This window comes from Paraburkholderia sp. NMBU_R16 (assembly GCF_013282575.1).
Classification (GTDB): domain Bacteria; phylum Pseudomonadota; class Gammaproteobacteria; order Burkholderiales; family Burkholderiaceae; genus Trinickia.
The window spans coordinates 56412-112105 of the sequence record NZ_JAAAYE010000002.1 but is presented as its reverse complement, the minus strand read 5'-3'; the positions used below and the strand labels follow the sequence as shown (position 1 = coordinate 112105).

Here is a 55694-nt window from a genome sequence, read left to right as displayed (position 1 = left end):
AGATCGTTTTCCAGGTACTCGCGGCTGAAATCGCATTGCAGCGCAATGAACCGGCGCCGGCTTACCAGACGTATCTGGCGCTCGCTCGGGACACCCACGATCCGCGCATGGCGCAGCGCGCCGCCGAAATCGCCATTGCCGCACAAAGCCCGACCGATGCGCTCGCCGCCGCGCAGCTGTGGCGGCAATACGCGCCCAACTCCGAGCGCGCCGCGCAACTCGACGCGTCGCTGCTCGTGCTGTCGGGCAAGCCCGACGACGCCGAACCGATGCTCGCGGCCGAGTTGGCCAAGGTTCCCGCCGCCGAGCGCGGCAGCTCGATCCTCGCGCTCCAGGTCCTGCTTTCGCGCGGGCCCAACCGCGTGGGCGGATTGCATGTGCTGCAGAACCTGTTGAAGCACGACCTCGATCGGCCCGAGGCATTGACGGCGATCGGCCGCCAGCAATTGCTGGCCGACGACCAGCCGGGTGCACGGACTTCGTTCGTGCAGGCACTCAAACTGAAGCCCGATTACCTGCCTGCGGCGCTCGCGCTTGCGCAAATGGGCCCGGACGCGCGCAACGAAGCGATCGCCTCGTTCGAGTCGGTCGTGAAGCAAAACCCGAAATCGCACGATGCGCGGCTCGCGCTGGCGCAGCTCTATCTGTCGAGCGAACGCGTCGAAGATGCCCAAAAGCAGTTCGAAGCGATGCATAGCCTCGATCCGCACGATCCGACGCCGCTCATGGCGTTGGGTCTCATCAAGATCCAGCAAAAGCAGTACGACGCGGCTCAGAAATACCTGAAGCAGTACGCCGATCTCACGGAGAAGACCCCGGGTGCCGACGCCGGGCAGGCTTACATCTTCCTCGCGCAGTTGGCCATCGAGCAGAAGAACGAGGCGCAAGCCGCCAAGTGGCTCGATAAGGTTACGCCGGACAGCCCGCGCTATGTTTCGGCCCGTGTCACGCGCGCGCAGTTGCTTGCGAAGCAAGGCAAGATCGACGATGCGCGCAAGATGCTCGCCGATCTGCAAAGCCCCGATCCTCGCGCGCAGGCGCTCATCGCGCGCACCGACGCCGCAATCCTGTTCGATGCGAAGCGTTACGGCGAGGCCGAAGCGCGCCTCACGGCCGCTAACGACGCGTTCCCCGACGATCCCGAAATCCTCTACGACCTGGCCATGGCCGCGGAGAAAAACGGGCATTTCGAGCTCATGGAGTCGAAGCTGCGGCAGCTCATCAAGGACCAGCCCGATAATCCCCAAGCTTATAACGCACTCGGCTATTCGCTTGCGGACCGCAATCAACATCTCGACGAAGCCGAAAAGCTGATCGAGAAAGCTTCCTCGCTCGCGCCGAACGACGCATTCATCATGGACAGCCTCGGTTGGGTCAAGTACCGCCGTGGCGACACGAACGACGCGGCGCGGCTTTTGCGCAAGGCATACGATCTGCAGCCGAACGCCGAAATCGGCGCACACCTCGGCGAAGTGCTCTGGAAGAGCGGAGACCAGGCCAAAGCGAAGGCCGCCTGGCGCGACGCCCGCAAGCTCGAGCCTGACAACGATACGCTCGTGAAGACACTCAAACGCTTCCAGGTCAACACCAACGATCTCTGATGGCTTTTTGTTTCCCCCTTCGTTCTCCTCTTCGTTCGTTCGTCGCGGCGGCACTTGCGGTCGCGGCGATTTCCGGTTGCTCCGTCGCGCCGACGCGCGGGCCCTCCACGTCGAACGCGGCGACATCGCTCTCGACACAGACGAACCGCGCCTACCGGGGCCGCTTCTCGGTCAGCTACACCGATGTCAACGGCCGGCCCCGCAATGCATACGGCAACTTCGACTGGCAGGAGCAAGGCGACACGGTCACGCTGCAACTGCTGAACCCGTTCGGCCAGACGCTCGCGATCGTGACGTCGTCGCCTTCCGCCGCGACGCTCGAGTTGCCGAATCGCCAACCGATGACGGCTGACGATGTCGGGACGCTGATGCGCAACGCGCTCGGCTTTTCGCTGCCCGTCGAAGGCCTGCGCTATTGGTTGCAACCGTCGCCGGCGCCGACTTCGCACGCGAAGACGGTGTCCGATCCGCAGGTCCAGTCGCGCCTCAAGGAGATCGATCAGGACGGTTGGACCATCCAGTACGTAAGCTACGCCGATGCACCCGAAACTGGCGTCAAGCGCGTCGATCTGACGCGCCGCGAACCGCCACTGGACATCAAGCTGGTCCTGGACCGATGACACCACCCCGCGCGAACCCTACACGCGAAGCATGATCGAAACGACCGAATCGCTGCGGGACTGCCAGGCCCCCGCCAAGCTCAATCTGTTCCTGCATATCACCGGCCGTCGGCCGGACGGCTATCACGCGCTCCAATCGGTGTTTCAGCTGCTCGATTGGGGCGATACGCTGCATTTCACGCTGCGCTCCGACGGCGAGATACGCCGCCGGAGCGCCATTGCCGGAGTGCCTGAGGAAAGCGATCTCGTGGTCCGCGCGGCGAAACTGCTCAAAGCGCAAACGGGGAGCCGCCTCGGGATCGATATCGAAATCGAGAAACGGCTGCCGATGGGTGCCGGGCTGGGCGGCGGCAGCTCCGATGCCGCAACGACGCTGCTCGCGCTGAATCGGCTCTGGAAGCTCGGCTTGTCGCGCGAAACGCTCTGCTCGCTCGGGCTTACGCTCGGCGCCGACGTTCCGTTTTTCGTCTTCGGCCGCAATGCGTTCGCCGAAGGCGTCGGCGAGGCCCTGCGGCCCGTCGCCCTGCCATCGCGCTACTTTCTCGTCGTGACGCCTAAAGTCCACGTGCCGACGGCAGCGATTTTTTCCGACAAGTCGTTGACACGGGATTCCGAACCCGTCACAATTACGGACTTTCTCGCACAGCAAAGTTGCGATGCAAGATGGCCTGACAGCTTCGGCCGGAATGACATGCAGCCCGTTGTCGTGGGAAAATACGCGGAAGTCGCGCAGGTGCTGGAGTGGTTCGATCGCGTCGCACCCGCGCGGATGACTGGATCGGGTTCAAGCGTTTTTGCCGCCTTCACCAGCATCGCCGAAGCGGAAGCGGCACAAGCCAAACTGCCAGCAGGTTGGACGAGCGCCGTGGTACGGAGTCTGGATACGCATCCACTCCTCGCTTTCGCGTCATGAGTTTTCGCCTCGCCGGAGGTCAGTCGCAATCCGGCGAAGCTCAGAGTCAGTGTAGGGGAGTCGCCAAGTTGGTCAAGGCACCGGATTTTGATTCCGGCATGCGAGGGTTCGAGTCCTTCCTCCCCTGCCAAACATTCCCGCAGTCCCCGCCTCCAGCAGCAGGTGCATGATGAGCAGCCATGACGGCCTGATGGTTTTTACTGGCAACGCGAATCCGGCGCTTGCGCAAGAAGTCGTCAGAATTCTCGGCATACCCCTCGGCAAAGCCATGGTCAGCCGTTTCTCGGACGGCGAGATCCAGGTCGAGATCCAGGAAAACGTGCGCGGCAAGGATACGTTCGTGCTCCAGTCCACCTGCGCGCCGACGAACGACAATCTGATGGAGCTGATGATCATGGTCGATGCGCTCAAGCGCGCCTCGGCCGGTCGCATCACCGCCGCCATCCCCTACTTCGGCTATGCCCGGCAGGATCGCCGCCCGCGCTCTGCGCGCGTGGCGATTTCGGCGAAGGTCGTGGCGAACATGCTGGAAATCGCCGGTGTCGAGCGGATCATCACGATGGATCTGCACGCCGACCAGATTCAAGGCTTCTTCGACATTCCCGTCGATAACATCTACGCGACGCCGGTGCTGCTCGGCGATCTGCGCAAGCAGAACTACGAGAACCTGCTCGTGGTATCGCCCGACGTCGGCGGTGTGGTACGTGCGCGTGCGCTCGCGAAACAGCTCAATTGCGATCTGGCCATCATCGACAAGCGCCGTCCGAAAGCGAACGTCGCCGAAGTGATGAACATCATCGGCGAAGTCGAGGGCCGGACCTGCGTGATCATGGACGACATGGTCGATACGGCCGGTACGCTGTGCAAGGCCGCACAGGTGCTCAAGGAGCGCGGCGCGAAGCAGGTCGTCGCTTACGCAACGCACCCGGTGCTCTCCGGCGGCGCGGCCGAACGGCTGACGAATTCCGCGCTCGACGAGCTCGTCGTGACGGACACGATTCCGCTCAGCGACGAATCTCGCGGTTGCGAGAAAATCCGCTCGCTCTCGTGCGCGGGGCTGCTGGCGGAGACGTTCTCGCGCATCCGCCGCGGCGATTCGGTGATGTCGCTGTTCGCCGAAAGCTGAGCATCACGAACAAGACATGACTGGAGGCGCTGCTTCGTGCAGCGCCTTTGGCTTGAGAGGCACCTTCCTATCGGATGTGCCGCGTTACCATGGGGCCGATGCGCCAAATGCGCCGATGCCCCGTTTCACTGCCTGGTCGCGGGCAGTTATGGAGATTGAACATGAAAGTCGTCGCTTTCGAGCGCAACAAGCAAGGTACGGGTGCGAGCCGCCGCCTGCGCAATTCCGGCAAGACGCCGGGAATCGTGTATGGCGCCAACAGCGAGCCGCAACTGATCGAACTCGATCACAACGCCCTCTGGCACGCCCTGAAGAAGGAAGCGTTCCACTCGTCGATCCTCGATCTCGAAGTGGCCGGCAAGTCGCAAGCCGTGCTGCTGCGCGATGTGCAATACCATCCGTTCCGCCAGATCGTGCTCCATGTGGACTTCCAGCGCGTCGATGCGAACAAGAAGCTGCATACGAAGGTGCCCGTGCACTTCATGAACCAGGAAACGAACCCTGCCGTGAAGCTCGGCGGTGCGGTGATCTCGCACGTCGTGACCGAAGTGGAAATCGAGTGCCTGCCTGGCGATCTGCCTGAGTTCGTCGAACTCGATCTCGCGAAGATCGAAGCGGGCCAGTCGCTGCACGCGAAGGACATCGTATTGCCCAAGGGCGTGTCGCTGACGGCTCACATCGAAGCCGACAATCCGGTGATCGCCGCTGCTGCGGTGCCGGCCGGTGCCGTGTCGAGCGAAGCCGCTGCCGAAGGCGAAGGCGAGACGCCGGCCGCCTAAGGATTTCGTCGATCGATATCCTCTCGATCCGTTTCAATAGGACGGACGACGTGACCCGCCGCGGCATGCCCGGCGGGTTTTTTTATCATCTTTCGGCCGGTGGCTATAGCTGTGGGCTGTGGGCTGATGGCTGAGACGAACCATGATCAAGCTGATCGTCGGGCTCGGTAACCCGGGTGCCGAATACACCGCGACACGCCACAATGCGGGCTTCTGGCTCGTCGATCAACTCGCGCGTGACGCCGGCGCGACGCTGCGCGACGAGCGGCGCTTTCACGGCTTTTATGCCAAAGCGCGACTCTTCGGCGAAGAAGTCCATCTGCTCGAGCCGCAAACCTACATGAACCGCTCGGGTCAGTCGGTCGTTGCGCTCGCGCATTTCTTCAAGATACTGCCCGACCAGATCCTCGTCGCTCACGACGAACTCGATCTGCCGCCCGGCGCCGTCAAGCTCAAGCTCGGTGGTGGCAGCGGCGGCCATAACGGCCTCAAGGACATTTCCGCGCATCTCTCGTCGCAGCAGTATTGGCGCCTGCGCATCGGCATCGGACATCCGCGCGACCTCATTCCCGAGGCTTCGCGCGCGGGCGCAAAACCCGATGTCGCGAACTATGTGTTGAAGCCCCCCCGCAAGGACGAGCAGGAAGTCATCGATACGGCAGTCGAACGGGCGCTAGCCGTCATGCCGCACGTGGTGAAAGGGGAATTGGAGCGGGCGATGATGCAGTTGCATCGTACAGCGTGATACGGTGCGTGTGAGCAGGTCCGCTCGGCTGCTGCGTGTGTAGGCGGGACGACACGAACCGCGAATCACCCGGCCTTGTTATCGGCGTCGTTCTCGTTCTTGTTTGCGCTGTTGTTCCCGCTGCCGCCGCCGTTCGTTGCTGCGGCTTTCGCCGCCTGCAGGTTGCGATATTTGACCAGCAATTCGTCAGCGCTTTCCACATGTTGCGGATCGCGCGGGATGCACTCGACGGGACAAACCTGCTGACACTGCGGCTCATCGAAATGGCCAACGCATTCCGTGCACTTCGACGGGTCGATCACATAGATTTCCGGTCCCATCGAAATTGCGTCGTTCGGACACTCGGGCTCGCACACGTCGCAATTGATGCATTCGTCGGTAATAATCAGGGCCATACTGCCGCAAACCTTCCTGAAAGACTCCCCATTATAGCTTCACCGTTCCAGGCCCGATGGACGGCGATGACGGCGCAGGGCCGCGAGCGTCACGGCACCCCAGAATGCGGCCCCATCTGGGCGACTTTGTCCTTCAGCCACTTTTCGACCGAGGGAAACACGAACTTGCTCACGTCGCCGCCCAGCTGTGCAATCTCGCGCACGATCGTGCCCGAAATGAACTGATACTGATCCGACGGCGTCATGAACATCGTTTCCACGTCAGGCAGCAAATAGCGGTTCATGCCGGCCATCTGGAACTCGTATTCGAAATCGGAGACCGCGCGCAGCCCTCGCACGATCACGCGTGCGTTGTTTGCCCGTACGAAGTCCTTGAGCAGCCCGCTGAAGCTCATTATTTGCACGTTGGAATAATGCCCGAGCACCTCTTGAGCGATGTCCAGCCGCTCTTGCAGTGCGAAAAACGGCTTCTTGTTGCGGCTGTCCGCAACACCGACCACGAGCGTGTCGAATATGCTCGCCGCGCGGCGCACGAGGTCCTCATGACCTCGGGTGAGCGGGTCGAACGTACCCGGGTACACGGCGACTACCATGGACATCTCCTCTCGTTATCCGGCGGGGCGCCCCGCCATCCGCGGGCCGCTGCGGACCGGGAGCGGCTTACTGCCCGCCCGGTATCGCGTTCGAAACGGGCATTATTCATCATTTTCGCGCTGCAGCAAATGATAGTGGACCGCGCCGGCTTTGCCGCGGCGGACAATGTGCCACCCCGCGAGCAATGGATCGGCTTCGTCGAGCGGCTCGCCCGACTCGACATACAGCCAGCCGTCGTCCGCGACGAGCGGTAGGGCGAGTTCCAACGCACGCGAAAGCATCCCCTCACCGAAGGGCGGATCGAGAAAAACCACGTCGAACGATTGCGGAGCGAGGCTTGCAGCCAGCTTCAGGCCATCGGCCTCGGCAATCTCGATCGCGCGCGCGGCCAAACGCGCCTGGTTCTCGCGTAGCTGCCTCGCGGCGCGCGCGTTGCGCTCGACCATGACGACCCGCTCGGCCCCTCGCGATGCGGCTTCGAACCCCAGCGCACCGCTGCCCGCGAAAAGGTCCAGACAACGTTGACCGTCGAGCCGCTGGCCCAGCCAATTGAAGAGCGTTTCCCGGACGCGGTCGGGCGTCGGGCGCAGACCTTCGAGATCGAGCACGGGCAACGGCGTGCGCTTCCAGTCGCCGCCGATGATACGGACGGTATGGCCTTTGCCGCGGGCGGCTGCTTGCTGCGGCGTGCGCGAATGAGAAGTGGAGCGAGGCATCGAACGGAACTCGAGTGAAACAGGCAAGCGCACACGACGACAGCGCCGCTCAGTACGCAACGGCGCCCACGTTACCACAGCATCTACCGTGACGCGCCGTTCGGCGCGGGCGATGCAAGCCGCCTCGACGGCGCCTGATAAAATAGCGATCTCTTATCGCGCAGCGCGGGCCGCGTCATCTGTCCCGCCGGCGACACGCGCCACCGCAAGCGTCGCGGCGCACCAAGCCCAATCCACCGTCCAGGCCATGTTCAGTTTTCTCAAGCGATTCAAGGGCTCGAAAGCGCCCGAAACCGTCGAGGCGCCACCAGCGCCCGCCGCCGAACAACCGGCCGCCGAGCCGGCGCCCACGCCGGCCCCGGCAACTGCTCGTACACCCACCGACGACCCAGTGCGCGCTCCGCAAGCCGAGCCGCAAGCTCTGCCGCGAGCCGACACACCAACCGCGCGCGGTTCGCAACCGGAGCCGCAGCCGCAGCCGGCTCAGCCGCCGCTGCAACCGATGTCCGGCGCCGGGGCGCAACCGTTCCTCGAGCGGGCGGAGCCATTGGACGAGTCCGCAAACGAGGTCGTCGAGATCGTCCCTCCCCCCGCCCCCGAGCCTGCCGCAAAGCAATCATGGCTTTCACGGCTGAAGGCCGGCCTGTCGAAGACGAGCGCAGGGCTGACTGGTATTTTCGTCGGGACGAAGATCGACGATGCGCTCTACGAGGAGCTCGAAACCGCGCTACTGATGTCGGATGCCGGGGTCGAAGCGACGGAATACCTGCTCGGAGCCCTACGCGAGAAGGTCCGTGCCGAACGCCTCACCGATCCGCAGCAAGTGAAGTCGGCCCTGCGTTCGCTGCTCGTCGAGCTACTGAGTCCGCTCGAAAAGTCGTTGGTGCTGGGACGTGCGCAGCCGATGGTCATGATGATCGCCGGCGTCAACGGCGCCGGAAAAACGACGAGCATCGGGAAGCTGGCGAAGCATTTGCAACGGTTCGAGCAGTCGGTGTTGCTCGCGGCCGGCGACACCTTCCGCGCAGCCGCCCGCGAGCAGCTCACGATCTGGGGCGAGCGCAACAACGTGACCGTCGTATCGCAGGAAAGCGGCGACCCGGCGGCCGTGATATTCGATGCGGTAAGCGCTGCGCGCGCCCGCAAGATCGATGTCGTCATGGCCGATACGGCAGGTCGTCTGCCCACGCAGCTTCATTTGATGGAGGAGTTGCGCAAGGTCAAACGCGTGATCGGCAAGGCGATGGAGGGCGCGCCGCAAGAAGTGTTGCTCGTGATCGATGCCAACACGGGGCAGAACGCGCTCGCGCAAGTGAAGGCCTTCGACGATGCGCTTTCACTGACCGGCCTCATCGTCACGAAACTCGATGGAACGGCAAAAGGCGGCATTTTGGTCGCGATCGCGCGCCAACGACCGGTGCCGGTCTACTTCATCGGCGTGGGCGAGAAAGTCGATGACTTGCAGCCCTTCAGCGCCGAAGAGTTCGCCGACGCCCTGCTCGGCTGAATGTTGCCGCCTGTGGCCGGGGCTGCGGCCTCACTCCGCGTCCGGCTGCGCGCCGGGCGCGGCACGCGCGAACGCATCGAGCCCGCTTGCGTGCTCGTAGAGACGATGCAATGTCGGATAGGGCGCGAGATCGATCTTGAACCGCAGCGCGTTGAATATTTGCGGTACGAGGCAAATATCGGCGAGCGTCGGCGTATCGCCGAATACGAACGTGCCTGTACGCGGATCCGCCGATAGCCGTGCCTCCAGCGACGCGAAACCGTTTTCGATCCAATGCCGGTACCAGCCGTTCTTGGCCTCCTCGGAAACACCCATTTCGCGCACGAGATAGCGCAGCACGCGCAGATTATCGAGCGGATGGATCTCGCAGGCGATCTGCAAAGCAATGGCCCGCACATACGCTCGATCCACGGCCGCCGCGGGCAAAAGCGGTGGACTCGGATGCGTTTCCTCGAGGTATTCGATGATCGCGAGCGACTGCTGCAATACCACGTCGTCCCCGTCCACAAGCGTCGGCACGATGGCGTCCGGACTGATTTTGCGGTAATCGGCCGTGAGCTGCTCGCCGCCCGCGCGCAGCAGATGCACGGGCATGTACTCGTACGGCAGATTCTTCAAATTGAGCGCAATGCGCACACGGTATGCGGCCGAACTCCGGAAGTAGCTGTAAAGCTTCATGGTCGACTCCGACGATGCGCACGCTCACACAACGCGTACGCTGAATTCTCCGAGACCATCGATGCCACCCGTCATCGAATCGCCCTTGACGATCGCGCCCACACCTTCGGGGGTGCCTGTAAAGATCAGGTCGCCCGGGTGCAACTCGAACAACGTCGACAGATAAGCGATCGTTTCCGGCGTCGACCAGATCAGTTGCGATACATCGGAGCGCTGTTTCTCGATGCCGTTCACTTTGAGCCAGATGGCGCCCCGATCGATGTGGCCAACTCGCGCGACTGGGTGGATCGGGCCGGTCGGCGCCGAATGATCGAAGCCTTTTGCGGTTTCCCAGGGCCGTCCCAGCTTTTTCGCTTCGGCCTGGAGATCGCGCCGCGTCATGTCGAGCCCGAGCGCGTAACCGTAGACGTGCTCGAGCGCGCGCTCGACGGGAATGTCCCGCCCGGCCTTGCCGATCGCAACGACGAGTTCCATTTCGTAATGGACATTGGCCGAGCACGACGGATACGGAAATTCGGCCGTTGCGCCCGGCGCCACGTTCAGGACTGCGTCGGCCGGCTTCGAGAAAAAGAACGGCGGCTCGCGGTCCGGATCATGGCCCATTTCGCGCGCGTGCGCCTCGTAATTGCGTCCGACGCAATAGACGCGGCGCACGGGGAAGCGCCGGCCAGTACCCGAAGTGCCGGTCGTTTCCGCGACCGGCACCGAGACGGTGGGCGCCGGAGCAAACACGTAATCCATTCCCCTCTCCCTGCAATGAAAGAAACGAGTTTAACGCGCGTGCAGGTGCTACGGCTTGCAAGATCGCGGCGAATGCTGTACTCAATGAGGTTGCACAGCCTACTTAATTTCGACGGGTTCTCGTTGCACCCGCTTTCTGACATGACCGAATCCGCCGCCTCGCCCGGCACCTTTGCCTGCGCCCGTTTCATCAAGGAAATCGGACGCGGTCCGAACGGAGCCCGCGCTCTCTCGCCGGAAGACACGCACGCGTTGTATGGCGCGATGCTCGATGGCCGCGTCTCGGATATCGAGCTAGGCGCGGTTTTGCTCGCCTACCGGCTCAAAGGTGAGACGGCTGCGGAACTCGCGGCCATGCTCGAGGCCGCGCAAGCGTCGTTCGCATTACTGCGCGTGCCGGGAGGCGAAAGCCGGCCCGTGTCCATTCCGAGCTACAACGGCGCGCGCAAGCAGCCCAACCTGGTGCCGCTGCTCGCGCTGCTGCTCGCGCGCGAGGGCGTGCCGACACTCGTGCACGGCGTGAGCACGGATGCCGGGCGGGTGACGAGCGCGGAGATTTTCGAGAGGCTGGGCATCGCAGCGGCCAACTCGCATCCGGAGATCGAGGCGCAGTTGGCCAACCGCGCGCTCGCCTTCGCGCCGATCGAGGTGTTGGCGCCGAAGCTCGCGCGCCTTTTGGCACTGCGCCGGATCATGGGCGTGCGCAATTCGACGCATACGCTCGTGAAAATCCTGCAGCCGTTTGCGTCCCCGGGCCTGCGGCTCGTCAACTATACGCATCCGGAGTATCGCGAGAGCCTTGCCGAACTTTTCGTCGCGCATCCCGCAGCAGCCGTTGGCGGCGCGTTGCTCGCACGCGGCACCGAGGGCGAGGCTGTGGCCGACACGCGCCGTCAGGTCCAGATCGACTGGCTGCATGACGGCGTGGCCGAAACGCTCGTCGCGGCCGAGCGCAGTTCGTCCGAAGCGCAACCGGCCGCTCTGCCGGAATCGCGCGATGCGGATACGACGGCAGCCTGGACCCAGGCCGTGCTGGACGGCCGGCAGCCCGTGCCGCCCACGCTCGCGCGCCAGGTGGAGACGATCGTGCGGGTGGTGCGGCAGGTTTAGCCGAACGGCGACGGTTGACAGCGTCGCCGTCGCTGACATACAGTGCGCTTCATGCGTTCCATTTCGAACACCCTCCGAATTACCTCCGGCCGACTAGCGCGGCCTCTATCGCTACGACTAGCGTAAGCCAGCCGTAGCGCCGCGTGTCGTTTGCGCGGTCCTCCTGCAGTTCCCGCAGTTCCGTTTCGCCCAAACCGCAGTTCCCTACAAACCGTAGTCGTCAGCATTCGGCCGAATACCGTTCGGGCGAATCGCGAAAAGCGCCGGCGCATTGTGCGCCCCGGTACGCCTGGCCAGCCGCCGAGCCTGCCTCGCGTTTCGCAGACGACGCAACGAAAGAGGTTCGCCATGCTCCGCAATCCCGCCGGGAAGTACCGACCGTTTCAGCCTGTTCGCCTCGCCACGCGCAAGTGGCCGAGCCGGACGATCGAGTCCGCGCCGATCTGGATGAGTACCGATCTTCGCGACGGCAATCAGTCGCTGATCGACCCGATGACCATCGAGCAGAAGCTCGAGTTCTTCGAGATGCTGATTGCCATCGGTTTCAAGGAGATCGAGGTCGGCTTCCCGTCGGCTTCGCAAACGGACTTCGACTTCGTACGCAAGCTGATCGACGAGCAGCGGATTCCTGAAGACGTGACGATCGAAGTCCTCGTGCAGTCACGCGCCGATCTCATCGCGCGCACATTCGAAGCACTCGAAGGCGCCCCACGCGCCATCGTCCATCTGTACAACGCGATCTGCCCCTCGTTCAGGCGCATCGTGTTCGATGCTTCGAAGGAAGACGTCAAAGCGCTCGCTGTCGAGGGCACACGGCTCATCAAGGAAGAGGCCCAACGACGGCCCGGCACGCGCTGGACGTTTCAATACTCGCCGGAGACGTTCAGCATGACCGAACTCGCCTTCGCGCGTGAAGTCTGTGACGCTGTCGCGCAAACGTGGGCGCCGACGCGCGAGCACAAGATGATCCTGAATCTTCCAGCCACGGTCGAAGCCGCTACGCCCAATGTGTTCGCCGACCAGATCGAATGGATGGATCGCAACCTTGCCTGGCGCGACAGCATCGTGCTCTCGGTGCATCCGCACAACGATCGGGGCACGGCAGTCGCAGCGGCCGAGCTGGCGTTGCTCGCGGGAGCCGAGCGCATCGAAGGGTGCCTGTTCGGCAACGGCGAGCGCACGGGCAACGTCGATCTCGTGACGCTTGCGCTGAACCTTTATACGCAAGGCATCGATCCGGGCCTCGATTTCTCCGATATCGATGCGGTGCGCCGCGTCGTGGAGCGTTGCAACGCAATACCCGTACATCCGCGCCACCCCTACGCGGGCGATCTCGTCTTCACAGCCTTCTCCGGCTCGCACCAGGACGCGATCCGCAAAGGCTTCGCGCGGCGATCGGCCGAGGGAGCTTGGGAAGTGCCGTACCTGCCCATCGATCCGGCGGACCTCGGTCGCAGCTACGATGCCGTCATACGCGTGAACAGCCAATCGGGCAAAGGCGGCTCGACATTCCTGCTCGAGCGCGGGCTCGGCTTTGCGCCACCGCGCCGCCTGCAAATCGAATTCAGTCATGTGGTGCAGCAAATCGCCGACGAATCCGGCGTCGAAGTCACGGGCGAAGCGATCTGCGAACGGTTCGCCCGCGAATATCTCGGCGTGCGGGGACCGGCCACGCGCACTGACGCGGCCACGGTACGTTGGCAGCGTCGCGAAGCGGCCCGTATCGGCGCGGACTCGGCGCAAGCGACGGGCGATGCACTCGTCGAAGCGGTGGCGCGTGCACTCAGCGCCGAGGCAGCCTGCCCAATCGATGTCTGCTCGTACGAGACTGCACGCACGGCCGACGGTGCATGGGCCGCATTCGTCGGCTGTCGTGCGGGCAGCGCGCCGCTGCGTTTCGGCGTCGGCGTGCATGCCGATGCCGCGACAGCCGCGGTGGACGCGCTCATCAGCGCGGTGAACAGGTTCGAGTGGAGCGACGACGAGCGTCAGGCGGCAGCGTGAGGCGAATACGCTGCCGGTAAGAGGGCACGCACGCGCCGGCGCGTCATTCGAGCGCGCAGCGCGTCGCGTGCCACGCCACGAGACGCCATTGGCCACCTTCTTGCGCCTGAATGGCCGTATAGGCGATCGGATAGAGCAAGGCGCCGTTGTTCGCTTCCATTTCGATCAGTGCGCGCCCCGTCACCACACAGGTCTCGCTGCCGACGGGCAGCACGTCTTGCGATTGCACTTCGATTTGCCGGTAGCGCCGTCGACCCGCGGAGATGGCGTCGATGAATTGCTGCTTCGTCTCGCGCTTGCCGTTGGTATGAACGAAGCTCACGTTCTCGGACAGCAGCTCGTTGAGCATCGGCACGTCGCCGTCGACCATCGCACGAAACCGGTCGCGCTCGAGCACGCGAATCGCTTCGATCATCTTTGCCGCCATCGCTCAGCTCCCATGCACCCGAATGCCGCACGGGACATTCGCGTCAGAAGTTGTATTGCAGATATAGCTGGCTGAAATTTATACCAGGATTCGGCTCTTTGATACCGGCATTCGACACATGTTGAAATCGAAAGCCGGCCTGGTACTGCTGGTGGCCGCCGAATTGCGCGCCGACGCCAACGATCTCGGTGAACTGAAAGGCCGTCCCCATCGAATATCCATCCTTGATCGTCACACGTGAGAGCCCGCGCACACCCGCGCCCGCTTCGATGAATGGGCGAACGGCGCCGGCGCTTTTGATGAAGCGGATCATGGGCTGCACACCGAACGCGTAGACGTCATGACGCGACGTTCCATTGCCCGGGTGCCAATAGTCCACATGGGCTTCGCCGACGAGAGAAAAATGCCAGCCGCCCATCTCCCACCAATTGATGCCCGGGTCCCAGACGAGGCCCAGGTCGAGCTTGTTGACATCGTGCTCGCCAAATCCTCCTCCGAGCTGCACGCCGAAAGTATCGGCCCGCGCGAGGCCCGGTGCCGCGGCAAGCGTGGTGGCCGCCGCCAGTGCCGCTATGACGAAAACGCTCGAGGGACGTTGCCGGATCCGGTTCTTCTTTTTCATTCGCATACTCCGAAGGGGCTCTTTGATGATCGGGCCACTACCACGCGCCATGCGGCCCGAAGCGCGTCTATCTTACGGTATGGTTTTTCGGCGCGTCGTATCGTCTCGCGCAATACACAATCTCGCAAACAGCGCGTCCGCCCGTTCGATTCCGCCCCAATTGCACTGCCCGCTTTCCCCGATCCGCGGCCCATCCACGACCAATGGAGTAGAATCAGCTATCGACTCTACTGAATCGATAGCATCATGGAACTTCCGGCGCGATTTGAGACTCCAAGACTTAGCACTCGGCTTCCGGGAGTGCTAATATCCCCCGGAGTCGTACTTGTGACTGAGCGGTAGTCCGATTTCAAGGAGTTTCCTACGTGAGCAACGCAATGACCCTTCCGAGCCCTCTCGCCCCGGCGTCCGCCATGGCCGCTTCGGCAGGTGCTCTGACGCTCGCGCCAACGTCGATGCTGCCCGGCCAGCTGGGCAACATCGACGCCTACATCCAGGCTGTCAACCGCATTCCGATGCTGACGGCGGAGCAAGAGCGCCGGTTCGCCACCGAATTTCGCCTGCACAACAACCTCGATGCCGCGCGTCAGCTTGTGCTGTCGCACCTGCGTCTCGTCGTGTCGATCGCACGCAATTATCTCGGCTACGGTCTGCCCCATGCGGATCTCATCCAGGAAGGCAACATCGGGCTGATGAAGGCGGTCAAACGGTTCGATCCCGAGCAAAACGTGCGCCTGGTGTCGTACGCGATCCACTGGATCAAAGCGGAGATCCACGAATACATTCTGCGCAACTGGCGCATGGTGAAGGTCGCGACGACGAAGGCGCAACGCAAGCTGTTCTTCAATCTGCGCAGCCATAAGCAAGGGCTGCAAGCGTTCTCGCCCGACGAGATCGAAGGCCTCGCGAAAGAGCTCAACGTCAAACGCGAAGAAGTCACCGAAATGGAAACGCGGCTCTCCGGCGGGGACATCGCGCTCGAAGGGCACGTCGAAGACGGCGAGGAATCGTACGCGCCGATCGCCTATCTGGCGGACGCGCACAGCGAGCCCACCGCCGTGCTGGCCGCCCGCCAACGCGACAAGCTGCAAACGGACGGCATCGCCGAAGCGCTCGATTCGCTCGACGCACGCAGCCGCCGCATCATCGAAGCGCGCTGGCTCAACGTCGATGATGACGGATCGGGCGGCTCGACGCTGCATGAACTCGCCGCAGAGTTCGGCGTGTCGGCCGAGCGGATTCGTCAGATCGAAGCGAGTGCGATGAAAAAGATGCGCAACGCGCTGGCCGCGTACGCTTGATTCTCGTCGACCCCGCCCTTTCGGCGGGCTAAAAGAAAGAGCGGCATCAGGTTACCCTGGCCGCTCTTTTTCATTGCCCGAAGCGAGTTCGGGCGCGCACGGGCGTCAGACGGGCTGCGGCGACGCGCCCGCGGCAGGCGGCAGGCGCGTGGCCAGTTGCTTGGCGTAGCGCTGCGCGGCAGCACCGCAGACGATGTGGAACGTATCGGCCGATACCCAGGCAACGTCGAGCTCCCCAAGTCGCTGGCGATCGACAGCGCCCGGATCGCGTACGACTACGCGCAACCGCGTGGCCGCAACGGCATCGAGTGCCGCGACGTTCGTCGCACCGCCGAACACTGCGAGCCAGCGCATCGGATCGGGATCGAGCGGTCCCCTCGGTCCCTGCTCGGCCCCCGCAGCGGCCGGCGCGGATTTCCCTGCGGGACCCGCCATGGCCGCACGGATCTCGTCGGCGATCATGTCGGCTTCCGGCCCGATGACGACCTGCACGTTGCGCGCATCGCGCTTGAGCACGCCGCGTGCGCCGATGGCCTTCAGCTGCGGCTCCGAAATTTTCTCGGCGTCGACCACCGAAAGGCGCAGGCGCGTCGTGCAGGCGTCGACGAGCGTCAGGTTCGAAGCACCGCCGAGCGCAGCGATGTAGCGCACGGCACGCGGCGCTGCCGCGCCCGCCGTCGGCGCGACATAACCGCCAGCCGCGAACGGTTCGACCTGGGCGTCGGTCGTCGCGGGTTCGCGCCCCGGTGTGGCCATGTTGAACTTGCGGATGAAGAACCGGAAGAGCCCGTAGTAGACCGCCGCGTAGACGAGTCCGATCGGAATCGCAAGCCAGCCTTTCGTCGACAACCCGTAGTTCAGGACGTAGTCGATCGCGCCGGCGGAGAACGTGAAGCCCAGGTGGATGCCGAGCGCCTGACAGATCGCGAGCGAAAGGCCTGTGAGCAACGCGTGGATCACATAGAGCACCGGTGCGAGGAACATGAAGCTGAACTCGACGGGTTCCGTCACGCCTGTCAGAAATGATGTCAGCGCCATCGAAAACAGCAGGCCGCCCACCATCGCGCGGCGCTCCTTCGGCGCTTCGTGCAGCATCGCGAGGCACGCCGCCGGCAGGCCGAACATCATGATCGGGAAAAAGCCCGTCATGAAGCCGCCCGCGGTGGGATCGCCCGCAAAGAAGCGATGGAGATCGCCCGTCACCGCCGCGCCGCCGCCCGGAGGCGTGAACGTGCCGAATACGAACCAGGCGAGCGAATTGATGATGTGATGCAGGCCCGTCACGAGCAGCAATCGGTTCAGCGTGCCATAGACGAATACGCCGATCGCACCGGCCGTCGTGAGCCAGTGGCCCGTCGCGTCGATGGCCGCCTGCACGGGTTGCCAGACGTACCCGAAGACGATGCCCAACACCACACAGGCCAGCCCGGTCACGATCGGCACGAAGCGCTTGCCGCCGAAGAACGCCAGATAATCGGGCAGCTTGATGTCCTTGTAGCGGTTATAGAGCATCCCCGCCACGATCCCCGCGATGATTCCCGACAGCACGCCCATGTTGAGCTTGTCGTTGATGTCCTTCATCACGGCGATTTCGATCAGATAGCCGATCGCACCCGCCAATGCGGCAACGCCATTGTTGTCCTTCGCGAAGCCCACCGCCACGCCGATCGCGAACAGCAACGGCAGATTGTCGAAGATCGTGCCGCCCGCGTCGGCAATCATCTTGATGTTCAGCACGTCGGCCTGGCCGAGGCGCAGCAAAATGCCCGCGACCGGCAGCACCGCAATCGGCAGCATCAGCGCTCGCCCTAGCCGCTGGACCTTCAAAAATGGATTTCCGTCCATGAGTGCCTCCAATGTCTTCTCGTCGTCGATGCTTGTTTGGGTGCGATGCCGGCTGCTCGAAAAAGCGCGGCGCGCCTAGTCGAGCGGCCAGATTTCGCGGCTTGCTGCTCTTACCGCCTGTGCCGAGTCGAGCTCCAACGCATCCAGCGCGCGTTGGCGGCACAGTTGATAATCGAGTCGGCGCACACGCGCCTTGATGCCCGGTACGGCAACCGGATCAACCGAAAGCTCTGTCACGCCGAGGCCGACGAGCAGCGGCACGGCAAGCGGATCGCCCGCGAGCGCCCCGCAGACGCCGACCCACTTGCCGTACTTCGCGGCACCGCGCGTCGTCGCCTCGATGAGACGCAGCACGGCCGGATGCAGGCCGTCCGCCTGCGCAGCGAGATCGGGCTGGCAGCGATCCATCGCCAGCGTGTATTGCGTGAGGTCGTTCGTGCCGATCGAAAGGAAATCGGCATGGCGTGCGAGCTGGTCGGCGAGCAACGCCGCAGACGGCACCTCGATCATCACGCCCACTTCGATCGGATCGGTACGTCCCGCGGCACGGCCGAGCTCGTCGATATGGGCACGCAGGCGCATCAGCTCGTTGGCGTCGGTCACCATCGGCAACAGAATCCGCACCGAGCCATGAGGCTCGACTTCGATCAAGCCGCGTAATTGATCGTCCAGCAGATCGGGCCGCACTTGCGCGAGGCGTACGCCGCGCAGCCCGAGCGCCGGATTCGCTTCGGGCGGCAGCGTCAGATAAGGCACTTCCTTGTCGGCGCCGACGTCGAGCGTGCGGATGATGGCGCAGCGCCCTTGCAAGGCATCGACGATCGCCTGATAGCTTGCGCAATGCTCGCGAGCGCTCGGCGCCGTCTCGCGATGGATGAAAAGCAGCTCGGTTCGCAATAGGCCAACGGCATCGGCTCCGTTTTCGATCGCGGTGCGCGCATCGTCGAGCGTCGCGATGTTGGCGGCGACCTCGATCGCCCGACCGTCGGCCGTCGACGCGGCTTCCTGCGATACCCGGCGGTTGGCCTCGCGCACGCCGGCCAGACGCTGCCGCTCGAGACGCGCGCGCTCGACGTCGAGCGCCGTCGGTGCGTACTCGATGCGCCCCGCGCTAGCGTCGACGACGACTTGCGTGCCGTCGGGAATCGCATGCAGCGCGTCGCCGACAGCGACGAGCGCCGGAATGCCAAGCTGCCGAGCGATGATGGCCGCATGCGAGGTCGCACCGCCGCCGGCCATGACGAGCGCCGCCACGCGCTTTCTGTCGAGCGACGACAGGTCCGACGGCGTGAACTCGGTGGCAGCGAGCACGGCATCGTCGGGCAACGCGCGTGCGTTCTGCTGCCCGTAGCCGAGCTCACGCAGCACCCGCTTCTCGATATCGCGCAAATCGGCGGCGCGTTCGGCGAGCAGCATGTCTTCCACGTTCGCGAGCACGCCGATCTGTGCGCGAATGGCCTCGCGCCACGCGAAGCCCGCGCTTTTACCGAGGCTGATGAGATCGCGCGCGGTATCGATCAGCGTCGGGTCCTCGAGCAGCACGCGATGCACGGCGAAGATGCCCGCTTCGCCGACGGCGCCGCGTTGCGAGGCGTCGCGCACCGTCGAGTTCAATTGCGCGTCGACGGTCGCCAACGCGCGATCGAGCAGGCGGCTTTCGGCCGCGGGGGTCCCGCTTCCGGCCTCGGGCAGATCGAATTGCGTATCGTCCCAGCGCGTGAGCGTGCCGACCGCAATGCCTGGCGCCGCGCACACGCCGGCGAGCGTGTTCGGGTCGGCCGGCACGCCTGCCATGACCGCAGCGGGGCGCGGTGCGGGGGAGGCAACGCGTGCGGGCGTTTCCTCGAGCTCGCCGTGCACTTCGCGCAGCAGCTCGCGCACGACCGCATCCACGGCCGCCGCCGCATCGGCGCCGACGGCGCGCACTTCGACGGCCGCGCCCTCGCCGGCGCCCAACCCCATGAGTCCGACGACGCTCTCGATGCTCGCGCACCGCCTGCCATGGCAGACTTCGATTCGGGCATCGAGGCCGCGCGCGGCCTCGCGCGCACGCGCCGCAGGACGCGCATGGAGCCCGCCCGCGACCGCGAGCGTGATCTCACGCGATGCTTGCGGTACGTCGGCCGCATGTAGAGGCTGCGCTTGCGCGTGGGCCTTCGAGGCGCCCGACACGGCAGTCTTCGAGCGCAGCACGAGTAGCGGCTCGCCAATCCGAATCATGCCGCGGCGGGTTTCGCCGGGCCGCTCGACGATCTCGAAGACATCGGCGTTCGCCACGGCGACGATCGATACGAGACTGGGCGCCTTCGTCGCAACGAAGTCCTGATCGAATTCGATCAGGATGTCGCCGGCTTTCACGCGCGCGCCTTGCGCGACTTTCGCAGCAAACCCCTGTCCATTCAAATCGACGGTATCGATGCCGATATGGAGCAGGATTTCCGCACCCTGCGTCGTTTGCAGGGTCAACGCATGGCCCGTGCGGGCGAGATGCGTCACCACACCTTCACAGGGCGCGACGAGCTTCCCCTCGAGCGGATCGATACCGATGCCGTCGCCAAGCATGCCTTCCGCAAAGACAGGGTCGGGCACGTCGGCAAGCGGCACGACCAGGCCGGTCATAGGCGCGAGCAGGACGATCGAGTCCTGGGTCTCGCTCTTCAATCGGGACTCTTGCGCAAGTTCCATGCGGATTTCTCGCTAGTGGGTTTCGGTGATCTTGTTGAGATAACGGGGCTGATCGGCGTCGCGCCCGCGCGCGACGGCGAGTCCCGCAGCCATGACATAAAAGGTCTGAATCGCGGCGATGGGATCGAGCGCCAGATGCCGCGTCGTCGCGAGCGGCAGCGTGGCCTCGGCCACATCGCCCGGCGCTGCCAGCAATACGCGCGCGCCGCGCGCACGCATATCTGCGGCAAGGCGCACGAGCCCGGCTTGTTCGGGTCCGCGCGGCGCGAATATCAGCAGCGGATAGTTCTCGTCGATGAGTTCCATCGGGCCGTGACGCACCTCAGCGCTCGAAAAGGCCTCGGCCTGAATCCCGGACGTCTCCTTCAGCTTGAGCGCCGCCTCCTGCGCGATCGCGAGTCCGAGGCCGCGGCCGATCACGAACATGCGCTCGGCACCGACCAATGCTTCGATTGCGCGCGACCAGTCGAGATGCGCGCTTTCGTCGAGCGCGTCGGGCAACGCGCGCAGCGCCTCGATCAACGGCTCATCGCGCTCCGGGCGTTGCCAGAAGGCGACGAGCTGCGCCGAAAGCGACAGCATGGCGATATAGCTCTTCGTCGCTGCGACCGAACGCTCAGGTCCCGCGCGAAGCGGCAATTGCCATTCGCATGCACTCGCAAGCGGCGAATCGGGCGCGTTGACACATGAGACGGTGAGCGCGCCCGCGCGCCGCAGTGTCGTCATCGTTTCGACGAGATCGGGGCTTTTGCCCGATTGCGAGAATGCGATGGCGAACTCGCCGGCCACACGAAGCGGCGCGGCCTGCAGCGTTGCGATCGACATCGGCAGCGATGCGACAGGCACGCCGATGCGGCTCATGGCCAAGCTCGCGAAATAGCTGGCCGCATGGTCCGAGCTGCCGCGCGCGACCGTCAGCGCGACATGGCGCGACTTTTCGGCCAGCGACGCGGCCAGCGCCTCGACGCGGTCGGTGTCGGCGCACTGCGCTGCAACCGCATGGCGGGCGGCGAGCGCCTCGTCAAGCATATTCGACAATCTGCTCTCCTTCGACATAGGTCGCTGCGAGCGTGAGATCGCGCTCGAATACGACGACGTCCGCCCATGCGCCGCGCACGAGCCGCCCGCGATCTTCGAGGCCCAGATAATCGGCGGCATGGCGCGACATGCGGTCGGAGACATCCGCCAGCGGCAAGCCGAGCGAAACGAGGTTGCGCAGCGCATCGTCCATCGTGAGGGTGCTGCCCGCCAGCGTGCCATCCGACAACCGTACGCCGCCGAGGCATTTCGTCACCTGCTGGCTGCCGAGCCGGTACTCGCCGTCCGGCATGCCCGTGGCCGACGTGCTGTCGGTCACGACATAAAGGCGCGGAATCGCGCGCAGCGCCGCCCGGATCGCGCCGGGATGGACGTGCAGTAAATCGGGGATGATCTCGGCGAACTCGGCATGCGCGAATGCCGCGCCGACGAGCCCCGGGTTGCGGTGATGCATCGGCGACATGGCGTTGAACAGATGAGTGAACCCGCAAGCGCCGTGCTTAAGCGCCGCGACAGCGTCGTCGTAAGTCGCGAGCGAGTGGCCCAGTTGCACACGTACGCCGCGTGCAGCCATCTCCGAGATGATCTCCATGTGACCCGCGATCTCGGGCGCCAGCGTGACTACGCGAATCGGTGCGATCGACAGATATTTGAGCACTTCGTCGAGCGCGGCCGACACGGCCGCATCGGGCTGTGCCCCGAGCTTGCCCGGGTTGATGTACGGCCCTTCGAGATGCACGCCGAGCACGCGCGAACCGCCGGGCGTGCGGCAGCGCGTGACATCGCCGAGTTCGGCCACCACGGCCATCAACTCCGCTCGTGGAGCCGTCATCGTCGTGGCCAGCAGGCTGGTCGTGCCATGACGGGCATGCGTGCGCGCGATCGTCTCGATGGCGCGGCCGCCCTCCATGACGTCGGCGCCGCCGCCGCCGTGAACGTGCAGATCGATGAAGCCGGGCAGGATATAGCAGCTGTCGTTCGTCGACGGATCGACGCGCGCACCGTCGAGCACGGTGATGCGGCCGTTTTCGAATTGGAGCGCACCGTGAATCCAACCGTCGGGCGTCAGAATGTTTCCATTGAGCATGGGATATTCGATTTCGATATTGCGGGGAACAGCGGATGGGGGCGCACGATCCAGGCCAGCGCGAACATCGGCGGTTCGAGGGCAGCAAGCTGCGCTGGGACGTGCGTGGCTGGGCTGCGAATTGGAGCCCATTATATAACCACAATAATACCAGTCAATTCACGCGTACGGAGCACCGATAAATGCTCGAAAGCCTTGTCTGGAAAGGATTTCAGGCTCACGACGGGGCCGATGGTCGCCATGACCGGGCATCGGGATTTACCCGAACCCGGAGCCCAGTGGACGTTGCAAGGGGGCCGCGATGGTCACCGATTGCCGCCGCACAACGAAACAAAGCCAGCCCGGGAGGGCTGGCTTTCTCAGCGCGTCGGATCGACGTCTGGGGCTTAGAACGACGGCACGACCGCACCCTTGAATTCGCTGTTGATGAACTGGCGGACTTCCGGCGATTGGTACGCCGCCACGAGCTTTTTCACCCAAGGCTTGCTTTTGTCCTGCGTGCGCACCGCGATGAGGTTCGCGTACGGACTATGCACATCCTCCCGGGCGATCGCATCCTTCACCGGTTGGAGCCCTGCCGAGAGGGCATAGTTGGTGTTGATCGCGGCCGCATCGACATCGTCGAGCGAGCGCGGCAACTGCGCGGCGTCCAATTCCACGAGCTTGATCTTCTTCGGGTTCGATTCGATATCGAGCGGCGTCGCGTTGGTGCCGTTCGCGCCGGCTCCCGCCTTCAGCTTGACGACACCTTGCGCTTGTAGCAGCAGCAGCGCGCGGTTCTCGTTCGACGGGTCGTTGGGCAGCGATACCTTCGCACCCTGCGGCAGGTCCTTCAGCGATTTGAGCTTCTTCGAATAGATGCCGAGCGGGGAGATATAGGTCAGCCCGACGTTGACGATCTTGTAGCCCCGTTGCCTGATCTGGCTGTCGAGATAAGGTTGATGCTGAAACGCGTTGGCGTCGAGATCGCCCGCGTCGAGCGCCGCGTTCGGCTGCACGTAATCGTTGAATTCGACGAGTTTGATATCGAGCCCTTCTTTCTGTTTCGCCACCTTCTTGACAACCTGCCAGGTCTGCGAATCGGGGCCTGCGATCACACCCACCTTGATCGGCTTGTCTTGCGCGCACGCGCCGGTGCTCATGACCAGCGCCGCACCCGTCGTCGCGGCGAGGAGGAATTTCAGTAGCGTTTGGGGAAGCGTTTTGGACTGCATGGGGAACTCGCTTTCTTGATGGATGAACGTTCGATACAGCGAGGTCCATCGTCTCACACGCGTGCTGCACCGCAAAATACGATGATGGCATATCGATATGCGGCGCGAGGGCGCGGCCCAGAGCGGCGTTCTCCGGCTAGCGCACCGACTGTCGCGACGCAACACGACCCGTGTTTATCACGGCATCGGCCGACGAAAAGCTCAACTGGAAATCAGTCGAGCAGCAACTTCAGATCGTGCACCCAAGGCTCAGCGCCTTGGCCATCGCGTGCAAAGAGTCGCAGTTTGCCCGAGGGATCGAATACGTAGCTGGCGGCGGTATGGTCCATGGTGTAGCTATCGGGCGTCTTGCCGGGCACTTTCGCGTAGTAGATGCGGAAGTCCTTGGCGAACCGGGCCAGTTGCGCGTCGCTCGGCCGCAAACCGATGAACGACGGGTTGAAAGCATGCACGTATTGCGACAGCACTTCCGGCGTGTCGCGCGCCGGGTCGAGGGTCACGAAGAGCACTTGCACGCGCGCCGCGTCGGAGCCGAGTTGCTGCATCGCCTGCGAGAGTTCGGCCATCGTGGTCGGGCAAACGTCGGGGCAGTGCGTGTAGCCGAGAAAGAGAACGACAGCCTTGCCTTTGAAATCGCCGAGCGTGCGCGTCTTGCCGTTCGTGTCGGGTAACGCGAACGCCGAGCCGAATTGCGAGTTACCCGTGATATCGAGATTGTCGAACGCCGGCGCCTTGTTGCCGCAACCGGTCAGCGCGAGCACGATACCGGCCGCGCATGCAGCGAGCACGATGCGCGTGCGACGCGCGAGGAAATGGACGAACATGGCCTCGATGTCACGCACCGAGCAGTGCGCGCGCATAGTGATCGACGAGCAGCGCGGCAAAGAGCAGCGACAAGTAGATGATCGAATAGCGAAACGTCTTGCGCGCGAGCGCGTCGGAGTACTCGCGATAGATCTTCCACGCATAGGCGAGAAAGATGGCGCCGAGCAGGACGGCCGCACTCAGGTACACCGCTCCGCTCATGCCCGAAATGAACGGCATCAGCGTCACGACGAAGAGCACGATCGTGTAAAGCAGAATATGCAGACGCGTGAACTGCTCCCCGTGCGTGTTCGGTAGCATCGGGAGGCCGGCGTTTTCGTAGTCCTGGCGGCGATACAACGCAAGCGACCAGAAATGCGGCGGCGTCCAGACGAAAATGATCAAAACGAGAATCCAGGCATCCCCGGGGACCGCGCCCGTCACCGCGGCCCAGCCGAGCGCGGGGGGCATCGCACCCGATGCGCCGCCGATCACGATGTTTTGCGGCGTGGCCGGTTTGAGCAGCAGCGTGTAGACCACGGCATAGCCGACGAAGGTGGCCAGCGTGAGCCACATCGTCAGCGCATTCGTGAAGGTATAGAGCGTCCACATGCCCAGGCCGCCGAGCACAGCCGAAAACAGCAGGATCTGCGTCGTGGTGATCTCGCCGCGCGCGGAAGGCCGCCATGCCGTGCGCCGCATCATCGAATCGATCTTCTGCTCGACGAGGCAGTTGATCGCGAACGCGGCGCCCGCGAGCAGCCAGATACCGACGGTGCCGCCGATCAAAACAGTCCACGGCACCATGCCCGGCGTCGACAGAAACATGCCGATCACCGCGCAGAAAACCGCGAGCTGCGTGACCCGCGGCTTCGTCAGCGCGAAGTACTGCGAAAACCGGGAGCCGAGAGTATGAGGGAGCGTTGTGCTGTCCATGAGAGTCACGCGGTTGCGGTGCCGCGCGCTGCAAGCGCCGCGCGGCCGGGACGGCTGGAAGCGGTTCGAAAGTTTAGCACAACGAGCAAAAGCAGCAGGACGGCAGCGCCGCCGTTATGCGCGACCGCGATCGGCAGCGGCCACGCTAGCACGATATTCGACAGGCCGGTGGCGAATTGCACCGCGATGACGACCAGCACGCCCATCGCGGGACGCGCGAGCGAGGCATACCGCCGCAATTGGAGCGCCAGCCAGACCAGATAGGCAATCACCACGAACGCGAACGTGCGATGCGTCCAGTGAATCGCCACGAGTGCGTCTTGCGTGATGGCGTCTCCGTCGCTCGTCATGCCGAGCGCGCGCCAGAGATGAAAACCGTGCGCGAAGTCCATCGACGGAATCCATTGCCCGTTGCAGGTCGGGAAATCGGTGCACGCCAGCACAGCATAGTTGGTACTGACCCAGCCGCCCAAGGCGATCTGCACGACGAGCAGCGTCAGCCCGACGAGTGCCGCGGTGCGATAGCGTGCGGCGCCCGGCTCGTACGCCGGCATCGGCGTGACGCGCGCGGCGAGCCATCCCAGCGAGCCCAGCAATGCGAGGCCGAGCAGCAGGTGCGTCGTGACGATGATGGGCTGAAGCTTCATCGTGACCGTCCAGGCACCGAAGATGCCCTGCACGCCGATCAGCGCAAAGAGCGCGGTCGGCCACCACGGCGACACGCCGAGCGGGCGGCGCTTGATACGTGCGACCCAGGCGATCAGCGTCTGCGCGACGATCAGCACACCGATAGCCATCGCGAAATAGCGGTGGATCATTTCGATCCAGGCCTTGGTCATGCTGACCGGTCCTGTCGGCAGCGCCGCGTGGGCCGCGGCAATTTGCGCATGCGCGATGAACGGCGACGCCGTGCCGTAGCAGCCCGGCCAATCTGGGCAACCGAGCCCCGAATCGGTCAGCCGCGTGAAGCCGCCGAACATGACGAGGTCGAGCGTAAGGAATGTCGTCACCCAGACGAGCTTGCGAAATTTGTCGTCGCTGGCTTTGACCCAGACATAGCTGAGCGGCAGCAGCGCGATGCACAGACCGATCAGCGCAAGTTGAACTAAAAACATTTCGGATCCCTAATCACTGCGCCCGCCAAGGCAGCCCCCGCGTCATCCGATGCTCGACCATTTGAGCAGCTTCGTCACATCGCCCTTGATCTTGCTCGGGTTCGGGTTCTTCGGAAAACGCATCATGAGGTTGCCGTTCGGGTCCACGAGATAGATGTGGTCGGTATCGTGCGTGCCCGTTTCGGCAGGCAACCAAGCGGCGACGGCAGCCGGGTCGGCGACGAGCATGCGCGTGTCGGCATAAGCCGTCTTGATGGCATCGGGCACCGGCGACTGATCGGTACGCAGCCATATGGTGACGATGCGCTCCCGTTCGCCGGCCTGCGTCGCACGAATCTGGCGCATGAAATAGAGCTTCGTTGCACACGCCTTGTCGCACGCACTCGTATCGGCAGCGATCATCAGCCATACGCCGCGCAGCGAAGCGAGCTTCATCGGCTTGCCCGATTCATCCGTCACGACGAGCCCTTCGGGGATCGGACGTTGAGGCTCGACGAGCGTGCCGTAGTTGGTCGTACCGAGGCTTGGCTTGAATACGTAATAAGCGAGATACGACGCAATGACCGGAGCGGCGCTCACGAGCGCAAGCAGCAGCAACACCCAGCGGCCGCGCCGCCAGGAACCTCGTGTGGCGCGCTCAGGTGAATTCGGGGAACGAGTGGACGGCATAGACAAACGAAAACCTCTTCAAGTCGCTTTCTTCGCGGCACGTCGCGCCGCATATAGACCGAACGCCAATGCCGCGGCGGCCATGCCCCACCACTGCAGCATATAACCGTAGTTGCGCTCGACGCCGGTGGTCGGGGCCGGCCAATCGCGCACGAGCCGATCGCCGGTATCGTTCGTCTGCTGAATCACGAACGGTTGAAGCGGCAATCCGGTCTCCGCCGCATAGGCGGCCGTGTCGAGATTTTGCCGGATCGGCTGATGCGCCGCCGAGCCGCCCTCGCCAAGCTCGAATGCACGAGAAGCGTTGCCGCGGGCGATGCCTTCGATCCAGAGGTCGCCAGCGGGCGTCGAGTATGGAGCGATTGCCGTGCGCACATCGGCGTTGCGCGGCAACCAGCCGCGGTTGACGAGAATATAGCCGCCGTCGGCCAGTTGAAGCGGCATCACCACATAAAAGCCCGGCTGATCGCGGTACGGTCGATTGTCGAGATAGACCACGCGCTGCGGCACAAAGCGTCCGTAGGCGCGCACGCGGTGATATTCGATCGCCTGAGCCGCGATCGGTGCCTTTGTCACGATCTGCGGCGGCGCGCTTTCGTAACGCGAGATTCGGGACTCGATCGCTTCCTTCCGATGGGCGCGATCGAGCTGCCAAAAACCGAGCCGGATCGTCACCGCCATCACGAAGAGGATCAACAGCGTGGGAATCAGGCGGAATTTCATGCGGCGTCCGCTATACGGTCATCGCACGCCCATGCGCGGCGAACGGGTGAGATAATTGCGGCTACTGCTTCGTAATGCCGAATATTCGTTGATTCCATGCACATCATCATCGCTATCGCTTTCGTCCTCATCATCGCCAGCATGGCATCGGCGCTCTACTTCATGATGCATGACCGGGGGCGCACGAAGCGCATGGTCTGGTCGCTTGCCACGCGCGTGGGCCTGTCGATCTCGCTTTTCCTGTTCATCCTGATCGCGCACTGGCTCGGCTGGATTCAGTACAACCGAATTCCGCTCGGACATTGATCGCCGGTTCGTTGCACGCCGGGGTCCATCGAGGACTATAAAGACAAACGCCGCCCCGATCGTCTCGAAGGCGGCGTCAAAGCCTGGGCAGTCCGATATTCGAAGCGCGGGCTGCGGCGGAGCAGGCACCTCGCGCGAGGCACGTGCCCGCCAGCCAGGATCAAAGCCAGTAGACGACGACGTAAAGCCCCAGCCAGACGACGTCGACGAAGTGCCAGTACCACGCGGCGCCTTCGAACGCGAAGTGGTGATCGGCCGTGAAGTGACCGCGGATCAACCGCACCAGCACGACTGAGAGCATCGTTCCGCCAAGAAACACGTGGAAGCCGTGAAAGCCCGTCAGCAGGAAGAAGGTCGAGCCGTACACGCCCGAGGCCAGCGTCAGGTTCAACTCGTTGTACGCATGGAAGTACTCGAAGCCCTGCATGAAGAGGAACGTGATGCCGAGCAGGACCGTCGCGGCGAGCCACGCGATCGCCTTCGTCCGATGGTTGTCGCGCAGCGCGTGGTGCGACACCGTCAGCGTCGCGCCCGAGCTCAGCAGCAAGGCCGTGTTGATCGTCGGCACCGGCCACGGCGTCATCGACTTGAAGTGGCCGGCGAGTGCTGCCGGACCCTCGTTCGGCCATACGGCGCTGAAATCCGGCCAGATCAGCTTGTAGTCGAGGCTGCCGAGCTGATGCATCGCGATTTCGCGCGCGTAGAAGAGCGCACCGAAGAACGCGCCGAAGAACATGACTTCGGAGAAGATGAACCAGCTCATGCTCCAGCGGTACGACGTATCGACACGCTTGCCGTACATCCCGCCTTCCGATTCGGAAATGGCGTCGCCAAACCAGTGCCACAACACGAACAGCAACCAAAGCAGCCCGGCGAACATCGTATAGGGCGCCCACGGGCTTTCGTTGAGCCAGAGCCCGAGCGATCCGAGCATGATCAAGACGCCGACGGACGCAGTGACCGGGTGCCGGGACGGATTCGGCACGAAGTAATACGGGCTATCGTTTTGACCGCTCATTGTTGATTCTCCACTTCAGTCCAGTCAGTCCAATTTGTTGTGCCAGTGAGCGCTTCAGCCCTTACTGACCACCATATGCACGATTGCGATCAATACACCGATGAATACGGCCGCCGCGATCACCGCCGCCGCGATCACATGCAGCGGGTTCAACTGCGTCGCATCGGCCGCGTGGTCGCGGCTCCTGCGTACGCCGAAAAATGACCACATCACCGCTTTCATCGTCCGAGCGAAACTGCTCTTGCCCTTCTGTTCCATGGCCGCCTCCATCAACGGACCAGCCACTGCTTGACGACGGCACCCAAAAAGAAGACGGCGACGACACCGATCAGGATCAAGGCCAGCCGCAGGTTGCCGGCGCGCATCTGCGCCGGCGATCGTCTTTTTTGTGGATCCAGAGTCATCCTTCGTACTGCTCGTTCATGCCGGGCGGCCCATACCGCCCGGCGCGCATGCTATGCGGCCCACCGGGGGCCGGCCGTTCACTCTACCGTCGGGGGATTCTCGAACGTATGGAACGGAGCCGGGCTCGGCACCGTCCACTCGAGGCCCATCGCGCCGTCCCACGGCTTGTCGGATGCTTTCTCGAGTTCGCCACCGCCGCGATAGGCCGGCAGTACGACAGCGAACAGGAAATAGACTTGCGCGAGACCGAAGCCGAATGCGCCGATCGTCGCAACCTGGTTCCAATCCGTGAACTGCGCCGGGTAATCAGCATATCGGCGCGGCATGCCCGCGAGACCCACGAAGTGCATCGGGAAGAACGTCAGGTTGAAGAAAATCATCGACGCCCAGAAGTGGATCTTGCCGCGCGTCTCGTTGTACATCCAGCCTGTCCACTTCGGCGCCCAGTAGTACCACCCTGAGAACAGCGCGAACAACGAGCCCGCAACGAGCACGTAGTGAAAGTGCGCGACGACGAAATAGGTGCCGTGGTACTGGATGTCGAGCGGAGCCATCGCCAGCATGAGACCGGTGAAGCCGCCCATCGTGAACACGAAGAGAAAGCCGATCGCGAACAACATGGGCGTTTCGAACGTCAACGAGCCACGCCACATGGTGGCCAGCCAGTTGAACACCTTTACGCCCGTCGGCACGGCGATCAGCATCGTCGCGTACATGAAGAACAGCTGACCCGTGACCGGCATGCCCGTCACGAACATGTGGTGCGCCCAGACCATGAACGAGAGGATCGCGATCGAAGCCGTCGCATAGACCATCGAGCTATAGCCGAACAGCGGCTTGCGCGAGAACGCCGGGATCACCTGGGAGATGATGCCGAACGCCGGCAGAATCATGATGTAGACCTCGGGGTGGCCGAAGAACCAGAAGATGTGCTGATACATCACCGGGTCGCCGCCGCCGGCCGCGTTGAAGAACGAGGTGCCGAAATGACGATCGAACAGCAACATCGTGATCGCACCGGCCAGCACCGGCATGACGGCGATCAGCAGATAGGCCGTGATGAGCCACGTCCAGACGAACATCGGCATCTTCATCAGCGTCATGCCAGGTGCGCGCATGTTGAGGATCGTCACGATGATGTTGATGCTGCCCATGATCGACGACGCACCCATGATGTGGACCGCGAAAATCGCGAAATCCATACCGGGGCCCATCTGCGTCGAAAGCGGCGCATAGAGCGTCCAGCCGGCCGCCGTCGCACCGCCCGGCGCGAAGAACGAGCCGACGAGCAACGCCGCCGCGGCGGGCAACAGCCAGAAGCTGAAGTTGTTCATCCGCGCGAACGCCATGTCGGCTGCGCCGATTTGCAGCGGAATCATCCAGTTCGCGAAACCCACGAACGCCGGCATGATCGCGCCGAACACCATGATGAGGCCGTGCATCGTGGTGAGCTGATTGAAGAACTCGGGACGCATGATCTGCAAGCCCGGCTCGAACAGCTCGGCGCGAATCATCAACGCCGCCACCCCACCCGACAGGAACATGGTGAACGAGAACACCAGGTACATCGTCCCGATGTCCTTGTGATTGGTGGCGAACAGCCACCGGCGCCAGCCATGCGGCGTCGCATGCGCATGGTCGTCATGCGCGTGGCCGTGACCGGCTACATCGTGTCCGATGCTAGACATGTGAATCTCCTAGAGCGAATAGTGCACCGACTGTGACGAACACAGCGACACGTCAAGCCGCCGGGGCAGCAGCGGCACGCGCCGCGACGCGAGCGCGCGCATTGCCTGCCGCCGCTTCCGGCTTGTCCTGCGAAGGGGCGACACTTGCCTGCGGCGCGCTTGCGGCCGGCGCGCCGCTTGCGGGCGCGGCCGTCTGGGCGCCACCGCCTTCGGGCAGCTTGCCGTTGCGCGCATCGGCAACCTGGCGCGGCTGCAGGATGTCGCCCGTATGATTGCCCCAGGCGTTACGTTCGAACGTGATGACCGAAGCGATCTCCACGTCGTTGAGCGTCTTGCCCCAGTTCGGCATGGCGTTCTTGCCGTTCAGCACGATGCTCACATGCTGCGCGATCGGGCCGTTCACGATCTTGCTGCCGTCGAGCGCCGGAAACACACCGGCGCCCTTGCCGGTCGGCTGATGGCAGACCGCGCAGTTCGCCGTATAGACTTTTTCGCCGCGAGCCTTGAGCTCGGCGAGCGTATAGGTCTTGTTCGGGTCGTCGTTGCTGGCGGCCATCTTCTTTTTCTGCTCGTCGACCCACTTCGCGTAATCGTCATCCGACTTCACGACGACGACGACGGGCATGTAGGCGTGCTCCTTGCCGCAAAGCTCCGTACAGAAACCGCGGAAGGTTCCGGTCTTTTCGGCCTTGAACCAGGTGTCGCGCACGAAGCCGGGGATGGCATCCTGCTTGACGCCGAATGCCGGCACGTACCACGAGTGCACGACATCGTCGGCGGTCGTGATCACCCGGATCTTCTTGCCGACGGGCACGACGAGCGGATTGTCCACTTCCTGCAAATAGGTGTCGGTGATCGGCGCCTGGCCGTTGACCTCGCTGCGCGGCGTCGTGAGCGTCGAGAAGTAGCTGATGCCTTCGCCAGGACCCTTGACGTAGTCGTAGCCCCACTTCCACTGGTAGCCGGTGACCTTCACGGTGACGTCGGCATTGCTCGTGTCCTTCATCGCCACGACCGTGCGTGTGGCGGGCAGCGCCATCAGCACGACGATGATGAACGGCACGATCGTCCAGATGATCTCGACGGTGGTGCTTTCGTGGAAATTGGCGGCTTTGTGTCCTTTCGACTTGCGATGCATGAAGATCGAATAGAACATCACGCCGAATACGCCGAGAAAGATCACCGTACAAAGCACCAACATCCACATGTGGAGGTGGTAAAGCTCCTCGGCGAGTTTCGTGGCGGGCGGTTGAAAGTTGATCTCGCCGACGGCTGGACCGCCCGGGCTGTCGCCGACCGCCCATGCGCCCGAGGCGAAAAGGAGCCCACTTGCGGCCAGCACGCCCCAGAGGGCTCGCTTGATTGTTTTCATAGCTTCCTTAGCTAAAATTTCCATTCAAATCCTCGCCCCTTCGCCACCTCTTTCAACCGCACCGCTTGAGCGTCAGGCGCAGCTCGTTCGCGAACTGCGCGCGCCGATGATGCGCGAGATGCAGCCCGATCACGACAGCTTGTCCGCGCGATACGAGCTTGATCGGATCGCGCAGCGACGCACCTTGCTCGACCCGCACCCAGCGCGGATTGAATTCGAACTGCGTCAACCGCTCGGCACTTACCTGCTCGATCACGAGCCGGTTCGGGAAAAGCCGGATGCGCTCGTAATCGACCGCATGACGCGCGTAAATCACGAACGCGATGCCCACCGCCAGCAACTCGATACCCGTGAACGGCAGGACCAGCCATGCACCGCACACGACCAGCAACAGCGCAATCGCCGACGAGCACAACGTCAGCGACACATAGAACCACACGAACTGCTTCGGCGACACCGAACAGTTTCGCTTCATGAGCCAGTCTTCGATGACCGGCTCCGCATCCGTCAGCAGGGCTTGCACCGCCATCGCCACCTCCCGCGCATGCCGCTCGCATACCGAGCGCCCGGGGCTCGCCGCCTTGTATCGTGGGTCTTCGCGGCGACAAACTGACGCATTATAGGCGCGATCAATGGCATCCACAAGCAAACGCCTATCGCCCCGCAACCCAGTCCTGGCAAGCCTTTGCGCGCTTTTCACATGCGCTTCGCGAGGGTGCCGCGACTCAGCCCGGACGCCTTCGACCGATGTCCTCTATCCGCACGATACCGTGCCCTTCGGCGGTCGTACGCGGCACCGCCTTCCAGGCGTGGCCGTATATCACTTCGAATGTCAGCGCGATCGTGCCGTCCTTGCCGCGGCGCGCGTCGAGCGCCGCGGCAAGCGCGCGATGAAGCCGTTTCGATGCCGGCGCGCCCAGCGCACTGCCCGCTTGGCCGCAATCACGCGCAAACGGATAGGCGCCCCAACGGCGCACGTCGGCCAGGAGTGTCTCGGGCGACCGATAGGTAATGGTCAGCGTCTCCTGATCCATCACGGGAATTTCGAAGCCGCTCTCGACGAGCATGTCGCCGAGATCGTGCATGTCGACGAAATCGAGTACGTGAGCCCGGCTTGCCACGCCATGCGCGGCCTCCACTTCGACGAAGGCACTGCGCAACTCGCGCAGTGTGTCAGGCCCGAGCGTGCTGAACATCAGCAGCCCGCCGACTTTGAGCACGCGCTGCCATTCGGGAAGCACGAGATCGGGACGGGGATGCCAGTGCAGTGCGAGGTTCGACCACAGGACGTCGAAAACACCGCCCGCGAACGGCAACGCCGAGAAATCGGCCTGAGCGATGCGTGGCCCCGCGTTGCCGAGCGCGCGCGCGAGGGGCGCGGGCAAGAGGCGGCGCCAGCTCGTATCGCTGAGCGCGTGCGGCACGGCGCGCGCGAGCATCGCGTGGGACAGATCGACGCCGAACACCGGCGCATCGGGAAAGCGCTCGCGCAAGACCGGCAGATCGTCGCCCGTGCCGCAACCGGCGTCGAGCACGTTCGCCGGCTTCGTTCGGATGTACTCGAGCCGCTCGCGCATGCGCTGCGCGATCTCGCGCGGCAGGAATGCAACGTCCCCGAACGCCGCTGCGCGGCGATCGAATATTCGCCGTGCAAGCCTCGGATCATAGGCCGGACGGCCAGATTTAGCGGGAGTGGGGGACATGACGGTCGATCTGGCGAAGAGCCCGAAGTATACTCGCTCGCTCGGTCGAGTCCAGCGAGGGGAAAGCCCATGTGCAAGCCCGGCAGCGCGATGCCGAGCACCGGTTACGCGCAAGCGGCACGCACGAGCCGCGAGCGCGCGCCGCTTGCGTTCGCGGCGCGCGTCGCGCTGCGTGTCGCGCATTGCGCGCTCCCGCAATCGTGCGTGTTGTGCGGCGCGTTATGCGTCAATATGTCGCAACAGCCAATGTGTCGCGGATGCGACGCGCAATACTGGAACGAACCACGCCTGCGGTGCCTGCTGTGCGCCACGCCGCTCACGCTGGGCGGCACACGCGCGCATGGCTCGAGCCGCTACGTCTGCAGTCCATGCGTGACGCGCCGGCCGCCCTTCGAGAGAACGCTCGCGCTCGCGGATTACCGGCCGCCGCTGGACCGCCTCGCGCTCGGCCTCAAGTTTCGCGGACGGCTTCTCGTAGCGAAGGAATTCGCGCGGGGCCTCGCCGCACTGGCCGTCGATCGCCTGGCGCCCGACGCGTGGCCGGACCTCGTCGCGCCGGTGCCGCTCGCGCACGAGCGGCTCGTCGAGCGCGGTTTCAATCAGGCCTGGGAGATCGCCAAGCCGCTCGCACGCGCGCTGAACGTGCCCGCCGATGCGGCGCTGCTGCGGCGCACGACCCACACGGCCGCGCAGTCCCGGCTCGATCTCGACGCGCGCAAACGCAATGTGGGCGCCGCCTTCCGCGCGATGCGCGAGGTACGCGGCATGCACGTCGCGCTCGTCGACGACGTGATGACATCGGGCGCGACGCTCGAAGCCGCGGCGCGCACACTGAAGACCGCGGGCGCGCGCGAGGTGACGAATTTCGTCGCCCTGCGCACCGCGAAAGACTGATTACGAGCCAACGCTCCAACCGATACCATGTTCAACGTCGTTCTCGTCGAACCCGAAATTCCGCCGAACACCGGCAATATCATCCGCCTGTGCGCCAACACGGGCGCACAGCTGCATTTGATCGAACCGTTGGGTTTTCCGCTCGACGATGCAAAGCTGCGCCGCGCCGGCCTCGACTATCACGAATACGCACGGATGCAGGTTCACCGTGACTGGGAGAGCTTCATCGCCACCGCCTCGCCCGATCCCGAGCGAATGTTCGCATTTACGACGCGCGGCGCCACCCCGTTTCATGGACACCGCTTTCATCCCGGCGACTGGTTCGTATTCGGCGCCGAAACGCGCGGCCTCGCGCCTGCCCTGCTCGATCGTTTCGGCGCCGAACGACGCGTCCGGCTTCCGATGCGTCCGAACAACCGCAGTCTCAATCTTTCGAATACGGTGGCGATCGTGGTATTCGAGGCCTGGCGCCAGGCTGGCTTCGAAGGAGGTCAGTGACGCGCGAGCGCCGCGCTACGCACGATCGATCCGGTGCGATTCCGCACGGGCGTCGCGGCGCAACAGGGCGCTGACGGCTGCACGCGGCGCGACGCCATCGAACAGCACGCTGCAGACCGCTTCGGTGATCGGCATATCGACGCCTTTCTCGCGCGCGATGCCGAGGACCGCCTGAGCGCAGCGAACGCCTTCGGCCACGTGGCCGAGTGCGCCGAGAATATCGTCGAGCGAGCGGCCGCCCGCCAGTTGCAACCCGACCGTGCGATTGCGTGAAAGATCGCCCGTGGCGGTGAGAATCAGATCGCCGAGCCCCGTGAGCCCCGTGAACGTATCCGGCCTGCCGCCCAGCGCGACGCCGAGGCGCGACATTTCGGCGAGCCCACGCGTGATGAGCGCGGCGCGCGCGTTCAAGCCGAGCGCGAGACCGTCCGAGATGCCGGTGGCGATCGCCAGCACGTTCTTCACCGCGCCACCGACTTCCACACCGATCAAATCGTCGCCCGTATAGATGCGCATGGCGCCGTGATGGAACGCGGACACGGTGAGATCGCGGCAAGCCGCACTGGTACTGGCGACGGTCAACGCAACAGGCAATCCCAGCGCGACTTCGCGCGCGAAGCTCGGCCCCGAGAGCACGCCATGGCTGACGTGACCTGGGAGTTCGGAGGCGACAACTTGATGCGGCAGCATCTGCGTATCGGCTTCGAACCCTTTGCAGACCCAGACGAAGTGCGCGGGAACGCGGCCAAGCTCGCGCAATGCTCGGCTAAGCGCGCGCAGCCCAGCCACCGGCGTGGCGATGACGCACAGCGCATCCTCCGCGCCGCAATGCTCGAGCGCCGTTGCGAGCCCGGCTTCGTAGCGCAGCTGAGTCGGCAAGGCTACGCCTTGCAGATAGTGCGCATTTTCGCGGCGCGCGGCGAGCTCGGCCACGAGCGCGGGCTCGCGCGCCCATAAGAGGGTATCGTGGCGTGCGGCCAGATGCGCGGCGAGCGCCGTACCCCATGCGCCCGCGCCGAGAACGGCGACTTTCATGGCGGGCACTGCCCTCGCCGCTCAGTGCGTGGCGCCGTTCGATGCTTCGTTTTGCGCACCCATCTGCGCGAGACGCTGCTCGTAGAGCGCCTGGAAGTTGATCTCGGCGAGGTGGATCGGGGGAAATCCCGCACGCGTGATCGCATCGGCGATATTGGAGCGCAGATACGGGAAGATGATCGTCGGGCACGCAATGCCGACGAGCGGATCGACCTGATCGGCCGGAATGTTGCGGATGTCGAAGATGCCGGCCTGCTTGGCTTCGATCAGGAAAGCGACCTTCTCGGCCACTTTCGCCGTGACCGTGCCCGTCACCGCGACCTCGAAGATGCTCTCGGCAAGACGGTCGGCCTTCACATCGACCTCGACCTCCACCGACGGCATGTCCTGCTCGAGGAAAATGGCCGGCGAATTCGGCTGCTCGAGCGACAGATCCTTGAGATAGACGCGCTGGATGTTGAAGAACGGCTGGTTGTTCTGGTCCGACATGGTGGCTCCGATGGATGAATTCATCTTGGCCGGCAGCGCGCCGGCCAAGCAGGGAATGTATGAGGCGCTGAGCGCGACGTCGAGCACAAGCCCGAGGCACACCCTTGAGTATGCGCGCGAGCGCGCACGGCGACCGCTCAGCGCGCCCGTGGCGCGGTGAGCGGCTGGCGCCCGTCACGCGGTGGCGGCGTTCACGCGGGTTCGAGCAGCGGCACGAGGCCGCCCGCGCGATCGAGCGCGGCAAGATCGTCGTAACCGCCGATATGCTTATCGCCGATGAACACCTGCGGTACCGTGCGCCGTCCCGTGCGCTCCATCATCTCCTCACGGCGCGCGGGATCGCGGTCGACGAGGATTTTTTCGATGTGCTCGACGCCGCGCGATTTCAAGAGCCGCTCGGCCATCTGGCAATAGGGACAGACCTGGGTGCTGTACATCACGACCGAATTCACGCTTGCCACTCCTTTACTTGACGACCGGCATGCCGGCCTGCTGCCAGGCGTTCAAACCGCCTTGCAACACATGGACTTCGGCGTAGCCGGCCTCGCGCACGACGCGCAAGGCCTTGTTCGACTGCAAACCGTTCTGGCAGACGAGCAACACCGGATTGCCCTTATTCTTGGCGATCTGGCCAATTTTTGCTTGAAGGTCCGCGAACTCGAGATGGCGGGCGGACGGCAGATGGCCGCCCGCGTAGTCGGCGGCTGGACGCAGATCGACGATCACGGCGTTGCGCCGATTGATCAGCTGCGTCGCCTCGGCCGCGGACAAGCCGCCGCGGCCACGACCCGAAAGCGCCGGCCAAAGCAGCAGGCCGCCCGAGACGACAAGCGCCGCGATGAGCACGAGGTTCGTGTAATCGGTTAGAAACGTCACGAAATATCCGCCAAAAAGGGAAGAAAAGGAAACGGGCAATCCGACCATTATAAAATATCCGCTTGACGCGATGGCGGGTGCTCCTCGGACGGTGCACCGGCCTCGCATCGGGCGCTTCCTCACTACCGACCTCTTACGCTCATGCACAAGCTCGTCCTCATCCGCCACGGCGAATCGACGTGGAACAAGGAAAACCGATTCACCGGCTGGGTCGACGTCGACCTGACCGAACAAGGCATTCGCGAAGCCAACGAGGCGGGCCGGCTGCTCCGGGAAGCCGGCTACCGGTTCGACATCGCCTACACCTCGGTGCTCAAGCGTGCGATCCGTACGCTCTGGCACGTGCAGGATCAGATGGATCTCATGTACCTGCCCGTCGTCCACTCGTGGCGCCTGAACGAGCGTCACTACGGCGCGCTGGCCGGCCTGAACAAGGCGGAAACGGCCGCTCAGTACGGAGACGATCAGGTGCTGATCTGGCGTCGCAGCTACGACACGCCGCCGCCCGCGCTCGAGCCGACCGACCCGCGCGCCTCGTACGACGATCCGCGCTATGCCAAGGTGCCGCGCGAAGCGCTGCCGCTCACGGAGTGCCTGAAAGACACCGTCGCGCGCGTGCTGCCGGTCTGGAACGAATCGATCGCCCCAGCCATCAAGGCGGGCAAAAGGGTGCTGATCGCGGCGCACGGCAACTCGCTGCGCGCGCTCATCAAGTATCTCGACGGTATTTCGGACTCCGACATCGTCGGCCTGAACATCCCGAACGGGGTGCCGCTCGTGTACGAGCTCGACGATGACCTCAAGCCGATACGCCATTACTATCTCGGCGACGCCGACGCCATCGCCAAGGCGCAAGCCGCCGTTGCCAAACAAGGCAAGGCAGGCTGAGCACCATCGATTACCCGGGGGCGGCACGGTAAACGCGGCACGGCACAGGCAGGGCCGGGAGCGTTTGTTGCCCCCGGCTGTCGAACACCGAGACATGAGTACCGCCGCACCGGGCTGATCCAGCAGTTATACTTGACCGTCCTTCGCCACCGGCGCTTACACCCGTTTTCCGAACGCAACCGACTCTATGCGCACGAAACTCAAGAATATCGGCCTGATCGCAGCGGGCCTCGCCGCCGGCGTGTTCGCAACCCTGCAATTTTCTGCCGCGGCGCAGCAGGCCACCTCTACACCGCTGCCGCTCGAGCAGTTGCGCCTTTTCGCGGAAGTGTTCGGCCAGATCAAGCATGACTATGTCGTGCCGGTCGATGACAAGAAACTCCTGACCGAAGCCATCAAGGGCATGGTCTCGAGCCTCGATCCTCACTCCTCGTATCTCGACAAGACCGATTACCAGGAACTGCAGGAGCAGACGAAGGGGCGCTTCGCCGGCCTCGGTATCGAGATTTCGCAGGAAGACGGGCTCATCAAGGTGATCTCGCCGATCGAGGATACGCCCGCGTTTCGCGCCGGCATCCGTCCCGGCGATCTGATCACCCGCATCAACGACAAACCCGTGCGCGGCATGACGCTCGACCAGGCCGTCAAGCAAATGCGCGGCGAACCGGGCACGAAGGTCACGCTGACGCTGTTTCGCAAGAGCGAGGACCGCACCTTCCCCGTCACCGTCACGCGCGCGATCATCCGCGTACAGAGCGTGAAGGCGAAGGTCGTCGCCCCGGGCTATGCCTACGTGCGCATCACGAGCTTCCAGGAACGCACGGTGCCCGATCTCGCGACCAAGCTCGGCGACATCGCGCGCGAGCAGCCGAATCTGAAAGGCCTGATCCTCGATCTGCGCAATAACGGCGGCGGCCTGCTGCAAAGCGCGGTGGGCGTGGCCGGGGCGTTCATGCCGCCCGATTCGGTCGTCGTTTCGACGAACGGACAGATTGCCGATTCGAAGCAGGTCTATCACGATACCTACGCGAACTACCGGCTGCCGTCGTTCGACTCCGATCCGCTCAGGAATCTGCCCGGCATCTTCAAGACGGTGCCGATGATCGTGTTGACGAACGCCTATTCGGCATCCGCGTCGGAGATCGTGGCCGGCGCGCTGCAAGATGCGCATCGCGCCATGATCGTGGGCAAGACGACGTTCGGCAAAGGCTCCGTGCAGACCGTGCGTCCGCTGACCTCGGATACCGCGCTGCGTCTCACGACGGCGTACTACTACACCCCGAGCGGCCGCTCGATCCAGAACAAAGGCATTCGCCCAGACATCCCGGTCGATCAATATGCGGACGGCGATCCTGACGACGCCTTCGTCACACGCGAAGTCGACTACACGAACCACCTTGCCAATACGCAGGATCCGAACGAGAAGAAGGAACACGAGCAGCGCGAAAACGACCGGCTGCAACAGTTGCAGCAGCTCGAGCAGGAAAACGACAAGAAGACGCCCGAGCAGCGCGCCAAGGATCGCGAGCGCAAGCCCGTCGAGTTCGGCTCGGCTGACGATTTCATGCTGCAGCAGGCGCTGAACAAGCTGCAGGGCAAGCCCGTGCAGGAGTCGAAGTCGATCGCCGAGCGCAACCTCGCTCAGCGCAAGGTCCCCACGTCGGCCTCCGCACCGGTCGCGGTCAAACCCGGCGCGCCCGCACCGGCCTCGGCTCCGGCCAAGTAGTCCCCGTTGCTGCGCGTGCCGTGAACGACGATCAACTGCTTCGATACTCGCGGCATATCCTCGTCGACGAACTGGGTATCGAGGCGCAGCAGCGGTTTCTCGATGCGCACGCGATCGTGGTCGGCGCCGGCGGCCTCGGCTCGCCGGCCGCTATTTATCTCGCGGCAGCGGGCGTCGGCAGGCTGACGCTCGTCGATGCCGATACCGTCGATCTGACGAATCTGCAACGGCAAATCCTGCACGTCACCGCGTCGGTCGGCCGAAAAAAGGTCGAGTCGGGCCGCGAAGCAATCGCACGGCTGAACCCCGATGTCATCGTGAATGCGGTGGACGAGCGTATCGACGACGCTTGGCTCGACGCTCACGTGCCGGGCGCAAGCGTGGTGCTCGATTGCACGGACAACTTCGCGACGCGCCATGCGATCAACCGCGCCTGCGTCAAGCACGGCATACCGCTCGTGTCGGGCGCCGCGTTGCGCTTCGACGGCCAGATCAGCACGTTCGATTTTCGCGATGCACACTCCCCGTGCTACGCCTGCATCTTTCCCGAGGACCAGCCGTTCGAAGAAGTTGCATGCGCAACGATGGGGGTGTTCGCACCCACCGTCGGCATTGTCGGTGCGATGCAGGCAGCGGAAGCGCTGCGTGTCGTGGCGGGTATCGGCGAAACGCTCGTTGGGCGTCTCATGATGCTCGATTCGCTGCGCATGGAATGGACGACGATGAACATCGCACGGCAGCCCGATTGCCCCGTGTGCAAAGACCGCGGGCGCCTGTCGAGCGCGCCGGGCGACGGTACTCGCCACGCGGACTAGCCGATACGGCTTCGCGCGCGTTCCACGACCTTTGCAGGCGTCATACCTGAGCGACGCATTTGAGCGCTGCTTGCACTTCCTCGGGCTCGAAAGCGGCCAGTACCTCCGCCACCGGTTTTTCGAGCGCCCGCAAATCGGCGCGCAAAATCTCCTGCTTGACCACGAGCAGCTGGCTCGGGTGCATCGAAAACTCGGTCAACCCCATGCCGAGCAACAGCCGTGTCAGCTGCGGGTCGCCCGCCATCTCGCCGCACACCGATACCGGCACACCCGCGCGCTTCGCCTCGCGCAGCGTGAACGCGATCAGATGCAGCACAGCCGGGTGCAACGGGTCGTACAAATGCGCGACGGCATTGTCGGCCCGATCGATCGCGAGCGTGTATTGAATCAGGTCGTTCGTGCCGATCGAAAGAAAGTCGACGCGCTTCAGGAAGAGCGGCAAGGCGATTGCGGCAGCCGGAATCTCGATCATCGCCCCGACCTGCACGCCCGGATCGTATGCGAGGCCCGCATCGTCGAGCTGCCGCTTCGCTTCGCGTATGAGATCGAGCGTCTGATCGATCTCCTGGGCGTGGGCGAGCATCGGCACGAGAATCTTGACCTTCCCGAACGCTGAGGCGCGCAGAATCGCGCGCAACTGCGTCAGAAACATCTGCGGCTCGGACAGGCTCCAGCGGATCGCCCGCAGTCCGAGCGCTGGGTTGGGCGCCGCCTCGTGGCCCTCGCCTCCTCCAAACGTTTCGAGCGGCTTGTCGGAGCCGACATCGATCGTACGGATCGTCACCGGCAGGCCGCACATGAGATCGACCGCCCGGCGGTAAGCCTCGAACTGCTCCTCCTCCTCGGGCAGATGGTCCTTGCTCATGAAGAGAAACTCGGTCCGGAAAAGACCGATGCCGACCGCGCCCGCCTCCACGGCCGTGCGCGCGTCCTCGGGCAATTCGATGTTCGCGCACAGCGAAATCTTTGTGCCGCAAAGCGTCTGCGTCGGCGAAAACTTCAGGCGCTGAAGCTTCTTTTGCTCGAGCGCTTTTTCGCTCTGGCGGTAGGTATACTCCTCGAGAACGATCGGCGCGGGATCGACGATGACGATGCCATGGTCGCCGTCGACGATGATCAGATCGTCCTGCCGGATCAGCGCACTCGCGTGCTGTACGCCGACGGCCGCCGGAATACCGAGGCTGCGCGCGACGATCGCGGTGTGCGACGTGCGCCCGCCGAGATCGGTGACGAAGCCTTGGAATGTTTGCGTCTTGAACTGCAGCATGTCGGCAGGCGAGATGTCATGCGCAACGACGATCATCTCGTCGGTCGCGTCCCCGTTCGCGCCATCGACGAGCGCCACCGCCGACGGTGCGCCCGCGAGCGCCTTCAAGATTCGCTCGACCACCTGCTGAATGTCCGCCTTGCGCTCGCGCAGATACTCGTCCTCGATATCGTCGAAATGACGCACGAGGCGCTCGAGCTGCTCGGTCAGCGCCCATTCGACGTTGTAGCGGCGCGTGCGGACGAGGTCCATCGTCTCCTGAACGAGCATCGCGTCGTTGAGGATCATCGTATGGACGTTGATGAAGGCCCCGACCTCGCTCGGGGCGTCGGCAGCGAGATCGCCGCTCAAGCGCTCCAGCTCGCGTTGCACGGCCTTGAGTGCCGCGCGGAAGCGCTCGAGTTCGCCTTCGATCTGAGGTGGCTCGACTAGATAGTGGTCGACGTCGAGCGCCGCCGGTGCAATGAGATAAGCGCGCCCGATCGCGATGCCGCGTGACACTGGGATTCCATGCAGCGAGAACGACACGCGCACCTCCTCGAATTATGTAATGCTGCGGGAGCCATACCGCTGCTATGGGCGTGTAACCCTAACGTGGAATTATAAATTCGATTGTCGTGCCTGACTGCTTGCGCTGCAGCATGTACAGACTTTTCCGCGTGCTCGGCGACGCGCGAAGTTCCGCCCGCGCCTGAGGATAGCGCTGAAGACAGCATCGTTGCTCTGCATTGGGCCCCAGTAAGCGCTGAAGCGCTAACTGTGGCCGTAAAAAAAAAACCGCGGGCTGCCGCGGCTTGTCGCTAACGCGCCGGCGCCGCGTTACTGGCCTTCACCGAACTTGTCGGCGATCAGCCTCAATAGCGCCTGCATCGCCTCGGCTTCGTCCGGCCCCTCCGTTTCAATCGTCACCGTGCTGCCGATACCCGCCGCGAGCATCATCACGCCCATGATGCTCTTTGCATTGATGCGCCGTCCGTTGCGGCTCATCCAGATTTCCGACTGAAAGTTGCCCGCGAGCTGAGTCAGTTTGGCCGACGCACGTGCGTGCAGCCCCAGTTTGTTGACGATCGTCGTTTCGTTTTGAAGCATCTACGGTTCCCTGCAGCCGAGTAGGCGTTGGCAAGAGTCGGTGAAATCGAAATAAAGCGCATCAGGCGCCGCTGCCGCGCGTACCGGTGCGCGGCGCTGCTTGCATGGCCGCGGCTGGCAACGGCTCGGCGGCACTCAGCGGCGCACCGGTCGTCGGCAGACAGGGCGACGGCGCGCAGGCCCCGCCCGGCGACGTCTGGGCTCCGATTGCATGTACCCCCTTCGCCGCACCGGTCAATGCTTTGTCGGCAAGCGTGTCGAGCGGCGTGGTGCGGTAACAGACAGCCCGCACGAGCATCGGCAGATTGACACCGGCCAGCACACGCACATCGGCGAGGCTCGCAAGCCTGCTGGCAATATTGGCGGGCGTCGCGCCGTACATGTCGGTCAGCACGAGCACTCCGTTGTCCTCGCGCAGGCGCTCGACTTCGGATTGCGCAAACGCGCTCACCTGTACCGGATCGCAATCCGGCGAAACGTCGATCACACCGATGCGCGCCGGAATCCCGCCATAAATATGCGCGATGCACTCTCTTAGCGCCGTGGCAAACGGCGCATGTGCGATGATCAAAATGCCTGCCATGTCAGCCCTGCAACGAAAAACGACGACCTGCGCACAACCGGTGCAGGCCTACCCGGAAACGCAGGTGCGCCCAGGCTTGTTTTGCAATACAGCAATTGTAGCAGTCCATTTTCGCGCGAAACGCAACGTCATGCCGCCGCGGCCCGCTCCAGCGCATCGACGAACATGCCGGCCACATCGAAGCCGGTCTGATCCATGATCTCGCGAAAGCAGGTTGGGCTCGTGACGTTGACCTCGGTGAGCCAGTCCCCGATCACGTCGAGCCCGACGAGCAGGAGTCCGCGCGAAGCGAGCACCGGCGCCAGCGTTTCGGCTATTTCCCTATCTCGCGCCGATAACGGCTGCGCCACGCCGACGCCGCCCGCCGCAAGGTTGCCGCGCACCTCGTTGCCCTGCGGTATTCGCGCCAGCGAAAAAGGCACGACTTGGCCGCCGATCAGCAGGATGCGCTTGTCGCCGGCCGATATCTCGGGAATGAACTTTTGAGCCATGACCGACCTCGCCCCGTCGTGGCTCAACATTTCGATGATCGAGCCGAGATTCATGCCGTCGCTCTTGACGCGGAATACGCCCATGCCGCCCATGCCGTCGAGCGGCTTCAAGATGACGTCGCCGTACTCGGCATGAAAGGCGCGCAACCGCGCTGCGTCGCGCGTCACGAGGGACGGCGCGACGAACTGCGGGAATTCGCCGATGGCAAGCTTCTCGGAGTGATCGCGAATCGTCTGCGGCTTGTTGAAGACGTGCGCCCCGGCGCGTTCCGCGAGTTCGAGCAGCCAGGTCGATGTCACATATTCCATATCGAACGGCGGGTCCTTGCGCATCAGCACTGCGCCGAACGACGTCATCGAGCGGTGCTCGTTGGGCCCGTTCTCGTGCCATACGTGACGATGCAAATCGGCCGTGTCGCCGACGATCGTGACGCGATGCACCGTCGCTTCGACGTTGCCCCCCGTCCACGCAAGGTGCTTCGGCTCGCACGCGAAGATCGCATGGCCGCGGCGTGCGGCCTCGGCCATCATCGCGTAGGTCGTGTCCTTGTAGATCTTGAAGCGTGAGAGCGGATCGGCGATGAAGAGGATATCCATGAAGCTCCTGCGCCCCCTTGCGGGGTTGTCGTTTGTTCAGAGGGGCCGCTCGCGGCCTGGGCGATGCGCGCGACGGCGCGCGCAGCTCAGACCTGGATGGCCTCGGGATCGGTCTTTTCGAGTTCGACGGACGCGGCGAGCAGGCCGAGCCGTGCCACGACGCCGTACATATAGAAGCGGTTCGGCGGTGCCGCGCCAGGCTTCGCGTGCGCATCCGGCAGCGCCGTGTGCTCGAAGCCGAGCGGCACGAAATGCATGCCGGGGGCGTTGAGGTTCTGATCGCGCTCGCGCGAGCCGTGCACGCGGTAAAAACCGCCGACGACGTACCGGTCGATCATGTAGACGACCGGTTCGGCCACTTCTTCGCCGATGCGCTCGAACGTATACACGCCTTCCTGCACGATCACATCGTGCATGGGCAGACCGCCTTTCGTCGCGGCCATGCGCGTGCGCTCGCCCTTCGAAAGGTGGGCGAGTTCGGATGCGTCATGCACGGTCATCACCCCGCGCCCGCCCGTGCCCGCATCGGACTTGATGACGACATACGGCTTTTCGCCGATACCGTACTCACGATATTTGCGCGCGATCTTCTTGATGACGGCGTCGATCGCGTCGCTCAGCGCTTCTTCGCCGGTGTGTGCCTCGAAATCGACGTCTTCGACATGCGCGAAATAGGGGTTGACCATCCACGGGTCGATCTCGACGAGCTTGGCGAACTTCTTGGCGACGTCGTCATAGCAGGAAAAATGCGTCGACTTGCGGCGCACGGCCCAGCCCGCGTGCAGTGGCGGCAGCACGTACTGCTCGTGCAGATTCTCGAGCACCGGCGGCAATCCCGACGAGAGATCGTTGTTGAGCAGGATCGAGCAGGGATCGAAATTCTTCAGACCAAGTCTGCGCGGCGTGCGCTCGAGCGGTTCGAGGACGATTTTCTGGCCGTCTTTGAGGGAAATCGTCACCGGGCCCGCGATGTTTTCGTCGAGCGTGCCGAAGCGTACGTTGAGGCCCGCTTGACGCATGATCGTCGCGAGGCGCGCCACGTTCTCGAGGTAAAACGCGTTGCGGGTCTCGTGCTCGGGAATCACGAGCAGGTTCTTTGCATCGGGGCAGATCTTCTCGATGGCCGCCATTGCCGCCTGGACGGCGAGCGGCAGCACTTCGTTCGGAAGATTGTTGAATGCGCCCGGAAAGAGGTTCGTATCGACGGGCGCGAGCTTGAAACCCGCATTGCGCAGATCAACCGAACAATAGAACGGCGGCGTATGCTCCTGCCATTCGAGCCGGAACCAGCGCTCGATCGCCGGCGTGGCATCGAGGATCTTCCGCTCGAGATCGAGCAGCGGACCGTTTAACGCCGTAACTAGATGCGGAACCATGGAGCACTCGCAGACAGGGGAAAAAAGATTGTAGAGCAATTGCCCTGCCGATTTGGGGGCAGTTTTACCCTCCGCAAGCCCTGCCGGCCACCATATTTTCTATTGACCTGATTGGCGAAAGGGTCGTTCCATTCTCCTTACACGCGAAAAACGAAAAAAAGCCCGCCTGAAAAGGCGGGCTGAATCGCTGTTGCTTGGTCGTTCGAAAGGCGGGCGCCTTATTCGACGTGCTCGCCGTGCAGGACGACGTCGAGACCTTCGCGCTCTTCCTCCTCGGCAACACGCAGGCCGATGACCATGTCGATGACCTTGAGCAGCACGAAGCTGACGACACCGCTATAGACCACCGTCGTGAGCACGCCTTTCGCCTGCAGAATCAGGCTGCCGTCCATGCCGCCGATGTCCTTGACCGCGAAGACGCCGGTCAGCAGCGCGCCGAGAATGCCGCCCACGCCGTGCACGCCGAAGCAATCGAGCGAGTCGTCGTAGCCGAGCTTCATCTTGAGCCAAGTGGCCGACCAGAAGCAGACGACACCGGCCGCGATGCCGATCGCGAGCGCACCGCCCACGCCGACGAAACCGGATGCCGGCGTGATCGCAACGAGGCCAGCAACGGCGCCCGATGCGATGCCGAGCGCCGACGGCTTGCCCTTGGCGATCCATTCGACGAACATCCACGCGAGCGCGGCGCAGGCAGTGGCGATCTGCGTCGTCAGCATCGCGAAGCCGGCACGGCCGTCAGCCGCCACGGCAGAACCCGCGTTGAAGCCGAACCAGCCCACCCACAGCATGGCGGCGCCCATCAGCGTGAGTACGAGGTTGTGCGGCGCCATCGCCTCACGACCGTAGCCGACGCGCTTGCCCAGCACGATGGCGCAAACGAGCCCGGCAACACCGGCGTTGATGTGCACGACCGTGCCGCCCGCGAAATCGAGGATGCCCGCGGCGGAGAGCCAGCCCGACGGTTCCCAGACCATATGGGCGATCGGGGAGTAGACGATCAGCGACCACAGCGCCATGAACACGAGCATCGCCGAGAACTTCATGCGGTCGGCGAATGCGCCGGTGATGAGCGCCGGCGTGATGATCGCGAACGTCATCTGGTAGACGAAATAGACCGATTCGGGGATCGTCGGCGCGAGATGGCTCACGGTCAACGTGGTCGCCTTATCGCCCTTGATGAACGCCATCCCAGCGAGCATCGTGCGCGACAGACCGCCGATGAACGCGTTACCCGGCGTGAAGGCGAGCGTGTAGCCGATCACCGTCCACAGCACCGTCACGAGACACGTGATCGCGAAGCTTTGCATGACCGTGGCGAGCACGTTCTTCTTGCGAACCATGCCGCCGTAAAAGAGCGCGAGTCCCGGAATCGTCATGAACAGCACGAGCGCCGTCGAGGTCAGCATCCAGGCCGTATCGCCGGAACTGATCTTCGAGGAGTCGACGGAGAACGGCGCGGTCGGCGCGGCCGGTGCGGCCTCGGAGGCCGCGGCCGGGGCTGCAGCCGATGCCGGGGCTGCGGACGCGGGAGCCGCGGCGCTCGCATCGGCAGCTGGCGCGGACGCCGCAGCGGCGGGTGCTGAAGCGGCGGCGGCGCCCGACGCGTCGTCCGCAAGGGCGGCGCCGATACCGCCCGCCAGCAGCGAGGCGGCCATCGCCAGGGACATCAGAAATTTGCGCATCTTTCGGTTTCCTCTTATCGCTAACTTTTTGACTTACAGGGCGTCGGCGCCCGTTTCGCCGGTACGGATCCGGATGACCTGCTCGATCGGCGTCACGAAGATCTTGCCGTCGCCGATCTTGCCGGTGCGCGCGGCACGCTCGATGGCTTCGATGGCCTGGTCGACGATGTCGTCCGATACGGCGGCCTCGATCTTCACCTTCGGCAGAAAGTCGACGACGTATTCCGCGCCGCGATAGAGCTCGGTATGGCCCTTCTGGCGCCCGAACCCTTTCACTTCGGTGACCGTGATGCCCGAGACGCCGATCGCCGACAACGCTTCGCGCGCCTCATCGAGCTTGAACGGCTTGATGATTGCGGTAATGAGCTTCATGAAAATCCTCTTTTTCGTTGCGAGAACCCGTTTTCGTGCGGCCGCCGTGGCATGCCGGCCATATCGGCCCAGCCGCCGCGAAATGGGGCGCCGGCCGATGCGGGTCCCAGTAGAGCAACTTATGTGCCATAACCTCCCTACGCAAATGGCCGGGACGAGAAGCGGACAGAACGTCTGAAAGCAGGCCGAACGGCCAGCGTCGGCTGGCCGCGCTGGCGCGGGCCGTCGATCGTTGCTAGAGTGTTCGCACGGTCGACGCAAGAGCGACGCACCATCGCCGCTCATGACTGTCTGAATCGGCGCATCGCGCGCACCGTTTCGGGTCATCGGTGCGTTATAGACGTTACTTTTCGAATGGGCTGCACTTTTTTTGTGCGTCCGAGGGGAACCATCATGAAGCAACCGAACGATATCTTTCAGGACTTCCAGGCGCGCATGAGCGACCTGCTCAAGCACTCGCCGGCGAAAGACGTCGAGCGCAACGTGAAGGCCATGCTCTCTCAGGGTTTCTCCAAGCTCGATCTCGTCACGCGGGAAGAGTTCGATACACAAGCGCAGGTATTGCTGCGCACGCGCACGCGCCTCGAGGAACTCGAGCGGCGGGTGGCAGAGCTCGAGCAAAAGCTCGCCGCCTCGCAGGAATCCTGAGTCACCCTCCCTCTTTTCGCCCGGCCCGCGCGTAACACGCTGCCGCGGCGTATCGCTCCTTGCCGTATCCGCAGGCGGCGCACGAGCCGCCTGCTTCATTCCCCGGAGAATCCATGTCGCTTGCCGTGGTGCGTTCGCGCGCGCCGGCTGCCGGCCGCGCGCCTGAAGTGACGGTCGAAGTGCATCTTGCCAATGGCTTGCCGTCGTTTTCCATCGTCGGTTTGCCCGATCTCGAAGTGCGCGAAAGCCGCGAGCGCGTGCGCGCTGCGCTGCAGAATTGCGGCTACGAGTTTCCGGTCCGCCGGATTACCGTCAATCTCGCACCGGCCGATCTTCCGAAAGAATCGGGGCGCTTCGATCTTCCGATCGCGCTCGGCATCCTGGCGGCGAGCGGACAAATTCCCGCTGCGGCGCTCGGCCCGCGCGAGTTTGCCGGCGAGCTTTCATTGACGGGAGCTTTGCGACCGATGCGCGGTGCGTTCGCGATGGCTTGCGGGACGGCGCGGCGTCAGCGGCACGATGGCGCCAGTCATTCGAGCAGGGACACGCGCAGCGAGCGGGCGGTCATCGACGGTGGCGTGCAAGATGCCGCCGCGGCCGAGCTGGGTCCGGGCCTGGGTCTTGGCCTGCCGGAACTCTATCTGCCGCTCGCGAGCGCGCGCGAGGCGGCGCTCGTGCCGGGAGTGCATGTGTACGGGGCGCCAGATCTGCCCTCGCTGTGCGCGCATCTCGCTGGAGCCGAAGACGGAACGTTGCGGCCTATCGAGGCGCGCTCGCTCGAGGCCCACGATGCACCGCCCGTACCCGACATGGCCGACGTGATCGGGCAGCCCGGTGCGCGCCGGGCGCTCGAGGTCGCAGCCGCCGGAGGACATCACATGCTGATGGTCGGTCCGCCCGGGGCCGGCAAGTCGATGCTCGCGGCCAGGCTGCCCGGCTTGCTGCCGCCCATGTCCGACGAGGAAGCCCTCGCATCGGCCGCGCTGCTCTCGGCGAGCATGCTCGGTTTTTCCCCCTCGCAATGGCGCCGCCGTCCATTTCGCGCGCCGCACCATTCGTCGAGCGCCGCCGCACTGGTCGGCGGGCGCAATCCGCCTCAACCCGGGGAAATCACACTCGCCCATCTGGGGGTGCTGTTTCTCGACGAACTGCCCGAATTCGATCGCCACGTACTCGAGACGCTGCGCGAGCCGCTCGAGGCGGGCCGCATCACTGTCTCGCGCGCGGCTCAGCAAGCCGATTTCCCCGCGGCCTGCCAACTCGTCGCGGCCATGAATCCCTGTCCCTGCGGGTGGCGGGGCGACCCGGCGGGTCGCTGCCGGTGCACGCCCGATGCGGCCACGCGCTATATGCGCAAGCTGTCGGGGCCGCTCGTCGATCGCATCGATATTCAGATCGAGTTGCCCGCGTTGAGCGCAGCCGAGCTGTCGGCCCGAGCAGGAGCCTCGGGCGAGCCGACCGCCGCGATCGCTCGGCGCGTCGTCGCGGCCCGGGATCGCCAGCGCGCGCGGCAGGGCAAGACCAACCGCGAACTCGCAGGACGCGAAGTCGACGATGTGTGCCGCCCGGACGCCGGTGGCGAGCTCCTGCTGAGAGAAGCGAGCGAACGCTTCGGCTGGTCGGCGCGGGCCTACTACCGGGTCTTGAAGGTCGCACGAACCATCGCCGATCTCGCGGGCGACGCCATGCCCAACAGCGCGCATGTGGCCGAAGCGATCCAATATCGGCGCCTCGCGGCGCTGTCATGAGTGCTGCAGCGCGTGCCGGCGTTCATGCCTCCATGTTTTGGCAGTGCTTGACTTATACACATATTTGGATTTGCGATTGATCATCGCTGTTTTGAAGGCGTCACCCGAGAAAATTCGCTCACGTCATTGATTTTTATGGAATCTTGTGCGGACGCAGTGGACGAATAGGTTGACTACAAGTCAGCCGCGCAAGCGTTTGCGCCCCTGTTACACCGGTTTTCAACAAAGTTATCCACAACCTGGAGGGAATAGTCCCAAAACCCGCGCGAAGCGCTGCTCTCGGCCAGATCGATCATCGTGAGAACACCTTGAACGACTGAAAAAACTGGTCGGTTTGCTCTTTCGGAGGCGCGTCGTCAGCAATCACGGCAGCTTGATAGACGTGCGTGCCGCGGGCTACGAGCCAAGCGTGGATGGTCTTGCTCCTGCCCGTCGCCCCCACGGGGCCGTTGACTTCCAGTTCGAGTGCGGGAACATGGCCGCCATCGGCCAGCGGGACGTCGATAGCGTGCGCGTCCGGTTTTGCGCCGACATTGCGGGCCAACGCGTCGCGCATCGAGTCGAGCACCGCGCGCTGCAGCTTCGGGTCATCGCTTGGCATCGCAACGGTGCCGACAGAGAACATGGCGTTCTGAGCACGGGCGGCGCGGACGTGCATACGCATGGCGGTGCCCGCGATATCGATCGGTCTTTCGTCGATCAGCGGTTTGGCCGGCAAATCGATTGCGTAGCCGTTCGTGTCGTCGGTGACGGTGCGCCAATCGTAGGGCGGCGAGCAGGCGGCCAAGACGAAGGCGGCAAGCAGGAAGAGCAGCGCGGCAGGACGGGAGGTCATTCGAAGCATAAACAAGCGGTATCCGCCTTGAACTCCTTGAAGTGGCAGCAATTTACCAGAAGCCGATGGATAGAAGTCCAGAGCACCCGCCAGCGTGCCCTGCGCGGCACGCGCCCGCAGGCAAATGGCGTTAAAATTGCGGCGCCGTTACCGCGCTTCGCGCTTTCGAGGTTTCATCCATGAGCCAGACCCCCGCTCCCGCCCGCCGCAGCCCACTGCGTTATGTCGTGCTGGCGCTCGCCGCGGCTGCCATTGCCGTCGCCGGCTATTTGACGTTCGGCACCTCGCAACGCGTGCCCGACGCAACGTTTACGCTGCTGTCGGGGCAGAAGGTCTCCACGGCCGATCTCAAGGGCAAGGTGTACCTCGTCAATTTCTGGGCAACGAGCTGCGCCACCTGCGTCAAGGAAATGCCTCAGATGGTCGAGACCTATAATCGTTTCAAGGGCCGCGGGCTCGAGTTCGTCGCCGTCGCGATGAACTACGATGCACCGATGTACGTCGCGAATTACGCACAAACGCGCCAATTGCCGTTCAAAGTCGCGATGGATGACGGTAGTGCGGCCAAGCAGTTCGGTAACGTCCAACTGACACCCACCACTTTCGTGGTCGACAAGAACGGCACGATTCTGAAGCGCTACGTGGGCGAGCCGCAATTCGCGGAGCTCGACAAGTTGCTGCAGAACGCTCTGGGAGCTTGACCGGGCAGCGCGACCGCCCCGCTGCGCAAACGCCGTAGGCGAGCGAAGGTCGCGCCCCCCACGGGAACGCACCATTCGCTCAGCCCGTTTCTTTTCCGGCCTCGCCGCGTTCGGCGAGGCCGTATCGTTTGATCTTCTCGTAAAGCGTCGCCTTGCCGATCTGCAGTCGATCGGCTGCGGCCGCCACGGAGCCGCCCGCCGCTTCGAGCGCATCGGCAATCGCTGCGCGCTCGAATTGCTCGACACGCTCTTTGAGCGCAGCCGCGGGCACGTTAGCGCCCTCCTCGCTCGAATCGAACGCGCCTTGTCCGTCAGCGATGCCGAGCACGAAACGCTCAGCGGCGTTGCGCAACTCCCGCACATTGCCGGGCCAATCCCGTTCGATCAGGCGCGACCGCTGGCGCTCGGAGAGGACGGGCGCCGCACACTGGTAGCGGACGGCCGCATCGAGCAGAAAATGCTCGAAAAGCGGCAGGATGTCTTCGCGGCGCTCGCCCAGCGGCGGCAGTGTGATTGTCACGACATTGAGCCGATAAAGCAGATCGCGCCGGAATGTGCCGGCCGCGACGTGCTCGGCCATGTCCCCCTTCGCCGCAGCCACGATGCGGCAATCGACGCGAATAGGCTGGTTCGAGCCGAGCCGCTCGAGCACGCCCTCTTGCAGCACGCGCAGCAGTTTGACCTGCAGCGAGAGCGGCATGCTTTCGATTTCGTCGAGAAAAAGCGTGCCGCCCGAGGCGTACTCGAGCTTCCCGATGCGGCGTTTTGCCGCACCGGTGAAGGCGCCCGGCTCGTATCCGAACATCTCCGATTCGAACATCGGCTCCGGCAGCGCACCGCAATTGACCGCAACGAAAGATTTGGCGCGGCGGGGCGACAGCTCGTGCAGGCAGCGCGCGATGAGTTCCTTGCCGGCGCCTGTGTCGCCGTTGACGAGCACCGCGGCATCCGTTGGCGCAACCTTTGCAATGAGGCGCCGCACCTGTTCGATCGCGGCACTTCGTCCGATGATGCGCGGCACGAGCGCGTCGCGCTGACTGAGTTCGCGTCGCAGTGCGTCGTTTTCGAGCATCAGACGCCGTCGCTCCAAAGCGCGGCGCACCGTTTCGATGAGGCGCTCGGAAGCGAACGGCTTTTCGACGAAGTCATAGGCACCGTCGCGCATCGCTTGCACAGCCATCGAGATGTCGCCGTGACCCGTGACGAGAATAACGGGCACGTCCGGCACGTGCTCACGGCAGCGTTCGAGCAGTTGCAGCCCACTCGCGCCGGGTAGCCGGATGTCACTCACGATGACCCCTGGGCCAGCGCCCGCTGCCTGAGCCCGGGCGAGAGCCTCCTGAGCCGCTTCGACGGAGGGGTATCCCATGACATCGAAGCCGGCAAGCTGCAAGCTCTGCACGCTCGCCCGGCGCACGAGTTCGTCGTCTTCGATGAAGATCACTTGAAGGCTGTCGCTCATCGCTGGTGTCGCTGTCATGCCGGATATCGTAAAAACCGAAGGAGAAAACGCCGCACGCTCAGTGGAGCGGTGGATCAGCGCGCCGACGCGTCGCTCTGCGCATTCGATGCAAGGGCGCGGCGCAACATCAGGACGAAGGCCGCTCCGCCTTCCGGCATATTGCGCGCGCTCAGCGTTCCTCCGCAATCCCTGGCGATCGAGGACGCGATTGCCAGGCCGAGACCGAGCCCTTGTCCCATGCCCTTCGTTGTGAAGAACGGTTCGAACAGTCTCGGTAGCACATCGGCGGGAATGCCCGGACCATTGTCGCGCACCGTCAGCGAAAGGCTCGCGAATGACGCGCCGATCTCGATGCCGATGCGCGGCGCGTCGACACCGCTGACCGCATCGAGCGCATTTCCGATCAAATTGATCAGCGCCTGCTCCAACCGCAGATCGTCGCAGTAGGCAACGAGCTCAGGATGCTCCGCGGCGAGGTCGAGCGGCTCGCTGCACCCGCCGGGCATCGTCTCGGAATCGTGGAGCGTGACATCGAGTTCGACACCCTGCAACCGCTTTTGCAGCACGTTCAGCGAGTTGCAAACAGCACGCACGACAGGCGCGCGCGCAGTGCGCGGTTGTGCCCTGCCGACGAAGAGCTTGAGCTGGTTCGTGATCTTGCCCATGCGCTCGGTCAGCGCTGCGATCGCTTCGAGATTTTCGCGCGCGGCACTCTGCTCGCCGCGCTCGAGCAGCACGCGCGTGTTGTCGGAAAAGGCTCGCAGCGCCGCCAACGGCTGGTTGAGCTCGTGGGTGATGCCCGCTGCCATCTGGCCCAGGGCCGCCAGCTTGCTCGTCTGGACGAGCTCGTCGTGGGCCGCGCGCAGCTCGCGCTCCGCGCGGGTCCGCTCGCCGACCTCCGTCTGCAATCGCGCGTTGGCCGCGGAAAGATCTGCAGTGCGCTCGGCTACGCGCTCGTTCAGTTCCGCATAGGCGGCTTGCAGCATCGCACGGCCTCGGATCATTTCGGCGAGCCGGGCGCGTCGCGTTCGCCAGTAAAACGCGAGCAAACAGATCGACGCGAAGCCGAAGCCAACCGCTGCCGTTGCGTTGCGCGCATCGGCTCGCACCGGGTCGATCGAAGAAAGTGTAA

55 protein-coding genes, 1 tRNA gene and 2 pseudogenes (2 of these 58 cut by a window edge) are annotated in these 55694 nt (G+C 64.0%); 20 read left to right on the top strand and 38 right to left on the bottom strand.

Annotated features, from left to right (window positions below):
* The 7 genes from GWC77_RS01445 to pth all read left to right on the top strand — a co-directional run.
* Positions 1-1601, top strand: the 3' portion of a protein-coding gene (locus GWC77_RS01445) for a tetratricopeptide repeat protein (protein WP_173255072.1). It extends 244 nt beyond the left edge of the window; 1601 of the gene's 1845 nt are visible here — the last part of the coding sequence; its start codon lies off the left edge, out of view; it ends in the stop codon at positions 1599-1601.
* Positions 1601-2221, top strand: a complete 621-nt coding sequence (gene lolB, locus GWC77_RS01440) for a lipoprotein insertase outer membrane protein LolB (protein ID WP_173255071.1) — start codon at positions 1601-1603, stop codon at positions 2219-2221. The genes GWC77_RS01445 and lolB overlap by 1 nt, the downstream gene beginning before the upstream one ends.
* Before the next feature lie 31 nt (positions 2222-2252).
* The gene (gene ispE, locus GWC77_RS01435; RefSeq protein ID WP_173255070.1) at positions 2253-3134 is read left to right on the top strand and encodes a 4-(cytidine 5'-diphospho)-2-C-methyl-D-erythritol kinase; all 882 of its coding nucleotides are present in this window, start codon (positions 2253-2255) and stop codon (positions 3132-3134) included.
* Positions 3135-3187: 53 nt separating this feature from the next.
* Positions 3188-3264 (top strand) — tRNA-Gln (locus GWC77_RS01430).
* A 39-nt stretch (positions 3265-3303) separates the two neighbouring features.
* Positions 3304-4260, top strand: a complete 957-nt coding sequence (locus GWC77_RS01425; RefSeq protein WP_173255152.1) for a ribose-phosphate pyrophosphokinase — start codon at positions 3304-3306, stop codon at positions 4258-4260.
* A gap of 161 nt (positions 4261-4421) precedes the next feature.
* Positions 4422-5039 (top strand): 50S ribosomal protein L25/general stress protein Ctc, encoded by a 618-nt coding sequence (locus GWC77_RS01420; protein ID WP_173255069.1) that lies wholly within the window; start codon positions 4422-4424, stop codon positions 5037-5039.
* Between the two features lie 142 nt (positions 5040-5181).
* Positions 5182-5784 (top strand): aminoacyl-tRNA hydrolase, encoded by a 603-nt coding sequence (gene pth, locus GWC77_RS01415; protein ID WP_173255068.1) that lies wholly within the window; start codon positions 5182-5184, stop codon positions 5782-5784.
* Between the two features lie 140 nt (positions 5785-5924).
* On the opposite strand, the pseudogene GWC77_RS01410 reads toward pth, so the two are convergent.
* The 3 genes and pseudogenes from GWC77_RS01410 to rsmD form a co-directional block, all read right to left on the bottom strand.
* Positions 5925-6179, bottom strand: a pseudogene (locus GWC77_RS01410) (YfhL family 4Fe-4S dicluster ferredoxin); the annotation flags it as partial.
* Between the two features lie 89 nt (positions 6180-6268).
* Positions 6269-6772: a pantetheine-phosphate adenylyltransferase gene (coaD, locus tag GWC77_RS01405; protein ID WP_173255151.1), complete on the bottom strand. Its 504-nt coding sequence runs from the start codon at positions 6770-6772 to the stop codon at positions 6269-6271.
* Between the two features lie 102 nt (positions 6773-6874).
* Positions 6875-7489 carry a 16S rRNA (guanine(966)-N(2))-methyltransferase RsmD gene (gene rsmD, locus GWC77_RS01400; protein ID WP_173255066.1) on the bottom strand — a complete coding sequence of 205 codons (615 nt, stop codon included), beginning with the start codon at positions 7487-7489 and terminating at the stop codon, positions 6875-6877.
* Positions 7490-7736: 247 nt separating this feature from the next.
* Here rsmD and ftsY point away from each other — a divergent pair, with 247 nt between their 5' ends.
* Positions 7737-8996 (top strand): signal recognition particle-docking protein FtsY, encoded by a 1260-nt coding sequence (gene ftsY / locus GWC77_RS01395; protein WP_173255065.1) that lies wholly within the window; start codon positions 7737-7739, stop codon positions 8994-8996.
* Positions 8997-9026: 30 nt separating this feature from the next.
* Here the strand turns inward: ftsY and maiA are convergent, their stop codons facing one another.
* Complete coding sequence (gene maiA, locus GWC77_RS01390) at positions 9027-9674, bottom strand: maleylacetoacetate isomerase (RefSeq protein ID WP_173255064.1); 648 nt, start codon at positions 9672-9674, stop codon at positions 9027-9029.
* A 24-nt stretch (positions 9675-9698) separates the two neighbouring features.
* On the bottom strand, positions 9699-10415 hold the full coding sequence (locus GWC77_RS01385) for a fumarylacetoacetate hydrolase family protein (RefSeq protein ID WP_173255063.1): 717 nt from the start codon (positions 10413-10415) through the stop codon (positions 9699-9701).
* A 141-nt stretch (positions 10416-10556) separates the two neighbouring features.
* Here GWC77_RS01385 and ybiB point away from each other — a divergent pair, with 141 nt between their 5' ends.
* Positions 10557-11525, top strand: coding sequence for a DNA-binding protein YbiB (gene ybiB, locus GWC77_RS01380; protein ID WP_173255062.1), 969 nt, complete (start codon positions 10557-10559; stop codon positions 11523-11525).
* 348 nt (positions 11526-11873) lie between these two features.
* Positions 11874-13529, top strand: a complete 1656-nt coding sequence (gene leuA, locus GWC77_RS01375; RefSeq protein ID WP_173255061.1) for a 2-isopropylmalate synthase — start codon at positions 11874-11876, stop codon at positions 13527-13529.
* A gap of 43 nt (positions 13530-13572) precedes the next feature.
* Here the strand turns inward: leuA and GWC77_RS01370 are convergent, their stop codons facing one another.
* Both GWC77_RS01370 and GWC77_RS01365 read right to left on the bottom strand, forming a co-directional pair.
* The gene (locus tag GWC77_RS01370) at positions 13573-13956 is read right to left on the bottom strand and encodes a nuclear transport factor 2 family protein (RefSeq protein ID WP_173255060.1); all 384 of its coding nucleotides are present in this window, start codon (positions 13954-13956) and stop codon (positions 13573-13575) included.
* A 43-nt stretch (positions 13957-13999) separates the two neighbouring features.
* Entirely contained in the window at positions 14000-14578 is a 579-nt protein-coding gene (locus GWC77_RS01365; protein ID WP_173255059.1) for an acyloxyacyl hydrolase, read from the bottom strand.
* 365 nt (positions 14579-14943) lie between these two features.
* Here GWC77_RS01365 and rpoH point away from each other — a divergent pair, with 365 nt between their 5' ends.
* Complete coding sequence (gene rpoH / locus GWC77_RS01360; RefSeq protein WP_173255058.1) at positions 14944-15879, top strand: RNA polymerase sigma factor RpoH; 936 nt, start codon at positions 14944-14946, stop codon at positions 15877-15879.
* Between the two features lie 105 nt (positions 15880-15984).
* On the opposite strand, the gene nagE is transcribed toward rpoH, so the two are convergent.
* The 10 genes from nagE to GWC77_RS01310 all read right to left on the bottom strand — a co-directional run bounded on the left by nagE (position 15985) and on the right by GWC77_RS01310 (position 27995).
* Entirely contained in the window at positions 15985-17724 is a 1740-nt protein-coding gene (gene nagE, locus GWC77_RS01355) for an N-acetylglucosamine-specific PTS transporter subunit IIBC (protein WP_173255057.1), read from the bottom strand.
* A gap of 75 nt (positions 17725-17799) precedes the next feature.
* Positions 17800-20409, bottom strand: coding sequence for a phosphoenolpyruvate--protein phosphotransferase (gene ptsP / locus GWC77_RS01350; RefSeq protein ID WP_173255056.1), 2610 nt, complete (start codon positions 20407-20409; stop codon positions 17800-17802).
* A 12-nt stretch (positions 20410-20421) separates the two neighbouring features.
* Positions 20422-21438 (bottom strand): SIS domain-containing protein, encoded by a 1017-nt coding sequence (locus GWC77_RS01345; protein ID WP_173255150.1) that lies wholly within the window; start codon positions 21436-21438, stop codon positions 20422-20424.
* Complete coding sequence (nagA, locus tag GWC77_RS01340; protein ID WP_173255055.1) at positions 21431-22534, bottom strand: N-acetylglucosamine-6-phosphate deacetylase; 1104 nt, start codon at positions 22532-22534, stop codon at positions 21431-21433. Before nagA ends, GWC77_RS01345 begins: the two co-directional genes overlap by 8 nt.
* A gap of 386 nt (positions 22535-22920) precedes the next feature.
* Positions 22921-23748, bottom strand: a complete 828-nt coding sequence (locus tag GWC77_RS01335; protein WP_173255054.1) for a MetQ/NlpA family ABC transporter substrate-binding protein — start codon at positions 23746-23748, stop codon at positions 22921-22923.
* 212 nt (positions 23749-23960) lie between these two features.
* Positions 23961-24572 (bottom strand): SCO family protein, encoded by a 612-nt coding sequence (locus GWC77_RS01330; protein ID WP_173255053.1) that lies wholly within the window; start codon positions 24570-24572, stop codon positions 23961-23963.
* A gap of 10 nt (positions 24573-24582) precedes the next feature.
* Positions 24583-25488: a heme o synthase gene (cyoE, locus tag GWC77_RS01325; protein ID WP_173255052.1), complete on the bottom strand. Its 906-nt coding sequence runs from the start codon at positions 25486-25488 to the stop codon at positions 24583-24585.
* Positions 25489-25493: 5 nt separating this feature from the next.
* The gene (locus GWC77_RS01320) at positions 25494-26603 is read right to left on the bottom strand and encodes a heme A synthase (RefSeq protein ID WP_173255051.1); all 1110 of its coding nucleotides are present in this window, start codon (positions 26601-26603) and stop codon (positions 25494-25496) included.
* 42 nt (positions 26604-26645) lie between these two features.
* The gene (locus tag GWC77_RS01315; protein ID WP_173255050.1) at positions 26646-27272 is read right to left on the bottom strand and encodes a cytochrome C oxidase subunit I; all 627 of its coding nucleotides are present in this window, start codon (positions 27270-27272) and stop codon (positions 26646-26648) included.
* An 18-nt stretch (positions 27273-27290) separates the two neighbouring features.
* On the bottom strand, positions 27291-27995 hold the full coding sequence (locus tag GWC77_RS01310) for an SURF1 family protein (protein ID WP_173255049.1): 705 nt from the start codon (positions 27993-27995) through the stop codon (positions 27291-27293).
* Positions 27996-28091: 96 nt separating this feature from the next.
* Here GWC77_RS01310 and GWC77_RS01305 point away from each other — a divergent pair, with 96 nt between their 5' ends.
* Positions 28092-28301 carry a twin transmembrane helix small protein gene (locus tag GWC77_RS01305; protein ID WP_173255048.1) on the top strand — a complete coding sequence of 70 codons (210 nt, stop codon included), beginning with the start codon at positions 28092-28094 and terminating at the stop codon, positions 28299-28301.
* A 160-nt stretch (positions 28302-28461) separates the two neighbouring features.
* On the opposite strand, the gene GWC77_RS01300 is transcribed toward GWC77_RS01305, so the two are convergent.
* From GWC77_RS01300 to GWC77_RS01270, 7 genes are all read right to left on the bottom strand, one after another.
* On the bottom strand, positions 28462-29319 hold the full coding sequence (locus GWC77_RS01300; RefSeq protein WP_173255047.1) for a cytochrome c oxidase subunit 3: 858 nt from the start codon (positions 29317-29319) through the stop codon (positions 28462-28464).
* Between the two features lie 54 nt (positions 29320-29373).
* The gene (locus GWC77_RS01295) at positions 29374-29577 is read right to left on the bottom strand and encodes a DUF2970 domain-containing protein (protein ID WP_173255046.1); all 204 of its coding nucleotides are present in this window, start codon (positions 29575-29577) and stop codon (positions 29374-29376) included.
* 11 nt (positions 29578-29588) lie between these two features.
* Entirely contained in the window at positions 29589-29723 is a 135-nt protein-coding gene (locus GWC77_RS01290) for a cytochrome oxidase small assembly protein (protein ID WP_173255045.1), read from the bottom strand.
* A gap of 78 nt (positions 29724-29801) precedes the next feature.
* The gene (gene ctaD, locus GWC77_RS01285) at positions 29802-31412 is read right to left on the bottom strand and encodes a cytochrome c oxidase subunit I (RefSeq protein WP_173255044.1); all 1611 of its coding nucleotides are present in this window, start codon (positions 31410-31412) and stop codon (positions 29802-29804) included.
* 52 nt (positions 31413-31464) lie between these two features.
* Complete coding sequence (coxB, locus tag GWC77_RS01280; protein ID WP_173255043.1) at positions 31465-32808, bottom strand: cytochrome c oxidase subunit II; 1344 nt, start codon at positions 32806-32808, stop codon at positions 31465-31467.
* A gap of 28 nt (positions 32809-32836) precedes the next feature.
* A complete protein-coding gene (locus GWC77_RS01275; RefSeq protein ID WP_173255042.1) occupies positions 32837-33313 on the bottom strand; it encodes a DUF2244 domain-containing protein in 477 nt (158 codons plus the stop codon).
* Positions 33314-33509: 196 nt separating this feature from the next.
* The gene (locus tag GWC77_RS01270; RefSeq protein ID WP_173255041.1) at positions 33510-34487 is read right to left on the bottom strand and encodes a methyltransferase domain-containing protein; all 978 of its coding nucleotides are present in this window, start codon (positions 34485-34487) and stop codon (positions 33510-33512) included.
* A 231-nt stretch (positions 34488-34718) separates the two neighbouring features.
* Between GWC77_RS01270 and GWC77_RS01265 the strand changes: the two genes are divergently transcribed.
* Positions 34719-35381: a ComF family protein gene (locus GWC77_RS01265; RefSeq protein WP_254366716.1), complete on the top strand. Its 663-nt coding sequence runs from the start codon at positions 34719-34721 to the stop codon at positions 35379-35381.
* Between the two features lie 27 nt (positions 35382-35408).
* On the top strand, positions 35409-35879 hold the full coding sequence (gene trmL / locus GWC77_RS01260; RefSeq protein ID WP_173255040.1) for a tRNA (uridine(34)/cytosine(34)/5-carboxymethylaminomethyluridine(34)-2'-O)-methyltransferase TrmL: 471 nt from the start codon (positions 35409-35411) through the stop codon (positions 35877-35879).
* Between the two features lie 15 nt (positions 35880-35894).
* Here the strand turns inward: trmL and GWC77_RS01255 are convergent, their stop codons facing one another.
* The 4 genes from GWC77_RS01255 to GWC77_RS01240 all read right to left on the bottom strand — a co-directional run bounded on the left by GWC77_RS01255 (position 35895) and on the right by GWC77_RS01240 (position 38279).
* Complete coding sequence (locus GWC77_RS01255) at positions 35895-36914, bottom strand: NAD(P)H-dependent glycerol-3-phosphate dehydrogenase (RefSeq protein WP_173255039.1); 1020 nt, start codon at positions 36912-36914, stop codon at positions 35895-35897.
* A 21-nt stretch (positions 36915-36935) separates the two neighbouring features.
* On the bottom strand, positions 36936-37403 hold the full coding sequence (gene secB, locus GWC77_RS01250; protein ID WP_173255038.1) for a protein-export chaperone SecB: 468 nt from the start codon (positions 37401-37403) through the stop codon (positions 36936-36938).
* Between the two features lie 191 nt (positions 37404-37594).
* Positions 37595-37855 (bottom strand): glutaredoxin 3, encoded by a 261-nt coding sequence (grxC, locus tag GWC77_RS01245; RefSeq protein WP_173255037.1) that lies wholly within the window; start codon positions 37853-37855, stop codon positions 37595-37597.
* A gap of 13 nt (positions 37856-37868) precedes the next feature.
* Complete coding sequence (locus GWC77_RS01240; protein ID WP_173255036.1) at positions 37869-38279, bottom strand: rhodanese-like domain-containing protein; 411 nt, start codon at positions 38277-38279, stop codon at positions 37869-37871.
* Between the two features lie 141 nt (positions 38280-38420).
* On the opposite strand from GWC77_RS01240, the gene gpmA reads away from it, so the two are divergent.
* The 3 genes from gpmA to GWC77_RS01225 all read left to right on the top strand — a co-directional run bounded on the left by gpmA (position 38421) and on the right by GWC77_RS01225 (position 41708).
* A complete protein-coding gene (gene gpmA, locus GWC77_RS01235) occupies positions 38421-39167 on the top strand; it encodes a 2,3-diphosphoglycerate-dependent phosphoglycerate mutase (RefSeq protein WP_173255035.1) in 747 nt (248 codons plus the stop codon).
* A 187-nt stretch (positions 39168-39354) separates the two neighbouring features.
* A complete protein-coding gene (locus GWC77_RS01230; RefSeq protein ID WP_173255034.1) occupies positions 39355-40893 on the top strand; it encodes a S41 family peptidase in 1539 nt (512 codons plus the stop codon).
* Positions 40894-40913: 20 nt separating this feature from the next.
* Complete coding sequence (locus GWC77_RS01225) at positions 40914-41708, top strand: HesA/MoeB/ThiF family protein (protein ID WP_173255033.1); 795 nt, start codon at positions 40914-40916, stop codon at positions 41706-41708.
* Between the two features lie 40 nt (positions 41709-41748).
* Here the strand turns inward: GWC77_RS01225 and ptsP (GWC77_RS01220) are convergent, their stop codons facing one another.
* From ptsP (GWC77_RS01220) to GWC77_RS01190, 7 genes are all read right to left on the bottom strand, one after another.
* Positions 41749-43503, bottom strand: a complete 1755-nt coding sequence (gene ptsP, locus GWC77_RS01220; protein WP_173255032.1) for a phosphoenolpyruvate--protein phosphotransferase — start codon at positions 43501-43503, stop codon at positions 41749-41751.
* A gap of 291 nt (positions 43504-43794) precedes the next feature.
* Entirely contained in the window at positions 43795-44064 is a 270-nt protein-coding gene (locus GWC77_RS01215) for an HPr family phosphocarrier protein (protein WP_173255031.1), read from the bottom strand.
* Positions 44065-44125: 61 nt separating this feature from the next.
* Positions 44126-44647, bottom strand: coding sequence for a PTS sugar transporter subunit IIA (locus tag GWC77_RS01210; protein ID WP_173255030.1), 522 nt, complete (start codon positions 44645-44647; stop codon positions 44126-44128).
* A 128-nt stretch (positions 44648-44775) separates the two neighbouring features.
* The gene (gene gshB, locus GWC77_RS01205) at positions 44776-45735 is read right to left on the bottom strand and encodes a glutathione synthase (RefSeq protein ID WP_173255029.1); all 960 of its coding nucleotides are present in this window, start codon (positions 45733-45735) and stop codon (positions 44776-44778) included.
* 86 nt (positions 45736-45821) lie between these two features.
* Entirely contained in the window at positions 45822-47111 is a 1290-nt protein-coding gene (gene gshA, locus GWC77_RS01200; RefSeq protein WP_173255028.1) for a glutamate--cysteine ligase, read from the bottom strand.
* A 218-nt stretch (positions 47112-47329) separates the two neighbouring features.
* On the bottom strand, positions 47330-48796 hold the full coding sequence (locus GWC77_RS01195; protein WP_173255027.1) for an ammonium transporter: 1467 nt from the start codon (positions 48794-48796) through the stop codon (positions 47330-47332).
* 33 nt (positions 48797-48829) lie between these two features.
* Positions 48830-49168 (bottom strand): P-II family nitrogen regulator, encoded by a 339-nt coding sequence (locus GWC77_RS01190; protein ID WP_020566534.1) that lies wholly within the window; start codon positions 49166-49168, stop codon positions 48830-48832.
* 393 nt (positions 49169-49561) lie between these two features.
* Here GWC77_RS01190 and GWC77_RS01185 point away from each other — a divergent pair, with 393 nt between their 5' ends.
* Positions 49562-49816, top strand: coding sequence for an accessory factor UbiK family protein (locus GWC77_RS01185; protein ID WP_173255026.1), 255 nt, complete (start codon positions 49562-49564; stop codon positions 49814-49816).
* A gap of 113 nt (positions 49817-49929) precedes the next feature.
* On the top strand, positions 49930-51564 hold the full coding sequence (locus GWC77_RS01180; protein ID WP_173255025.1) for a YifB family Mg chelatase-like AAA ATPase: 1635 nt from the start codon (positions 49930-49932) through the stop codon (positions 51562-51564).
* Positions 51565-51856: 292 nt separating this feature from the next.
* On the opposite strand, the gene GWC77_RS01175 is transcribed toward GWC77_RS01180, so the two are convergent.
* Entirely contained in the window at positions 51857-52399 is a 543-nt protein-coding gene (locus tag GWC77_RS01175; RefSeq protein WP_173255024.1) for a hypothetical protein, read from the bottom strand.
* Positions 52400-52578: 179 nt separating this feature from the next.
* Here GWC77_RS01175 and GWC77_RS01170 point away from each other — a divergent pair, with 179 nt between their 5' ends.
* Entirely contained in the window at positions 52579-53100 is a 522-nt protein-coding gene (locus GWC77_RS01170; protein WP_173255023.1) for a TlpA disulfide reductase family protein, read from the top strand.
* A gap of 79 nt (positions 53101-53179) precedes the next feature.
* On the opposite strand, the gene GWC77_RS01165 is transcribed toward GWC77_RS01170, so the two are convergent.
* Complete coding sequence (locus tag GWC77_RS01165; protein ID WP_173255148.1) at positions 53180-54562, bottom strand: sigma-54 dependent transcriptional regulator; 1383 nt, start codon at positions 54560-54562, stop codon at positions 53180-53182.
* A 74-nt stretch (positions 54563-54636) separates the two neighbouring features.
* Positions 54637-55694, bottom strand: a pseudogene (locus GWC77_RS01160) (ATP-binding protein); its annotated part runs 847 nt beyond the window's last position; the annotation flags it as partial.

Coding starts and splice junctions, on each gene's coding strand:
- GWC77_RS01315 (WP_173255050.1), bottom strand. CDS start 27,272: ATGCCGTCCACTCGTTCCCCGAATTCACCTGAGCGCGCCACACGAGGT.
- trmL (WP_173255040.1), top strand. CDS start 35,409: ATGTTCAACGTCGTTCTCGTCGAACCCGAAATTCCGCCGAACACCGGC.
- leuA (WP_173255061.1), top strand. CDS start 11,874: ATGCTCCGCAATCCCGCCGGGAAGTACCGACCGTTTCAGCCTGTTCGC.
- ptsP (WP_173255056.1), bottom strand. CDS start 20,409: ATGGAACTTGCGCAAGAGTCCCGATTGAAGAGCGAGACCCAGGACTCG.
- GWC77_RS01290 (WP_173255045.1), bottom strand. CDS start 29,723: ATGACTCTGGATCCACAAAAAAGACGATCGCCGGCGCAGATGCGCGCC.
- GWC77_RS01365 (WP_173255059.1), bottom strand. CDS start 14,578: ATGAAAAAGAAGAACCGGATCCGGCAACGTCCCTCGAGCGTTTTCGTC.
- maiA (WP_173255064.1), bottom strand. CDS start 9,674: ATGAAGCTTTACAGCTACTTCCGGAGTTCGGCCGCATACCGTGTGCGC.
- rsmD (WP_173255066.1), bottom strand. CDS start 7,489: ATGCCTCGCTCCACTTCTCATTCGCGCACGCCGCAGCAAGCAGCCGCC.
- cyoE (WP_173255052.1), bottom strand. CDS start 25,488: ATGGACAGCACAACGCTCCCTCATACTCTCGGCTCCCGGTTTTCGCAG.
- GWC77_RS01330 (WP_173255053.1), bottom strand. CDS start 24,572: ATGTTCGTCCATTTCCTCGCGCGTCGCACGCGCATCGTGCTCGCTGCA.
- GWC77_RS01300 (WP_173255047.1), bottom strand. CDS start 29,319: ATGAGCGGTCAAAACGATAGCCCGTATTACTTCGTGCCGAATCCGTCC.
- gshA (WP_173255028.1), bottom strand. CDS start 47,111: ATGGTTCCGCATCTAGTTACGGCGTTAAACGGTCCGCTGCTCGATCTC.
- ctaD (WP_173255044.1), bottom strand. CDS start 31,412: ATGTCTAGCATCGGACACGATGTAGCCGGTCACGGCCACGCGCATGAC.
- GWC77_RS01310 (WP_173255049.1), bottom strand. CDS start 27,995: ATGAAATTCCGCCTGATTCCCACGCTGTTGATCCTCTTCGTGATGGCG.
- GWC77_RS01230 (WP_173255034.1), top strand. CDS start 39,355: ATGCGCACGAAACTCAAGAATATCGGCCTGATCGCAGCGGGCCTCGCC.
- coxB (WP_173255043.1), bottom strand. CDS start 32,808: ATGGAAATTTTAGCTAAGGAAGCTATGAAAACAATCAAGCGAGCCCTC.
- GWC77_RS01295 (WP_173255046.1), bottom strand. CDS start 29,577: ATGGAACAGAAGGGCAAGAGCAGTTTCGCTCGGACGATGAAAGCGGTG.
- ybiB (WP_173255062.1), top strand. CDS start 10,557: ATGACCGAATCCGCCGCCTCGCCCGGCACCTTTGCCTGCGCCCGTTTC.
- gshB (WP_173255029.1), bottom strand. CDS start 45,735: ATGGATATCCTCTTCATCGCCGATCCGCTCTCACGCTTCAAGATCTAC.
- gpmA (WP_173255035.1), top strand. CDS start 38,421: ATGCACAAGCTCGTCCTCATCCGCCACGGCGAATCGACGTGGAACAAG.
- GWC77_RS01385 (WP_173255063.1), bottom strand. CDS start 10,415: ATGGATTACGTGTTTGCTCCGGCGCCCACCGTCTCGGTGCCGGTCGCG.
- GWC77_RS01165 (WP_173255148.1), bottom strand. CDS start 54,562: ATGAGCGACAGCCTTCAAGTGATCTTCATCGAAGACGACGAACTCGTG.
- GWC77_RS01175 (WP_173255024.1), bottom strand. CDS start 52,399: ATGACCTCCCGTCCTGCCGCGCTGCTCTTCCTGCTTGCCGCCTTCGTC.
- GWC77_RS01180 (WP_173255025.1), top strand. CDS start 49,930: ATGTCGCTTGCCGTGGTGCGTTCGCGCGCGCCGGCTGCCGGCCGCGCG.
- GWC77_RS01170 (WP_173255023.1), top strand. CDS start 52,579: ATGAGCCAGACCCCCGCTCCCGCCCGCCGCAGCCCACTGCGTTATGTC.
- GWC77_RS01370 (WP_173255060.1), bottom strand. CDS start 13,956: ATGGCGGCAAAGATGATCGAAGCGATTCGCGTGCTCGAGCGCGACCGG.
- GWC77_RS01270 (WP_173255041.1), bottom strand. CDS start 34,487: ATGTCCCCCACTCCCGCTAAATCTGGCCGTCCGGCCTATGATCCGAGG.
- GWC77_RS01190 (WP_020566534.1), bottom strand. CDS start 49,168: ATGAAGCTCATTACCGCAATCATCAAGCCGTTCAAGCTCGATGAGGCG.
- coaD (WP_173255151.1), bottom strand. CDS start 6,772: ATGGTAGTCGCCGTGTACCCGGGTACGTTCGACCCGCTCACCCGAGGT.
- nagE (WP_173255057.1), bottom strand. CDS start 17,724: ATGGACGGAAATCCATTTTTGAAGGTCCAGCGGCTAGGGCGAGCGCTG.
- GWC77_RS01210 (WP_173255030.1), bottom strand. CDS start 44,647: ATGGCAGGCATTTTGATCATCGCACATGCGCCGTTTGCCACGGCGCTA.
- GWC77_RS01195 (WP_173255027.1), bottom strand. CDS start 48,796: ATGCGCAAATTTCTGATGTCCCTGGCGATGGCCGCCTCGCTGCTGGCG.
- GWC77_RS01305 (WP_173255048.1), top strand. CDS start 28,092: ATGCACATCATCATCGCTATCGCTTTCGTCCTCATCATCGCCAGCATG.
- GWC77_RS01215 (WP_173255031.1), bottom strand. CDS start 44,064: ATGCTTCAAAACGAAACGACGATCGTCAACAAACTGGGGCTGCACGCA.
- GWC77_RS01255 (WP_173255039.1), bottom strand. CDS start 36,914: ATGAAAGTCGCCGTTCTCGGCGCGGGCGCATGGGGTACGGCGCTCGCC.
- GWC77_RS01425 (WP_173255152.1), top strand. CDS start 3,304: ATGAGCAGCCATGACGGCCTGATGGTTTTTACTGGCAACGCGAATCCG.
- secB (WP_173255038.1), bottom strand. CDS start 37,403: ATGTCGGACCAGAACAACCAGCCGTTCTTCAACATCCAGCGCGTCTAT.
- ftsY (WP_173255065.1), top strand. CDS start 7,737: ATGTTCAGTTTTCTCAAGCGATTCAAGGGCTCGAAAGCGCCCGAAACC.
- GWC77_RS01345 (WP_173255150.1), bottom strand. CDS start 21,438: ATGCTTGACGAGGCGCTCGCCGCCCGCCATGCGGTTGCAGCGCAGTGC.
- ispE (WP_173255070.1), top strand. CDS start 2,253: ATGATCGAAACGACCGAATCGCTGCGGGACTGCCAGGCCCCCGCCAAG.
- GWC77_RS01275 (WP_173255042.1), bottom strand. CDS start 33,313: ATGGCGGTGCAAGCCCTGCTGACGGATGCGGAGCCGGTCATCGAAGAC.
- lolB (WP_173255071.1), top strand. CDS start 1,601: ATGGCTTTTTGTTTCCCCCTTCGTTCTCCTCTTCGTTCGTTCGTCGCG.
- pth (WP_173255068.1), top strand. CDS start 5,182: ATGATCAAGCTGATCGTCGGGCTCGGTAACCCGGGTGCCGAATACACC.
- GWC77_RS01265 (WP_254366716.1), top strand. CDS start 34,719: ATGTCGCAACAGCCAATGTGTCGCGGATGCGACGCGCAATACTGGAAC.
- GWC77_RS01420 (WP_173255069.1), top strand. CDS start 4,422: ATGAAAGTCGTCGCTTTCGAGCGCAACAAGCAAGGTACGGGTGCGAGC.
- GWC77_RS01320 (WP_173255051.1), bottom strand. CDS start 26,603: ATGTTTTTAGTTCAACTTGCGCTGATCGGTCTGTGCATCGCGCTGCTG.
- GWC77_RS01185 (WP_173255026.1), top strand. CDS start 49,562: ATGAAGCAACCGAACGATATCTTTCAGGACTTCCAGGCGCGCATGAGC.
- GWC77_RS01335 (WP_173255054.1), bottom strand. CDS start 23,748: ATGCAGTCCAAAACGCTTCCCCAAACGCTACTGAAATTCCTCCTCGCC.
- nagA (WP_173255055.1), bottom strand. CDS start 22,534: ATGCTCAATGGAAACATTCTGACGCCCGACGGTTGGATTCACGGTGCG.